The following is a 54,969-nucleotide window of genomic DNA, read 5'->3' as shown; positions in this document are numbered from 1 at the left end:
GGGCGTGAACCGGGTCAAGAAGCACACCCGCATCAGCACCACCCAGCGTGGCGCCAAGACCGGTGGCATCGTCACCCAGGAGGCCCCGATCCACGTCTCGAACGTGATGGTCCTGGACTCCGACGGCAAGCCGACCCGCGTCGGTTACCGGATCGACGACAACGGCCAGAAGGTCCGCATCGCGCGTAGCACCGGTAAGGACCTGTGATGACCACGGCTACCGAAACCAAGACCATGCCGCGCCTCAAGGAGCGGTACCGCAGCGAGATCGCGGCCGAACTGCAGAAGCAGTACAGCTACGGCAACCCGATGCAGGTGCCGCGGCTGGTCAAGATCGTCGTCAACATGGGTGTCGGCGAGGCCGCCCGGGACGCCAAGTTGATCGATGGCGCCGTCCGCGACCTGGCCACCATCACCGGCCAGAAGCCGCAGGTGCGGCGGGCGACCAAGTCCATCGCGCAGTTCAAGCTCCGTGAGGGCATGCCGATCGGCGCGAAGGTCACCCTGCGGGGCGACCGGATGTGGGAGTTCCTGGACCGGCTGCTGTCCATCGCGCTGCCGCGTATCCGCGACTTCCGTGGCCTCGACGGGCGCAAGCTCGACGGGCACGGCAACTACACGTTCGGTCTGACCGAGCAGTCGGTGTTCCACGAGATCGACCAGGACAAGATCGATCGCCAGCGGGGCATGGACATCACGGTGGTCACGACCGCCACGACCGACGACGAGGGCCGGGCGCTGCTCAAGCTCCTGGGCTTCCCGTTCAAGGAGAACTGAGATGGCCAAGAAGGCGCTGATCCTCAAGGCGGCCGCGAAGCCGAAGTTCTCGGTTCGCGCGTACACCCGCTGCCAGCGGTGCGGGCGTCCGAAGGCGGTCTACCGCAAGTTCGGTCTCTGCCGGGTGTGCATCCGGGAGATGGCCCACCGCGGTGAGCTGCCCGGCGTGTCCAAGGCTTCCTGGTAACTAGCCCGGCGCGCTTCGCGCGTCAGCTGAACTGTCTCTTCGCCGTAGGCCCCGGGCTCCGGCCCGGGGAACCGCGGCGAGAAAGGTTGACGAATTTCATGACGATGACCGACCCGATCGCAGACATGCTCACGCGTCTGCGTAACGCCAACCAGGCGTACCACGACCGGGTGACGATGCCCTACTCGAAGATCAAGGCGAACATCGCCGAGGTCCTCAAGGCCGAGGGTTACATCGCCACCTGGTCGGTCGAGGAGCCCGAGGAGGGCGCCGTCGGCAAGCGACTGGTCGTCGAGCTGAAGTACGGCCAGAACCGGGAGCGGAGCCTGGCCGGCATCAAGCGCGTGTCCAAGCCCGGTCTGCGGGTTTACGCCAAGTCGGACGGGCTCCCGCGGGTGCTCGGCGGGCTGGGCGTGGCGATCATTTCGACGTCCCACGGGCTGCTCACCGACCGGCAGGCCCGCAAGCGGAGCGTTGGCGGGGAAGTCCTCGCCTTCGTCTGGTAACGGGAGACAGGTAGAAATGTCGCGTATTGGACGTAAGTCGATCCCGGTGCCTGCCGGCGTCGACATCACGATCGACGGCCAGACCGTCAAGGTCAAGGGCCCGAAGGGCGAGCTGAGCCACGTGCTGGCCGAGCCGATCACGGCGGAGCGGGGCGAGGACGGCGCGCTGCACGTCAACCGGCCGAACGACGAGCGCAAGGCCAAGGAGCTGCACGGCCTGAGCCGTACGCTGGTGGCCAACATGATCGTCGGGGTGACCGAGGGCTATCGCAAGAGCCTCGAGATCGCCGGCACCGGTTACCGGGTGACCGCCAAGGGCAAGGACCTCGAGTTCGCGCTCGGGTTCTCGCACCCGGTCCTCGTGCCGGCGCCGGACGGCATCACCTTCACGGTGGAGAAGCCGACGCTGTTCCACGTGGCCGGCATCGACAAGCAGCAGGTCGGCGAGGTCGCCGCCAACATCCGGAAGATCCGTCCGCCGGAGCCCTACAAGGGCAAGGGCGTGAAATACCAGGGCGAGGTCATCCGCCGTAAGGCTGGAAAGGCAGGTAAGAAGTGAGCGCCACGCTGCTCAAGCGCCGCCGCGGCGTCGCCGCCAAGCGTGCCGTCGGGCGTGCGCGTCGGCACTTCCGGGTCCGCAAGAACATCAGCGGCACCGCCGAGCGTCCCCGCCTGGTGGTCACCCGTTCGCTGCGGCACATGGTCGCCCAGATCGTGGACGACACCAAGGGGCACACCCTGGCGTCGGCCTCGTCCATGGACGCCTCGCTGCGCGGCGCCGAGGGCGACAAGAGCGCCCTGGCCGGCAAGGTCGGCGCACTGCTCGCCGAGCGCGCCAAGGCCGCCGGCGTCTCGAAGGTCGTCTTCGACCGTGGTGGCAACCGGTACGCGGGGCGGGTCGCCGCGCTTGCCGACGCCGCCCGCGAAGCCGGGCTCGAGTTCTAGAAACCCCGTCACGAGAGAGAAGGAAGGCTGCTGATGCCAGGTCAACAGCGCCGTGGCGGCGGGTCCGGTGGCAACGAGGGTGGTCGCCGCGACAACCGCCGTGAGGGCGGCCGCGGAAACGCGCCCGTCGAGAAGACCCCGCACCTCGAGCGGGTCGTCGCGATCAACCGCGTCGCCAAGGTCGTGAAGGGTGGTCGTCGCTTCAGCTTCACCGCCCTGGTGATCGTCGGCGACGGCGACGGCACCGTCGGCGTGGGCTACGGAAAGGCCAAGGAGGTGCCCGCGGCGATCGCCAAGGGCGTCGAGGAGGCCAAGAAGCACTTCTTCAAGGTGCCGCGGATCGGCGCCTCGATCCCGCACCCGGTGCAGGGCGAGGACGCGGCCGGCGTGGTGCTGCTCAAGCCGGCCTCGGCCGGTACGGGCGTCATCGCCGGCGGTCCGGTGCGTGCCGTCCTGGAGTGCGCGGGCATCCACGACGTGCTCTCCAAGAGCCTCGGCTCGTCCAACCCGATCAACATCGTGCACGCCACGGTGGCGGCCCTGAAGGCGCTCGAGTCGCCGGAGGCGGTCGCGGCCCGTCGTGGTCTGCCGGTCGAGGACGTTGCGCCGGCCGCGATGCTGGCGTCGCGGGCGGGGGTGGCTTCCTGATGGCGCGCCTGAAGGTCACCCAGGTCCGGTCCGAGATCGGGACCAAGAAGAACCAGCGTGACTCGCTGCGTTCGCTCGGTCTCAAGCGGATCAACGACGTGGTGGTCAAGGAGGACCGGCCGGAGATCCGTGGCATGATCTTCACGGTCAACCACCTCGTGAAGGTCGAGGAGGTCGAGTAATGACGATCAAGGTCCACCACCTGCGTCCGGCACCCGGAGCCAAGACCGAGAAGACCCGCGTGGGTCGCGGTGAGGGCTCCAAGGGCAAGACCGCCGGTCGCGGTACCAAGGGTTCCAAGGCCCGGAAGAACATCTCGCCGGCGTTCGAGGGTGGGCAGATGCCCATCCACATGCGCCTGCCGAAAATGAAGGGCTTCCGCAACAAGTTCAAGGTCGTGTTCCAGGTGGTGAACCTGGACCGGCTCGCCGAGCTCTTCCCGAACGGCGGCCAGGTCGGCCCGGTCGAGCTGGTCGAGGCCGGCGCGGTCCGCAAGGGCCAGCCGGTCAAGGTGCTCGGGACCGGCGACCTCGGCGGCGTGGCTCTCCAGGTATCGGCGCACGCGTTCAGCGCGTCGGCGAAGGAGAAGATCACCGCCGCCGGTGGCTCCGTCACCGAGCTGTAAGGGCAGGATTCGTGGCGCCCGCTCAGTTGTCCGCGACTGGGCGGGCGCCATGCTCACCCCGGCGAATGTGCGCCGGGTAACATCAGATTCGTTTTATGTAGCCGGGCACATCTGCCCCGACCGGGATCGGGCTGTTAGAGTCCCTTCCCAGTCATGGATATCGGGCACCGGCCCGGCACCCACCCCACCCCGCCAGGGTTCATCACCGGCGGCCCGCCTCGCGCAGGAGGAAGAAGTTGCTGTCCGCCTTTCTCAGTGCGTTCCGTACGCCTGACCTGCGCAAGAAGCTGCTGTTTACGGTAAGCATCATTGCGATCTACCGGCTCGGCGCTACCCTGCCCAGCCCAGGCGTCTCGTACGGCAACGTGCAGAAGTGCCTCGATCTGGTCCAGAACAGCAGCGGTGTGCTGAACCTGCTGGACCTCTTCTCCGGCGGGGCGCTGCTGCAGCTCTCGGTCTTCGCGCTGGGCATCATGCCCTACATCACCGCGTCGATCATCCTGCAGCTGCTGACGGTGGTCATCCCGCGGCTGGAGCAACTCCGCAAGGAGGGCCAGGCCGGCCAGGCGAAGATCACCCAGTACACCCGCTACCTGACCCTGGGTCTGGGCATCCTGCAGTCCTCGGCGTTCGTGGCGCTGGCCCGCTCCGGGCAGCTGTTCCAGAACCGCTGCGACCAGTTCCCCATCGTTCCCCGCGACACCGGTATCCCGGACTGGCTGACCCTGGGCATCCTGGTCATGACCATGACCGCTGGCACCGGTGTGGTGATGTGGCTCGGTGAGCTGATCACCGACCGCGGCGTCGGCAACGGCATGTCCGTCCTGATCTTCACCTCGATCGCCGCCCGGCTCCCCAGCGAGGGCTGGAAGATCAAGACCACCAAGGGCTGGGGGATGTTCGCCCTGGTGATCATCCTGGTGCTGGTCGTCATCACCCTGGTCACCTTCATCGAGCAGGCCCAGCGCCGGATCCCGGTGCAGTACGCCAAGCGCATGATCGGCCGGCGGATGTACGGCGGCACCTCCACCTACATCCCCCTGAAGGTGAACCAGGCCGGCGTCATCCCCGTCATCTTCGGTTCGTCGCTGCTCTACCTGCCGCAGCTCGCGCTCCAGTTCTTCGACCAGACCAACCCGGGCAAGACCCAGGCCTGGATCCAGAACCACATCGTGAAGGCGAGCGCGCCGGAGCACATCGCGATCTACTTCCTGCTGATCATCTTCTTCACGTACTTCTACGTGTCGATCACGTTCAACCCGACCGAGGTCGCGGACAACATGAAGAAGTACGGCGGCTTCGTGCCGGGCATCCGCCCCGGCAAGCCGACCGCCGAGTACCTCGACTTCATCCTCAGCCGGATCACCCTGCCGGGCGCGACCTACCTGGGCGTCATCGCGATCCTCCCGAACTTCTTCTTCATCTGGCTCGACAGCCAGCAGTTCCAGAACTTCCCGTTCGGCGGCACCGCTGTGCTCATCATGGTCGGCGTCGGTCTGGAGACCGTGAAGCAGATCGAGAGCCAACTCATGCAGCGGAACTACGAAGGGTTCCTGCGGTAGATGCGACTCGTTCTGGTTGGCCCGCCGGGCGCGGGCAAGGGCACACAGGCGGAGTTCATCGCCGCGCACCTCTCGGTGCCGAAGATCTCGACCGGAGACATCTTCCGGGCCAACGTCTCCCAGGGCACTGCCCTGGGGGTCGAGGCCAAGCGGTACATGGACGCCGGCAAGCTGGTCCCGGACGAGGTCACCATCAACATGGTGCGCGACCGGCTCGCCGAGCCGGACGCCAGCGAGGGCTTCCTCCTCGACGGCTTCCCGCGTACCACGCCGCAGGCCGCCGCGCTGGACAAGCTCCTCGCCGACCTCGGCACCGCGCTGGACCTGGTGCTGGAGCTGGTCGTCGACGACGACGAGGTGATCCGGCGGCTCTCCGGCCGGCGTACCTGCCGCGGTTGCGGCAAGATCTGGCACGTCGAGTTCGACGCCACCACCCGGCCCGGCATCTGCGACCGCTGCGGCGGCGAGCTGTTCCAGCGGGACGACGACAAGCCGGAGACGATCGCGGCCCGGCTCCGGGAGTACGCGGAGAAGACCGCGCCGCTGGTCGACTACTACGGCGCCCAGGGCAAGCTGGTCGGCATCGACGCGACCGGGCCGGTGGAGGACGTCACCGTCCGCGCCATCGATGCCCTGCGGTCGTACGGCGGCTGACGTCCCGCCCGGGCTCCGGCGGATAGAGTGCGAACAGCGGGGTACGTCCCGACGTGCCCCGCTGTTCCGCGCAACGAAAGGTAACGCCTCCCATGCGTCGTCCCCAGCTGGACATCCAGCTGAAGACCCCCGATCAGATCGAGATGATGCGGGCCGCCGGTCTGGTGGTCGCCCGCGCGCTGCGTCTGATGCGGGAAGCGGTCGCCTCCGGGGTGAGTACCGCCGATCTTGATGCGATCGCCGAGTCCACCATCCGTGAGGCCGGCGCCGTCCCGTCGTTCAAGGGCTACCACGGCTACCCGGCGTCGATCTGCTCCTCGGTCAACGAGCAGGTGGTGCACGCCATCCCGTCGCCGAAGCAGGTGCTCCGCGAGGGCGACCTGATCTCGATCGACTGCGGCGCGGTGCTGAACGGGTGGCACGGCGACGCGGCCATCACCGTCGGGGTCGGCGAGACCGACCCCGCCCTGCTCAAGATGGCCGCGGCCGCCGAGGACGCGATGTGGGCCGGGATCGCCGCCGCCGCCCGCGGCGCGGCCAGCGGGAAGGGCCGGCTCACCGACATCTCGCACGCGGTGGAACACGCCGTCCGCAAGGCCGGCCGGTACGGCATCGTCGACGGGTACGGCGGGCACGGCATCGGCACCGAGATGCACCAGGACCCGCACGTGCTCAACCACGGCCGCCCCGGCAAGGGTCCCCGGCTGGTGTCGGGCATGGCGCTGGCCATCGAGCCGATGATCACGATGGGCTCGCCGCGCACGGTCGAGCTGGCCGACGGCTGGACGGTGGTGACCCGGGACGGGTCGATGGCGGTGCACGTCGAGCACTCGATGGCCCTGCTGGACGACGGCGTGTGGGTGCTGACCGCCGAGGACGGCGGCAGGGGGCGCCTCGGCGACCTGGTCACCGCCCGTCAGCCGGCGGACTCCCCGGCCGTCTGACCGGCCCGCGTCCGGCCTGGCATGCCCGGCGGTTGATCCGTAGGCGCCGCCCCGCGCCCGCCGACGGCCACGGGGTGCCCCCACCGCCTCGGTCAGCGTCCGACTGAAGCATGCCTTGAGGTCGCGCCGGCCAAGCCGCTCGTTCGGTAATGGCGTTACCGGCAAGTGGCGTGCCGATGTCATGCTTGCCGTCATGGACGGGCAGAGCGGGATGCGGGCGGCCGACGCCGACCGCGAGGCCACGGCGGAGCGGCTCCGGCTGGCGCTGGAGGAGGGCCGGCTCGACCTGCACGAGTACGACGAACGACTGGTCCGGACGTACTCCGCGAAGACGTACGCCGACCTGGACGCGGTGGTGGCCGACCTGCCCGGGCCGACGCCGGCGGAGCGCGCGGCGGTTGTGCCCGCGGCGACGCCGCCGCCCCCGGCCGGCTCGGTGACGGAGGACGCTGGGACGGCTGTCGTGGCGGAGCGCGGCGGCGGGTGGCTGCTCGGGATCTGGATGCCGTGGTTGCGGGTCGCCGGGATCGTCAACGCGATCTGGCTGATCTCCTCGCTCGGGTCCGGGCACGTCGGCTACTACTGGCCGGCCTGGGCGATCGGGCCGTGGGGTGTGCTCCTGCTGCTGCGGACCATGAGCGGCCAGGCCGGCGGGGCGCGCTGGCACCCCACCGGCCGAGACCGCCGAGACCGCCGGGAGCGGCGCCGGGCGCGGTGACCCGAGGCTGTTGTGATCGGTGTCACAGCAAGTCGGCGGGGTGGCGGATTTTCCCGGCGGGCGGGTCGGTCGGTTTGGCGACGACGCGCAGGCGGGCGTACACTTTTGGATCGGCGCACAGCGTCCACTCCGGCATGCCCACCAAGCGCTTCGGTGGGTGCCGGAGCCGCGGCTGGCGCGGGTTCTCTGATCTTGGTCAGTTCACCCGTGTAAGGCGTTGTGGGCCATCCGGAGCAACCGACGTCAGGACAGCGGAGGACATGCCGAAAAAAGACGGAGCCATCGAGATCGAGGGTCGGGTCATCGAGCCCCTGCCGAACGCCATGTTCCGGGTGGAGCTCGCGAACGGTCACAAGGTGCTGGCTCACATCAGCGGCAAGATGCGGCAGCACTACATCCGCATCCTGCCTGAGGACCGGGTCGTCGTCGAACTCTCGCCGTACGACCTGACCCGCGGGCGCATCGTCTACCGCTACAAGTAAGCCTGACGACGGCCGGGACGTCCCCGTGTCCGTCTTCGACGTCCGGCGTCGCGCATCGTCGCGTCTCCGGGCCAGATGGGAAGTAAGGCAACCGTGAAGGTCAAGCCGAGCGTCAAGAGGATCTGCAACAAGTGCCAGGTGATCCGCCGGCACGGCCGGGTCATCGTCATCTGCAGCGACCCGCGCCACAAGCAGCGCCAGGGCTGAGCCGTTCCCGCCGACCGTGACGAGCGGCGGCGGAACAGGCCCGGGTCGCAGATCCCGACAAACACATCATCAGCTCGTCCCAGCCGCGAGCGGTACGCAGTGCGTACCTCCTCGTGGTGGACCCCCGGTCGGAGGCCGGGGCCCGCTCGGGCAGCGACCGATCCCGGTCGCCGGCGCTGATCGCGCCGGAAGGACAGGGCCGGTCGGTAGCGGGGTGGGACGGGTCCACACCTCCGCCACATATCACGAGGAGTACGCCCGCACATGGCACGTCTAGTCGGCGTGGACCTCCCCCGCGAGAAGCGGATGGAGATCGCGCTCACCTACATCTTCGGGGTCGGCCGTACCCGCGCCCTGGAGACGCTCGCCGCCACCGGCATCTCGCCGGACAAGCGCGCTCGGGACCTCACGGATGAGGAGCTGGTCCAGCTCCGTAATCACATCGAGGGCAACTACAAGGTTGAAGGTGACCTGCGCCGCGAGGTCGCCGCTGACATCCGCCGCAAGGTCGAGATCGGCTGCTACGAGGGCATTCGGCACCGCCGGGGCCTGCCCGTGCGTGGCCAGCGGACCAAGACCAACGCGCGGACCCGGAAGGGCCCGAAGCGGACCGTCGCCGGCAAGAAGAAGCCCGGCAAGAAGTAACTAGGAGCGCACAGACTTATGCCACCGAAGGCTCGTGCCGGAGCCGCTGTCAAGAAGGTCCGGCGCAAGGAACGCAAGAACGTCGCCCACGGGCAGGCGCACATCAAGAGCACCTTCAACAACACCATCGTGTCCATCACGGACCCGACCGGTGCCGTCATCTCCTGGGCCTCCTCCGGCCAGGTCGGCTTCAAGGGCTCGCGCAAGTCGACCCCGTTCGCCGCGCAGCTGGCCGCCGAGGCCGCCGCGCGTCGGGCGATGGATCACGGCATGCGCAAGGTTGACGTGTTCGTCAAGGGCCCCGGCTCCGGCCGGGAGACCGCCATCCGTTCGCTGCAGGCCGTCGGGCTGGAGGTCGGGCAGATCTCCGACGTCACCCCGCAGCCGCACAACGGTTGCCGTCCGCCGAAGCGTCGCCGGGTCTGAGAGGTTAGAGAGAGATGGCTCGTTACACCGGTGCTGACTGCCGCCGTTGCCGGCGGGAGAAGATGAAGCTGTTCCTCAAGGGCAGCAAGTGCGATGGTCCGAAGTGCCCGTTCGAGTCCCGGCCGTTCCCGCCCGGGCAGCACGGCCGCGGCCGCACCAAGGAGACGGAGTACCTGCTCCAGCTCCGTGAGAAGCAGAAGGCTCGCCGGGTCTACGGCGTGCTGGAGAAGCAGTTCCGCGGTTACTACGAGGAGGCCGTGGGCAAGCAGGCCAAGACCGGTGAGGTCCTCCTGCAGATCCTCGAGTCGCGGCTGGACAACGTGGTCTACCGGGCCGGCTACGCCAAGTCCCGGGACATGGCCCGTCAGCTGGTCAAGCACGGTCACTTCACGGTGAACGGCAAGAAGGTCGACATCCCGTCGTTCCGGGTCAAGGAGCACGACATCATCGAGGTGCGTGCCAAGAGCAAGGAGCTCACCCCGTTCCTGGTGGCGCAGGGTGAGGCCGGCTCGCGGACCGTTCCGGCGTGGCTGGAGGCCATCCCGAGCCAGATGAAGATCCTCGTGCACTCGCTCCCGGCCCGCCAGGTGATCGACACCCAGGTCCAGGAGCAGCTGATCGTCGAGCTCTACTCGAAGTAAGGGCTCGTTGCGGTGGCCCGCCCTCCGGGCGGGCCACCGGAACAGTTTGTGTCGTGGGCGTCATATGGCGGGCGCCCCGGAAGAGAAGAGAAAAGATGCTCATCAGCCAGCGACCGACCCTCTCCGAGGAGTCGATCAACGAGACGCGGTCCCGGTTCACCATCGAGCCGCTGGAGCCGGGCTTCGGCTACACCCTGGGCAACTCGCTGCGGCGTACGCTGCTGTCGTCCATCCCGGGTGCGGCCGTCACCTCGATCAAGATCGACGGCGTGCTGCACGAGTTCACCACCATCCCCGGCGTCAAGGAGGACGTGGTCGAGCTCGTCATGAACATCAAGGAGCTTTGCGTCAGCTCCGAGCACGACGAGCCGGTCAGCATGTACCTGCGCAAGCAGGGCCCGGGCGACGTGACCGCCGGCGACATCCAGCCCCCGGCCGGTGTCTCGGTGCACAACCCGGACCTGAAGCTCGCCACCCTGAACGGCAAGGGCCGGCTCGACATGGAGCTGACCGTCGAGCGGGGTCGCGGCTATGTCACGGCGGCGCAGAACAAGCAGGCGGGCGCCGAGATCGGCCGGATCCCGGTCGACTCGATCTACTCGCCGGTGCTCAAGGTGACGTACCGCGTCGAGGCGACCCGCGTCGAGCAGCGGACCGACTTCGACCGGCTGATCATCGACGTCGAGACCAAGCCGTCGATGGGCCCGCGTACCGCGCTGGCCTCGGCCGGCTCGACGCTGGTCGAGCTGTTCGGGCTGGCCCGGGAGCTGGACGAGACCGCCGAGGGCATCGACATCGGGCCGTCCCCGCAGGACGCCCAGCTGGCGGCGGACCTGGCTCTGCCGATCGAGGAGCTGGACCTCACCGTCCGCTCCTACAACTGCCTCAAGCGCGAGGGCATCAACTCCGTTGGTGAGCTGATCGGGCGTACCGAGGCGGACCTCCTCGACATCCGGAACTTCGGTCAGAAGTCGATCGACGAGGTCAAGATGAAGCTCGCCGGGATGGGCCTGGGGCTGAAGGACTCGGCTCCGAACTTCGACCCGGCGCACGTCGTGGACGCCTTCGGCGAGGCCGACTACGACACCGACGACTACCGCGAGACCGAGCAGCTCTAAGTCCGGCTGCCGCCACATCTGAGGAGCACCAACAATGCCCACGCCCACCAAGGGCCCCCGCCTCGGCGGCAGCCCCGCGCACGAGCGGCTGATGCTGGCCAACCTGGCCACCTCGCTGTTCCAGCACGGCAAGATCCAGACCACCGAGACGAAGGCCCGGCGGCTGCGTCCGCTGGCCGAGCAGCTGATCACCAAGGCCAAGCGGGGCGACCTCGCCTCGCGTCGGCGGGTGCTGGCCGTCGTCAAGGACAAGGACGTGGTCTACAGCCTGTTCGACCAGATCGCGCCCCGGTACGCCAACCGCAACGGTGGCTACACCCGGATCGTGAAGACCGGCCCGCGCAAGGGTGACGCCGCTCCGATGGCGATCATCGAGCTGGTGGAGGAGCTTCAGGTCGCCGAGCCGAAGGCGAACAAGAAGACCGCCGCCCGCAAGGCCGCGCAGCAGGACAAGGTCGAGGCCCTGGCCCCGGCCGAGGAGACCCCGGCCCCGGCCGACCAGGACTCCGAGCCGCCGGTGCACGCCTCCGGTGACACCGTGCAGGCGCGCGAGGACGACGACGAGGCCAACGAGAACAAGGCCTGAGCAGAGTCACCATCGTCGGGCCCGGCACCCCTGTCTGGGGTGCCGGGCCCGACGGCGTCAACGGGAGGTACGAGGTGGACGAGCGGACCCGGCTGCGGCTGGACGTCTCGTACGACGGCACCGACTTCTCCGGCTGGGCCGCTCAGCCCACCCGGCGTACCGTCGCCGGGGTGCTCGTCGAGGCGCTGGACCTGGTCCTCGGCGCGGGCACCGCGACCGGGCTGACCGTGGCCGGCCGGACCGACGCCGGAGTGCACGCCACCGGTCAGGTCTGCCACGTCGACCTGCCGGCCGAGGTCTGGCGGCAGCACGAGGGCAGGCTGCTGCGCCGGCTGGCCCGGCTGCTCCCGACCGACGTGCGGGTACGCGCGATGGCCGAGGTGCCCGCCGACTTCGACGCCCGCTTCTCGGCCACCTTCCGCCGCTACGAGTACCGGGTAACCGACGCCCCCTGGGGCGCCGAGCCGCTGCGCCGGAAGGACACGCTGGCCTGGCCGAGGCCGCTCGACCTGGCAGCGCTGAACGCCGCGGCGGCCGGCCTGGTGGGGGAGCACGACTTCGCCGCGTACTGCCGGCGTAAGGAGAACGCCACCACGCTGCGCGAGGTGACCCGGCTGGACTGGCGGCGGGATCCGGACGGGATCCTGGTCGCCACGGTGCAGGCCGACGCGTTCTGCCAGAACATGGTGCGCAGCCTGGTCGGCGCGATGCTGGTCGCCGGGGACGGTCGCCGGCCCGTCGGCTGGCCGGCCGGCCTGCTGACCCGCCGGGAACGGTCCAGCGAGGTCACCGTGGCCCCGGCGCACGGGCTGGCCCTGGTTGAGGTCGGCTACCCGGCGGACCCCGCCGAGTACGCCCGCCGCGCCGCCCTCACCCGCCGGCTCCGCGTACCGGTCGCCGAGGGCTGACCGCGCACCACCGGCACGAGCGCCGACAGCGGCCAGCCTGACCGCGAGGGCCGCCGTCGGGGTTGCGCTCGCGGTGCGGTCAGTTCCCGGACGATCTCCGGCCGCTGGTGCTGGACTGGTTGGTGGTGCCGTCCGTCGGGCTCGCGGTGGGCTGGTTGGTCACCCCGCCGTTCGCCCGCCGCTCCAGCACGCTGCGGTTCAGGTAGGCCTCGATCATGTCGTAGAGGATGTCGCGGCTCTTGGCATCGGTGGAGCTGATCCGTTCCCCGTCGGCCCGGGTGACCAGGCAGTAGGCGAGGTAGTGGCCGCGTACCTGCCAGCCGACCCGGGCGGCCGCCGTGGCCACGGTCTCGGTGTCGTCGCCGGCCGCCATGCCCTGGAAGCGGCCCTGCCGCTCATCGAGTATCTGCCGGAGCTGATCCCGGGCCCGCTGGGCGCTGGCCGCGTCCGTCAGGTTGAACAGCCCGGCGGTGAGCAGGTGATCGCCGTCGGGGGAGCGGAGCGTGGCCCGGACCACCTGGTTGCAGCCGAGCCGGGCCAGCAGGTCGCTGACCTCGCCGGTCGCCGCTACCCCGCAGTTGGCGCTGGCCTGCGTTTTGAGCACCCGGTAGGCGGGCCGGCCGTCGCTGACTGCCAGCCCCTTGCCGGGGAAGACCTCCTTGGCGGTGAGCGCCAGCTGGTCGGTGTCCCGGGAGTCGAGGTCCCTCGCGCCGGCCGTGGCCGACTGCTCGACCACGGGCTGGTCGCTCGGCTGGGCGGCCGGCGGCGTCTTGGTCTGGTTCTGCAGCAGGGTGGCTACGGCCAACCCGCAGAGGGCGAGCAGCACCAGCACGGCGGCACCGCCGATCAGCACCTGCCAGGCCCGACCGCCGCCGCGCCGGCCATCGACGGGGTGGGACCCGGACGGAGCCACTGGCTCGGCCGGCGGGAGGACCGGGTTCGGGGGCGCCGACACCGGGAGTGGTGCGGCAGCGACCGGGGGCGGTGCGGCAGCGACTGGGGGCGGCGCATCGGGCATCGGAGGCGGTGCCGGAAGGTTGGTTCGGGGCGCGGCCGGGGCGGCCGGCGGTCGGAGCGGCGCCGGGGTGACGGCGGCGGCCGGCCGGGTGCGCCGGACCGGCGGTGGCAGCGACGGGGTGGGGAAACGGGACGGTGAGGGGCCCGCAGACGGAGGCTCCGGTGCACCGGGCGCGGAGGGGTCCGACCCGGGCCTCGGGTAATCCAGGAAGGCGTCCTCATCAGACTCGTACCGATACACCATGTGGGTTACAGTAGGACCGATTGTCCCTTTAGAGGGTAATTTCGGGAAATTCCGGCGGAGTGGCGTGCCGGAGCCACCCGTCGGCACCGTCGCCGGCCTCATCGCGGGGCGGTGCGACAATGCCCGACGTGACCGGCGACCACTACTTCACCGCTGAACCCGCGACCGCCGCCCAGCCGCGCGAGGTCGAGTTCTCCGTCGCCGGGCGGGACTACACCCTCGCCTCGGCCGCCGGCGTCTTCTCCGCCGACCGCCTCGATGCCGGCACCGCCGTGCTGCTGCGCAAGGCCGAGCTGCCCGCCGCCGACGCCACCGGCCCGCTGCTCGACGTCGGCTGCGGCTTCGGGCCGATCACCTGCGTACTGGCCACCTGCGCGTCGTCCGCCGCCGTGTGGGCGGTCGACGTCAATGAGCGGGCCCGCGACCTCACCGCCGCGAACGCCGCCCGGCTGGGCGTCGCCGACCGGGTCCGGGTGGTCGCGCCGGACGACGTACCGGAGGATGTCCGCTTCGCGCAGATCTGGTCTAATCCGCCGATCCGGATCGGCAAGGCGGAGCTGCACGAACTGCTGCTGCGCTGGCTGCCCCGGCTCGCCCCGGACGGGATGGCCTGGCTGGTCGTCGCCCGGCACCTCGGCGGGGACTCGCTGCACCACTGGCTGGTCGAGCAGGGCTGGCAGGTCGAGCGGCACGCCAGCCAGAAGGGCTACCGGGTGCTCCGGGTCACCCGATAATCGGGTGTCGCCCGCCCCGGCCTCTCCGGCAGGATGCCCGCGTGGGTTACGTGGACGTGGCAGGGGTCGGGCACATCCTCCCGGACGGCCGGGAACTCTTCGCCGAGGTGTCGTTCCGGGTCGGTGAGGGCGCCAAGGTGGCGCTGGTCGGACCGAACGGCGCCGGCAAGACCACGCTGCTCCGGATGGTCGCCGGCGACCTGCCGGTCAAGACCGGGGCGATCGCCCGCTCCGGCGGCCTCGGCGTGATGCGGCAGTTCATCGGCATGATCGGGGACGACTCGACGCTCGCCGACCTGGCGCTCTCGCTCGCCCCGCCGGCGCTGCGCGACGCCGGCCACCGCCTCGCCGAGACCGAGGCGGCCATGAAGGCGGCCGAGGTCCGCGGCAAGTACAGCACCGCCGCCGGCAAGGCCCAGCTCGCGTACGCGGACGCCCTGGCCGCCTGGGGCGAGGTCGGCGGGTACGACGCGGAGGTGCTCTTCGACACCGTCGCCACCATCGTCCTCGACCTGCCGTGGGACGCCGCCCGGGACCGTCCGGTGCGTACCCTCTCCGGCGGCCAGCAGAAGCGCTTCGCCCTCGAACTGCTGCTCCGGGGCACCGACGAGGTGCTCCTCCTCGACGAGCCGGACAACTTCCTCGACGTGCCGGGCAAGCGGTGGCTGGAGGCGCGGCTGCGCGAGTCCGGCAAGTCGGTGCTTTACGTCTCGCACGACCGGGAGCTGCTGGCCCAGACCGCCGACCGGGTGGTCACCGTCGAGGGCGCCAGCGCCTGGGTGCACCCGGGTGGCTTCGCCAGCTGGCACGAGGCGCGGGTGGCCCGGCACGCCCGCCTCGACGAGCTGCGCCGCCGCTGGGACGAGGAACATCAGAAGCTGCGCGAGCTGATGCTGATGTACAAGCAGAAGGCCGCGTACAACTCCGACATGGCCTCGCGTTATCAGTCGGCGCAGACCCGGTTGCGCAAGTTCGAGGAGGCCGGGCCGCCGCCCGTACCCCCGAAGGACCAGGACATCCGGATGCGGCTGACCGGCGGGCGGACCGGCAAGCGCGCGGTGATCGCCGAGCAGCTTGAGCTCGACGGCCTGACCTGCCCGTTCGACCTGGAACTCTGGTACGGCGACCGGGTCGCCGTTCTCGGCGCCAACGGGACCGGCAAGTCGCACTTCCTCCGCCTGGTGGCCCGCGGCGGCACCGACCCGGACCCGGCCAACACCCCGGTCGACGGCGCGGCGGCGCTCGCACCCGTCGCCCACGACGGGGTGGTACGCCTCGGTGCCCGGGTCCGGCCCGGCCATTTCTCGCAGACCCACGACCGGCCGGAGCTGATGGAGAAGACGCTGGTCGACATCCTCTGGCGGGGCGACGAGCACCGCGCCGGGCTGGACCGGCACGCGGCGATGGCGGCGCTGTCCCGGTACGAGCTGGCCGGGCAGGGCGACCAGCGGTTCGGCACGCTCTCCGGCGGGCAGCAGGCGCGTTTCCTGGTGCTGCTGCTGGAGCTCTCCGGCGCGACCCTGCTGCTGCTCGACGAGCCCACCGACAACCTCGACCTGGCCTCCGCCGAGGCGCTCGAAGCGGGGCTGGCCGCGTTCGAGGGGACGGTGATCGCGGTGACCCACGACCGGTGGTTCACCCGCTCCTTCGACCGGTTCGTGCTGTTCCGCGGCGACGGCGAGGTGGTCGAGACCCCCGAGCCGGTCTGGGACGTCGGCTGATCGGGTGCCGTGCCGGCGCGTCGGGGCCGGCGGCCAGCAAGGGTCAGCCGACGCTGTGGAGGTGATGTCGTGAACGACTCACCGCGTCGGTCCGCCGACGTTCCCGGCCCGTCCGGTGGCGGTCCTGCCTGCCGCATAGGGTGAATCTCGTGACTGAGATGACCTACCGCCGGCTGGGCGACTCCGGGCTCGTGGTGTCCGTGGTCGGCGTCGGCTGCAACAACTTCGGCCGCAAGCTCGACCTCGACGGCACTCGGGCGGTGGTCGAGGCCGCGCTCGACGCCGGGATCAACTTCTTCGACACCGCCGACATCTACGGTGAGCCGCAGGGCAGCTCCGAGGAACTGCTCGGGCAGGCGCTCAAGGGCCACCGGGACGACGTGGTGGTCGCCACCAAGTTCGGCATGGACATGCACGGCCTGAACGGGCCGGACCACGGCGCCCGGGGCGCCCGCCGCTACATCGCCCGGGCGGTCGAGGCGTCGCTGCGCCGGCTCGGCACCGACCACATCGACCTGTACCAGATGCACGACCCCGACCCGGGCACCCCGATCGACGAGACCCTCGCCGCCCTGGACGACCTGGTCCGCGCCGGCAAGGTCCGCTACCTCGGCAATTCGAACTTCGCCGGCTGGCAGATCGCCGACGCCGACTGGACCGCCTCCTCCCAGGGCCGGACCCGCTTCATCTCCGCCCAGAACCACTACAGCCTGCTGCAGCGGAGCGTGGAGGCCGAGGTCATTCCCGCCTGCGAGCGGTTCGGCCTCGGCATGCTGCCGTTCTTCCCGCTGGCCAACGGCCTGCTCACCGGCAAGTACCACCGGGGCGAGGCGCCGCCCGCGGGCAGCCGGCTCGCCGGCGGCGGCCGGTACGCCGAGCGGCTGGCCGCGGCGAACTGGGACACCATCGAGGCGATCGAGGCGTACGCGGCCGAGCGCGGGCTCTCCATGCTCCAGGTGGCCATCGGCGGACTCGCCGCCCGCCCGGCGGTGACCTCGGTGATCGCTGGCGCCACCACGCCCGAGCAGGTACGCGCCAACGCCGAGGCGGGCGCCTGGCAGCCCACCGACGAGGACCTCGACGCCCTCGACGCCCTCCTCTGACCGGGCTTTCCGCTGCCCCGGTGCCGTTCCCACGGGTGCCGGGGCAGCCTGCTGTACGGCGCCGCATCGCGTGCGGGGCGCTGATCGGCTGTCCACGCCCTCCACTCAGCAGGGGTGGGAAAAGTATCACCCGCCCTTGGCGGATGCGCGGCGGACGTCGTACGGTAGGCCGCAAGTGACCCACGGGAGCCCGGTGCACCGGGCTGAGAGGGGGGCTACAGCCCCCGACCGTCGAACCTGATCCGGGTAATGCCGGCGCAGGGAGGAGTGTTGCCGTGCCGTCCCTGGGACGACTGCATCTCATTACCGACACCCGGCCGGGGCGGGAACCGCTCGCCGTGCTGCGCGCCGCACTGCCGGTTGCCCGCGCCGAACTGGTCGTCCAGGTCCGGATGGAGGATGACGCCACCGACCGGGAGGCGTACGAGCTGGCCCGCCGGATGGTCGCGCTGTGCCGGCCGTACGAGGCGACCTGCCTGGTCAACGACCGGCTGCACGTGGCGCTCGCGGTGGACGCGGCCGGCGGCCACGTCGGCGCGGACGACCTGCCCGTGGCAGCCGCCCGCCAGGTGCTCGGCTCCACCGCCGTGCTCGGCGTTACCGCGCGGGACCCGGGCACCGCCGTCGCGGCGGTCGCCGGCGGCGCCAGCTATCTGGGCGTGGGCCCCTGCCACGCCACCGCCACCAAGGCGGGGCTGCCCGATCCGATCGGCCCGCACGGGGTACGCGCGGTCGCCGAGGCGGTGGATGTGCCGCTGATCGCGATCGGCGGGGTGACCGCCGCGAGGGTGCCGGCGCTGCGAGCCGCCGGGGCGTACGGGGTGGCGGTGGTCGGTGCGCTGTCGCAGGCCGCCGACCCGGCGCGGGTCACCGCCGAGCTGATCGAGGCGCTGACGTGTTAATAGGGGGCCCCTCCTCTACCGGAGGCGTTAACAGGGGGCCCTTCCTTCCGGACGTCGCGGTGGTGGGGGCGGGACCGGTCGGGTTGGCGATCGCGTGGCGGTGCGCGCAGCGCGGGCTGCGGGTGGTCGTCCACGATCCGACGCCGGGCTCCGGGGCGTCGCACGTGGCGGCCGGAATGCTGTCGCCGGTGGCCGAGGCGTACTTCGGCGAGCACGAGCTGACCGGGCTGCTCGCCGAGTCCGCCGCCCGTTGGCCGGCCTTCGCGGCCGAGCTGGCCGAGGCTGCCGGCACCGACGTCGGGTACCGCACCGACGGCACGCTGGTGGTCGGGTTGACCGCCGACGATCTGGCCGAGGCGCGCCGGCTCTGGGCGTACCAGCAGGGGTTGGGGCTGCCGATCACGCCGCTGCGCCCTTCGGCGTTGCGGGACCGCGAACCGGCGCTGGCCCCCCGGGTGCGCGGCGGCGCGGTCGCCCCCGGCGACCACCAGGTCGACCCGCGCCGGCTGGTGGCCGCGCTGAGGGTGGCGGCCGAGCGGGCCGGCGTCGCGCTGCGCCCCGCGCCGGTCGCCCGGCTCTCCGACGTGGACGCCCGGGTCACCGTGGTCGCCGCCGGGTGCGGGGCGGCGGCGCTCACCGGGCTGCCGGTCCGGCCGGTGAAGGGGCAGGTGCTCCGGCTCCGCGCGCCCGGTCGCGGCGCGCCGGGCTTCCGGCACGTGATCCGTGGGTACGCCGACGGCGAGTCGATCTACCTGGTGCCGCGGTACAGCGGCGAGGTGGTGGTCGGGGCGACCGTCGAGGAGCGCGCCGACACCGAGGTGACCGCCGGCGCGGTGCTCCGGCTGCTGCGCGCCGCCGTCGACCTGGTCCCCGAGCTGGCCGAGTACGACCTGGTCGAGGCGTCCGCCGGGCTGCGCCCCGGTACGCCGGACAACGCACCGATCATCGGACCGCTGCCCGGCCGGCCGGGCGTGCTTGCCGCCACCGGGCACCACCGGCACGGCATCGTCCTCACCCCGGTCACCGCCGACCTGGTCACCGAGCTGATCGTCACCGGCGAGCCGGACCCGCTGCTCGCCCCGTTCACCCCGGCCCGGTTCGTACCCGAGGAGGAGCGCAAATGGAACTGATCGTCAACGGTGCCGGGCGGACCCTGCCCGGCGGAGCGACCGTGGCCGACGTGGTCCGGGCGGCCACCGACCAGCGGCGCGGCCTGGCGGTCGCGGTCAACGGCGAGGTCGTGCCGCGCGGCGGATGGTCGGCGACCACCCTCCGCGACGGCGACCGGGTCGAGGTGCTCAGCGCCGCGCAGGGCGGGTGAGCGGGATGCCGTTCGAACTCGGCGGGCTCACCTTCGGCTCGCGGCTCGTCCTCGGCACCGGCGGCGCCGCCAACCTGCACGTGCTGGAACAGGCGATCCGCGCCTCCGGCACCGAACTGGTCACCGTGGCGCTGCGCCGGGTGGACACCGCGCCGGACGCCGCCGGCGGCCTGCTCGGCCTGCTCGACCGGTGCGGCGTACGGGTGCTGCCGAACACGGCCGGCTGCTACACCGCGTCGGAGGCGGTGAAGGTGGCACACCTGGCCCGGGAGGCGTTCGACACCGACTGGGTGAAGCTGGAGGTGATCGGCGACGAGCGCACGCTGCTGCCCGACGGGGTGGAGCTGCTGCGCGCCGCCGAGGAGCTGGTGGCGGACGGGTTCACCGTGCTGCCGTACACCTCGGACGATCCGATCCTGGCCCGGCGGCTGGCCGACGTGGGCTGCGCGGCGGTGATGCCGGCCGGTGCCCCGATCGGCTCCGGCCTGGGCGTGAGCAACCCGCACCACATCCGGCTGATCCGGCAGAGCGTGGCCGTGCCCGTGATCCTCGACGCCGGCATCGGCACCGCCTCGGACGCCGCGCTCGCCATGGAGTTGGGCTGCGACGCGGTGCTGCTGGCCAGCGCGGTCACCCGGGCCGCCGACCCGGTGGCGATGGCCACCGCCATGCGGTGCGCGGTGGAGGCCGGACACCTCGCGTACGGCGCGGGCCGCATCCCCCGGCGCTTCCACGCCCTCGCCTCCACCCCGAACGAGGGAAGGCCGGACCTGTGATCGGGTGTGCTGCCGTAGATCTCGGACGGAAACGGCCCCTGGCGGGGCCGCGATCTTCCAAGATCTCCGTCGTGCCGTCGGGCGTGGTGGTGCTGACGGATCGGCGGGTGGCGCGGCGGCCGTTGGTCGAGGTGGTCGCGGCGGCCGCGGGCGGGGGAGTGCGCTGGGTGGTGCTACGGGAGAAGGACCTGCCGCGCGCCGAGCGGGTCGCGCTCGCCGCCGAGCTGCGGGCGATCCTGGCCGAGGTGGGCGGCACCCTGGTCGTCGCCGGGCCGGACCCGCTCGACGGTGACGCCGTGCACCTGCCCGCCGCAGGCCCGTACCCGCCGCCGGCCGTCGGGCTCGTCGGTCGCTCCTGCCACGACGCCACCGAGCTGGCCCGCCTCACCACAGAGGACTACGCCACCATCTCGCCCGTCTTCCCCACGAAAACCAAGCCCGGCTACGGCCCACCCCTGAACACGAGTGGGCTCGCCATGTTGGCGCAGGTCAGCCCGGTGCCGGCCCTGGCACTGGGCGGCATCGAGACACCGGAACAGGTGCAGGCGTGCGTCGAGGCGAAAGCCGCAGGGGTGGCGGTGCTCGGCGCGATCATGCGCGCCGAAAACCCAGCCGAGGCAGCCACCACGCTGACCAGAGCCTTCGACGAGGCGGTCACCCCCATGCCGCGAAGCTGGCACGAAACGACGGAGGCCCAGCCCTCAACCGCAACCACTGGAGACAACACGTGACACCGCGGACAGTCCTCACCATCGCCGGATCGGACTCCGGCGCAGGAGCGGGCATCCAGGCCGACCTCAAGGTCTTCGCCGCTCTCGGGGCGTACGGCACCAGCGTGCTCACCGCGGTCACCGCACAGAACACCCGTGGCGTCGACGCCGTTCTGCCCCTGCCCCCGCGGACCGTCCGGGACCAGCTCGACAGCGTGCTCGGCGACTTCGACGTACGCGCGGTCAAGACCGGCATGCTCGGCACCCCGGCGGTCGCCGACGCGATCGCCGAGGCGGCGGAGGCGGGACGACTGCCCCGGCTCGTCGTCGACCCGGTGCTGGTCGCCACCAGCGGGCACCGGCTCGGCGTGGTGGAGTCGGTGCGGCGGCTGCTGCCGTACGCCGAGGTGGCGACGCCGAACTGTGCGGAGGCCGCAGCCCTCACCGGACGCCCGGTGACCACGGTCGAGGAGATGGTCGCGGCGGCCGAGGCCCTCGCGGCCACCGGCCCGGCGAACGTGGTGGTGACCGGCGGCGACGTGGACGCGGCGGGTGAGTCGGTGGACGTGCTGGTCGGCGAGGGGGTGACCACGCTGCTGCGCGGGCCGAGGGTGCCGACCCGGCACAGCCACGGCACCGGCTGTTCGTTCTCCGCGGCGATCACCGTCCGACTGGCGGCCGGCGACCCGGTGCCGGTCGCGGTCACCGCCGCCAAGGAGTACGTCACCCGCGCGCTGGCCGGCGCGCGGGACTGGGAACTGGGCGCGGGATCGGGCCCGCTGGACCACTTCGGCTGGTCCGCTTGAACCGACAGGGAGGCTGCCATGCAGGCACGACGCAAGTTCTACGTCGAGGGGTCACGGCCGGACATCCGGGTGCCGTTCGCCGAGGTGACGCTGACCGGGAACAACCCGCCGGTACGCCTTTACGACACCTCCGGCCCCGGCTCCGACCCGGAGGTGGGGTTGCCGCCGCTGCGCGGGCCGTGGATCGCCGACCGGGGTGACGTCGCGCCGGTACGCGGCGCGGGTACCCCGCTGGCCGGCGCCGACGGGAAACGCCCGACCCAGCTCGCGTACGCGAGGGCCGGGCTGGTCACGCCGGAGATGGAGTTCGTGGCGATCCGGGAGGGCATGCCGCCGGAGTTTGTCCGGGACGAGATCGCGGCCGGGCGGGCGGTGCTGCCGCTCAACGTCAACCACCCCGAGTGCGAGCCGGCGATCATCGGCAAGGCCTTCCTGGTGAAGGTGAACGCCAACATCGGCACGTCGGCGGTCACCTCCTCGATCGCCGAGGAGGTGGAGAAGCTGACCTGGGCCACCCGGTGGGGCGCGGACACCGTGATGGACCTGTCCACCGGTAAGCGGATCCACGAGACCCGCGAGGCGATCGTGCGGAACTCGCCGGTGCCGATCGGCACCGTGCCGATCTACCAGGCGCTGGAGAAGGTCGGCGGCGACCCGGTGAAGCTGAGCTGGGAGGTGTTCCGCGAGACCGTCATCGAGCAGGCCGAGCAGGGCGTCGACTACATGACCGTGCACGCCGGGGTGCGGCTGCCGTACGTGCCGCTGGCCGTGGACCGGGTGACCGGCATCGTCTCCCGGGGTGGCTCGATCATGGCGGCCTGGTGCCTCGCTCACCACGAAGAGAACTTCCTCTACACCAACTTCCGCGAGCTGTGCGAGATCCTCGCCCGGTACGACGTGACGTTCTCGCTCGGCGACGGGTTGCGCCCCGGCTCCATCGCGGACGCCAACGACGAGGCGCAGTTCGCTGAGCTGCGTACCCTCGGCGAGCTGACGCGGATCGCCTGGGAGTACGACGTCCAGGTGATGATCGAGGGCCCGGGGCACGTGCCGATGCACAAGATCAAGGAGAACGTGGACCTCCAGCAGGAGTGGTGCCACGAGGCGCCGTTCTACACGCTGGGGCCGCTGACCACGGACATCGCGCCCGCGTACGACCACATCACCTCGGCCATCGGCGCGGCGATGATCGGCATGTTCGGCACCGCGATGCTCTGCTACGTCACTCCGAAGGAGCACCTCGGTCTGCCGGACCGGGACGACGTGAAGGCGGGCGTGATCGCGTACAAGATCGCGGCACACGCGGCGGACCTGGCCAAGGGGCACCCCGGGGCGCAGGCCTGGGACGACGCGCTGTCCAAGGCCCGGTTCGAGTTCCGCTGGGAGGACCAGTTCAACCTCTCGCTCGACCCGCAGACCGCGCGGTCGTACCACGACGCGACACTCCCCGCGGAGCCGGCGAAGACGGCGCACTTCTGCTCGATGTGCGGGCCGAAGTTCTGCTCCATGAAGATCACCCAGGAGCTGAAGGACTACGCGGCGCGCGGCATGCAGGACAAGTCCACGGAGTTCCGGTCCGCCGGGTCCCGGATCTACCTGCCCATGGCCTGAGTCCGGGGCCGAGCCGGCCACCTGGTCGGCCCGGCCGTCCGGTCAGTCACGGTGATGCCGGCCGGTACGCAACCTACGGGTCCCGGCCACGTCGGCATCCGAGGCGAGCCCGGCGACCCAGTCGACGTACTCCTCGTCCTGTGCCGCCAGCGGCTCCGACTCGTGGTCGGTCCGGCCGGCGTTGCCCGGCCCGCCGTCCTTGGCCCGGTTGCGCCGGAACAGGACGCGCCGGAACTTCGACTTCCCGTCGCCCGGCTCGACCTCGGCAGCGGGGCCCGTCGCGACGGCCTCGCCGGGGTCGGCGTGCCGGCCGCCCGCTTGCGGGGCGTTCGGGCCGGCCGGGGTGGCAGGCCGGGCGTTGGCGAAGGCATCCCAGCGGGCGGCCCGGCTCAGGTCAGGTAGGGCGTGGTGCCGGGGACGCGGTGTCGACTCGACCCGGGTCTCCGCCGTCGGTGCGTCGGTCCGCTCCGGTGTGCCGGTCGTGCCGCCGGTCCGCTCCGGTGCGTCGGTCGTGCCGCCGGTCCGCTCCGGTGTGTCGGTCGTGCCGCCGGTGGCGGTGCTGTCTGTGGTGGCGGTGCTGTCCGGCCCGGTGCTGTCGGCCGGGGCGACCGGCTGGCTCGGCGCGGGGGCGGCCGGCTCGTTCGGCGCGGGGGCGGCCGGCTGGCTCGGCGCGGGGGCGGTCGGCTGGCTCGGCGGGGGGGCGGTCGGCTGGCTCGGCGGGGGCGCGACCGGCCAGGCCGGCATGTCGCTTCGCCCGTCCGTCACATCCTCGAAGATCGGGAAGCGTGGGCGTGGCGATGCCGGAGCCTCGACCGAGGCGGGGAGGTCGCTCGTGACCGGCTCGTCTTCCGAAAAGAAGTAGCTCGGCGCCCTGCCTTCATCGTGGGTGGTCGTGGGATCCGGCGTGGCACCGGCCGCCTCGGCCGGCCTCGGTCGGGCCGGGGCCGTTTGGGCGGGGATCGGCTGGGCGGAAGCCGGCTCGACCGGCGCTTCCCCGGTTGGCGCCACCGGGGGAGCAGCCGGGCCGGTGTGAGCCTTGCGTCCGCGCGTGGACCGTCCGCCCGGTCGCGTGTCGGTCTCGGCCGCGCCGGCCACCGGCGCGTCCGCCGCCGAAGGGCTCGCCGGCACGCTGCTCGGCGCGGACCCGCCGGTCTGATCACGTCGGGCCCGGACCGGGTCGGCGGCGTCCACTTCGGCCGGGTCCACCCGAGCGCTGTCCGTCCCGGCCGGTTTCACCCGCGTGGTGTCCGGCCCGGCCGGGTCCAGCCGCGCGCTGTCGGCTTCGGTCGGATTCACCTCGACCGGGTTCTGCTCGGGTGCCGAGGGTGCTTGCCGCCGGGACCGGCGCCCGGCGGCTGGTCGCGGGGCTGGGGGAGCCGTCCGGCGTCCGTCGGCCTGCGCCGACCTTCCGTCGGTGGGCGGATTGCCGCCGGATGGATCGGTGCGCGGCGTTGGTGCCACCGCGACCGGCGTGCCGGGCTCCGACTCAGGCCCGACCGGCGTCCCTTTCGCAACCGTCGATGGTGCCGGGTCCGGGAGCGCGGACACGGCGACGTCCGGTTGTGGCGACGGCACCGGCTCGGGAAGCCGCTCCGAGCCCCGAGTTGGGGCTGGAGCCGGGGCCGAAGTCGAGGCCGGGGCTGGGGCTGGGGCTGGGGCTGGGGCTGGGGCCGGGGCTGGGGCCGGGGCTGGAGCCGGGGCCGAAGTCGAGGCTGGGGCTGGGGCCGAAGTTGAGGTCGGGGCCGGGGCGGACGTTTGTGCTTCCGGCTCGACGGGCGGGCGCGGTGCCGAGCGGTCGGTGGCGAGCACGTCGATGGCGGAGGTACGCCGTCCCGGAGGCAGCAGCCCCGGCATCGGCAGGCTCCGCGTCAGGTCGTCCACGTCCCGGTCGACGGCCGGCTCGGCCATGCCGGCGTCGTGGTCCGTGCTCGGGGTGGAATCCGCTTCCGGCGTGGCAGGGGTGGGGATCGCGACCGCCGGCCCCGGCTCGCCGCCGCCGGCGTGCTCGCGCGATGTGGGGTGCTCGTGGGGCGTGGTGTGTACGGCGGAGGTGGTGTGGCTCCCGGACGTCTCGTGCTCGGCGGACCAGGTGCGGTCGCCGGAGGTCGGTCGGTCTTCGTCATTGGTGCGGTCGGGGGCCGTCCGAGCGGCACGGGACCGCCCGGCCGGCACGGGCGCCGGTGTGACACCCGAGGGTGCCGGCCAGTCCCAGTGCGCGGGCGCGGAGGCCACGGCACCCGTGGGAGGCGCTTCTCGTCGGATGCCGGGGCGGTCAGGTGCGCCGACCGTACCGCCGGCCGCCGGCGGAGGGCAGCCGGCGCCGGGCCCGGCGGTGGTGCCCGGGTTGCTGGGAATGGCTGGCAACGGTGGCAGGGGCTGGAGGACGTCGGTGGGTTCGAGCGCGACGGCCTCCGGTTCCGCGATCGGCCGGCGTAGCACCGCGGTGGCGGCCGAGCCGAGCGCGCCGGCGGCGACCGCGATCAGCGCCCCGTAGTAGGGAGTGAGCTGGTACCGGTCGGCCGCAGTGCCCGGCCCGGCGGTCAGGTACGCGAAGGCCAGCAGCACCGGCCCGGCCGCCCCGGCCGCCCCGCCGACCAGCGGAAGGTGACCGCGCCGGCGGGCGAGCGCGCCGACCGCCGCGCCGGCCAGCAGGGCGATCAGGGGCAGGAGCAGTACGGCCAGGCGCTGCGCGGTTTCGGCGTCCAGCCAGGACGGTTCGAGGACGCCCAGGCGTACGGTGACCAGCGGCCCGGCCGAGGACACCGACGGCGCGACGGAGAGCAGCGCGATCAGCCAGACGGCCGCTGCGGTGAGCGCGATGTTCCACCCGAACGGCGGCTTGAGCAGGACGACGATCGCCGCGCCCGCCCCGATCACCGCGCCGAGGATCGCGCAGATGCCGACCGCCCACACCGGGTCGATGGTGCCGCCGAGCTCGGCGGCCCGGGCCGGTTGCATGCAGAGTGGTGCGACCACGGTCGCGCCCAGCGCGGCGGCACCGGCGAGGGACAGCAGTTCGGTGGTGCCACCCGGGGATCCGTCCCGGCGGGCGAGGCGTTCGGTGCCGACGGCACCGGTCACCGCGGCGACCGCCGCGAACCAGCCGATCCAGGCGAGTTGGGCGGGCCACCGGTTGACCGCACCGTCGGTGAACGCGCCGTCGAGGCGCACGACGCCGAACCCGTACGCGATGCCGAGCTGGCCGGCCCCGGCCAGCATGCTCACCCCGAGCGCCGTGAGCAGTAGTCTGCTCCACGTCCGAAAGGCCATGTCCGGCACGTTACGGCCCGGTGACCCTGATCGCCACCAATGCCCCCGCGCGGCGCGGCGCGTCGGCGTGGCCACGCCGAGTGGCTACTTCAACTCGACCAGGCGGGCCAGGTAGGTCGTGTCCCCGATGTTGGTCAGCATGTGCACCGCGCCCGGGTCGCGGTAGACCACCCCGCCGGTCGGCTCGTCGGCGTCGATGGTGGTGCCGTCGATGGTCTGTACGACGTTCTTGGCTCCCTGGATCGCGACCACCAGGTAGGGGTGGTCGTGCCGGTGCAGCGGCTGCCGCTCGCCCGGCTCCAGGCGGATGTGCCAGACGCGGACCTTGTCGTTCTCGTAGACGATCTCCTGGCCCACGGGACCGAGTTCGAGGTCGGTGGTGAGGTCGGTCATCGGGTCCCGTCCAGTTGGGGGAGCACCTCGGCGGCGATCAGTTCCAGGTGGTCGAGGTCGTCGAAGTCGATCAGGCGCAGGTGCACCCGGGTGGCGCCGACGGCGGCGAACTCGCCGAGCCGGTCGACGAGCTGGGCGGGAGAGCCCACCACCGGGTCCTCCGGCGGGAGCGCGCTCTTGACGTGCAGCGGCGCCGCCCGGCGCTGCGCCTCGACGTCGGTACGGCCGATCGCCACCACCACCCCGGCGGAGAACACCAGCGGCGCCCGCCCCGACGCGGTACGCCCGACCCGGTCGCACGCCTCGCGGACGCGCTGGTACGCGGCGGCGGTCTCGGCGACGGTCTTGAACGGCATGTTGAACTCGTCGGCGTACCGGGCGGCCAGCTCCGGGGTGCGCTTCGGCCCCCGCCCGCCGACGATCAGCGGCGGCCCGGGCCGCTGCACCGGCTTGGGCAGCGCGGGCGCGTCGAACAGCTGGTAGTGCTCGCCCTTGAAGCTGTACGTCTCGCCCGACGGGGTGCCCCACAGCCCGGTGATGATCTCAAGCTGCTCGGCCAGGCGGTCGAACCGTTCGCCGACGGCGGGGAAGGGGATGCCGTACGCGGTGTGCTCCCGCTCGTACCAGCCGGCGCCGATGCCCAGCTCGACCCGGCCGCCGCTCATCTGGTCGACCTGGGCCACCTGCACGGCGAGCGGCCCGGGTAGCCGGAAGGTGGCCGAGGTGACCAGGGTGCCGAGCCGGATGCGGGAGGTCTCCCGGGCCAGCGCGGCGAGCGTCAGCCAGGCGTCGGTGGGGCCGGGCAGCCCCGGGTCGTCGCCCATCGACCGGTAGTGGTCGGCGCGGAGGAAACCCTCGAAGCCGGTCTCCTCGACCCGCCGGGCGAACCGGAGCTGGTCGTCGTAGCTGGCACCGCGGTGTGGCTCGGTGAACACCGACACCCGCATGGTCAGCGACCTCCCGTCCCGGCCGGTGCGGGCTCGGCCGGGCCGGGTTCGTCCGCCGGGCCGGGCAGCGCGGGTACGTCCGGGACGTCCCGCTCCATCAGTAGCTCGTGCAGGTCGGCGCTGATCCGGGCCACGTCGGCCAGGTGCGCGTTGCGGCCCAGGGTGCGCGGTCGGGGGACGTCGACCTCGACCACCTCGCGGATCCGGCCGGGGCGCGGGCTGAGCACGACCACCCGGTCGGCGAGCAGCACCGCCTCGTCGATCGAGTGGGTGACGAAGACGATTGTCGCCTTCGTCTCCATGTGCACCCGCTGGAGCTCGCCGGAGAGTTCTTCCCGGGTGAGCGCGTCGAGCGCCGAGAAGGGCTCGTCCATCAGCATCACGCGCGGTTCGCCGATCAGCGAGCGGCAGAGCGAGACCCGCTGCTGCATGCCGCCGGACAGCTCGTGTGGCAGGCGCTTCTCGAAGCCGCCCAGCCCGGCCATCTCCAGCAGCTCGCGGGCCCGGTCGCGGTGCTTCGCCCGGCTCCAGCCGAAGATCTCGACCGGGAGCAGGACATTGTCCAGCACCGAGCGCCAGGGCAGCAGCGCCGGACGCTGGAACAGCATGGCGATGTCCCGGCGGGGCTTCGTGATCGGCGTGCCGCCGACCGTGATCTCACCGGCGGTGGCCGGGAGCAGCCCCGCGATCATGCGGAGCAGGGTCGACTTGCCGCAGCCGGATCGGCCGAGAACGGCGACGAACTCGCCCTCGGCGACGTCGAGATCGATGCCGCGTACCGCCTCGACCCGCCCGGAGCGGCCGTCGAAGGTGCGGGACACCCCGGCCAGTCGGATCATCCTCCGCCGGCTCCTTCCACGTCATGAACGTGAGCCGACCTAGCGTAACCGGTCAATCCTCATAGCACCGTCAGGGGTGGACAGCAGTCCACTTTCCGGCAGGCGACTTCGTTTCCGTTCCGCAACCCGCACGCCCGACGGCGTTCGCTGACCTTCTCGTACGCTGTTGCGCGCGAAGAGTCCCCTCACGACGGTCCCGTCGGCTTTCCCTTGTGCCGGCGCCGTCGAATCAACGACCCGCCCGGGTGAACATGGCTCGGTCGGAAAGGACATGGTGCATAGATGAGAAGGCTGACCCGTACGGTCGCCGCCGCCGCGCTGGCCACCGCCCTCGCCCTGGTCTCGGGTTGCAGCAGCGGCTCGGACAAGTCCGAGGACATCAAGAGCACGGGCGGCGCGCTGGAGAAGGTGACCTACCTCACCTCGTTCGGCAACTTCGGCCGTGACTCGTACGCCTGGGTGGCGAAGGAGAAGGGCTTCTTCAAGGACGCCGGCTTCGACGTCGACATCAAGCCCGGCCAGGGCAGCGGCGCGGTCATCCAGACCGTCACCGGCGGCCAGGCCGACTTCGGCGTGATCGACCTGACCGGCGGCATCCTCCAGCTCGGCAACGGCCAGGCCAAGGACTTCGTCGCGGTGGCGGCGATCCAGCAGCGCACCATGGCCGCGATCGTGTCGGTCGAGGGCAAGAACATCGCGACCCCGAAGGACCTCGAGGGCAAGAAGCTCGCCGACACCCCCGGCTCCGTCGTGCGCAACCTCTTCCCGACGTACGCCCGGCTGGCCGGCATCGACGGCAGCAAGGTGACCTGGGTCAACGGTGAGGCACAGGCCCTGATGGGCATGCTCGGCTCCGGCTCGGTCGACGGCATCGGCCAGTTCGTGGTCGGTCAGCCCACGGTCGCGGCGGTGACCAACAAGACGCCGGTCGTGCTGCCCTACAGCAACGTCATGCAGGACCTCTACGGCAACGCGCTGATCACCTCGGCGAAGACCGCCAAGGAGAAGCCGGAGATGGTGAAGAAGTTCACCGCGGCGCTGCTCAAGGGCCTCGAGTACGCCCTGGCCAACCCGCAGGAGGCGGCGGACATCCTGAAGAAGAAGGTGGATGCCACCAACCCGGCCGCGGCCAAGGCCGAGCTCGAGCTGATGGCCGCGTACGTCCGATCCAGCAACTCCGGCACCGCGCTCGGCACCCTGGACAGTGGCCGGGTCGCCAAGAGCATCGCCCTGCTGCAGGGCGCGGGCGCGCTCAAGCAGGAGGTCACCCCCGACCAGATCATCGACTTCAACCTCGCGCCGAAGGCCTGACCGGCCGGCTCGGACACCGGGGGTGCGGCCCGCCGTTCCGGCGGGGCGCACCCCCTTCGCGTGCCGGTCGTTCGACCGGTCGAGAGAGGAGGACACGTTGACGCAGTTGACCGAGGCCCCCGCCGGGGCACCGGCCACAGCCGCAGCGCGGACCGCGCCGCGCCGGCCCAGGGTACGCCCGGCGGTGGTGGGGCTGCCCGCGCTCGGGTTGGTGATCGCGGGGGCGGTCTGGTGGCTGGTCACCTCGGGTCTGCACCTGGTCCCGCCGGCGGCGCTACCGCCGCCGCAGGCGGTGTGGGCCTCGCTGACCGGGTCGGCCCACGTGCTGCTGCCGGCGCTGGTGAGCTCCACCTGGATGACGCTGTCCGGCTTCCTGCTGTCGGCGGTCGCCGGGGTGCTGATCGGGATGGCCCTGGCCGCCTCGCGCCGGGTGGAGCAGATGTTCGCGCCGCTGCTGGTGGCGGTCAACGCGGTGCCGAAGATCGCGCTCGGCCCGCTGCTGGTGGTCATGGTGGGTTGGGGGCAGAAGCCGATCCTGCTCATGGTGTTCCTGCTCTGCTTCTTCCCGATCGTGCTCTCCACCGCGACGGGGCTGACCACCACCCCGGCCGACCTGGCCGACCTGGCCCGGTCGCTGAACGCGTCGTGGTGGCAGTCGTTCCGCAAGGTGCGTCTCCCGGCCGCCCTGCCGCAGATCTTCGTCGGGTTGAAGGTGGCGATGCCGCTCGCCGCGATCGGCGCCGTGATCGGGGAGTTCTACTCGGACCGGCCCGGGCTGGGCTACCAGATCCTCCAGTACAACGGCATCGGCGACTTCGCGACGGCGTGGGCGGCGATCATCCTGGTCGCCCTGATGAGCATCCTGCTCTACTCGGCCCTCACCATCGTCGAACGCCTGACCCTCCCCTGGCTCAAGGCCACCACCTCGGCGAGGTGACCGCAAGGCACCGACGAAGGTGTGGCCCCAGCGCAACCGGCGGAGGGATCAAGCCTGACCGCCCGGAGCCGGTTGTGCTGGGGCCACACCCAGAGCGCAACCAGACTCAGCCAGCCAGCCGCCAGCGCCCACCTCGCGCCACCAACGTCGTGAGCGCCTGCGGCATCAGGCCGGAGTGGTTGTCCGGGGTCATCCGGATCGGGCCGGAGAGCCCGTCGAGTTGCGCGGTCTCCAGGACGTCGCGCAGAGCGTCCCGGTCCACCGTGCCGGCCTGGCTGCCGGCGCGCAGTTCGGCGTCGGCGATGAGTTGGACCGCGTCGGCGGCGAACGACGAGGAGCCGTGGTAGCCACCGAAGCGGGCGGTGTAGTCCTGGAACCACTGGCGGCGCGCGGCCTTGGCCGGGGTGGTGGCGATGACGTCGTCGATCACCATGGTCTGGGTGAAGATCAGCGTGGCCTGTTCCGTCGAGCCGGACGAGGCACCGAGGAAGAGTTCGCCGGCCGCCGCCGCGTCGAAGAACAACGGGCCCTTGAAGCGGGCCTGCCGGGCGCTGACGGCCGCCAGCGAGGCCTGCTCGGGCGGGGTCCAGACGATCAGTGCCTCGGGCTTCTTCGCGAGCAGATCGGTGACCTGGCCGCTGACGTCGGTGTCGGTCGGTCGTACCGCCTTGGCGTGGAGCAGCTTGACGTCGGCCTTGGCGAACTCCCGCTGCAGCGCGGCGAGCCCTTCCTCGCCGTAACTGCCGGAGCTGTGCAGCACGGCGACCTTGCGGATGTTGTGCCGGCCCAGTTCGGCGGTGAGGGCGGCGGCGCTGTCGGTCGCGTTCGGAGCCAGCTTGAACATGTAGCGGCGGTCGGCGACCGGTTCGGTGACGGCGGCGGAGGCGGCGAGCGCGATCGTCGGAACCCGCTTCTCGCCGATCGTCCGGGCGGCACCGACCGCGCATTCGTTGCAGCCGCCCATGATGATGGCGCTGACGCGCGAGTCGCCGCTGAAATCGTTGATGTTGCGCAAGGATTCGGCGGCGTCGGAGCGGTTGTCCTTCCACCTGACTTCAATCTTCCGGGCGCCCAGCGCACCGGAGGAGTTCAACTGCTCGACCTTCAGTTCCAGCGCCCGTTGGTACACCTTGCCGACGGGCGCGGAGGCACCGGAGAGTTCGAGGTCCGCGGCGATCACGATCGGGTTGGTGTCCTGCTGCTTCCCGCCGAACTGGCAGCCGGTGAGCGTGGTGGCCAGCACGGCCGATGCGAGCGCCGCGACGCTCGCGGAGCGGATGGGGCTCAACTCAGTCCTCCAGGTGCGGCGCGGGCGTAGGCCCGATCACCGCCGCTTGTCCGTCCTCATTGGAGGAACGGGATTGGGTGCCGTACGGTGTGCGCGAAGCCTGGAAAACCTTGCCAATGCCGGGCCCTGCGGTCAAGCGCGGATGTCGACGTCCTCGGGACGCCCATCCCACATATTGGGGATGCGGAATGGTGGCCGGCGATTACTGCGCAGATATGACCGGCCACGCTGGGTTCACACGTCCAGTTCAGAGGCTCGGGGAAAAGAAGGTATTAGTTGACCGGAGCACGGGTTGAGCGCCCACCGACCGTTTCCTGCCCCACTGCGGCTTCCCAAACGGGATCTTCTCTGATGAAATCGCGGCCGTGCCGCGCATGGCGCTGGCCGCTGTACTTGACGCGGATCGGCGGGGCGGGCGTGGAAGATACGACGGAGGCGATGTCGTGAGCACCGGATCTGCGGCCCTGCCCGAGAGCCCCGACGCAGATAAGCGGAAGCGGCGGCGACTGCCTCAGCTCCGTGACGCGCGTATCCGATCCAAGCTCGCGCTCATTCTGGTCGTTCCGGTCGCCGCAGTCATCGCACTGGCAGGTGTCCGACTCGTCTCGGTCGGCCAGAGCGCGTACGAGGCCACCCGGATCCGGTCGCTGACCGCGTTGTCGATCGACGTCTCGGCGCTGGCCCAGGACCTGCACAAGGAGCGGATGGCCGCGGCCGCCTACCTGGCCGGGCCGAACAGCGGGCCGGACGGCACCAACGACTTCAACCTGCGGGTACGGCGTACCGACGAGCGGATCGCGGCGTACCAGGACGATCGTGGACAGCTCGGCAGCGTGCCGGCCTCGATCCGGGACCGGCTCAAGGTGATCGACGACCACCTGGCCACGCTGAACGGCACCCGGCAGGAGGTGCTGGACCGGCGGCAGATGCCGGTGGCCGAGGCGAGCCTGCGCTACGGCATCGTTCTCGACGACCTGGTCGCGTACGGGGACGCCCTGGCCCAGCAGCCCGGCGCGGAGAGCATCGCTGGCGCCCGCCGCGCGGTGGCCGCGTTCGCCCACGCCAAGGCGGAGGTCGCCGACGAGCAGGCGGTCGCCTTCACCGCGCTCGCCGCCGGGCGGATCGACGAGGAACAGTTCTCATCCTTCCTGGCCACACTGACCGCCCAGCAGGAGGCGCTGCTCTCCTTCTCCCGGGCTGCCGAGCCGGCTCAGCGGTCCCTGGTGAACAGCACGGTCTCCGGTGACGCGGTGCAGCTCGCCGACCGGGTGGCGAACGACGTGTCCCGTTCGGTCGGGTCCCGTTCGGTCGGGCAGGCCCCGCCGGTCACCGGGGACGACGCCGCCACCGCCATCGGCGCGGTCAACGACCTGATGCGATGGGCCGAGATCCAGCTCCAGGAGCAGCTGCTCAGCGCGGCCGACCAGGCCCGCGCCGACGTCACCCGGCAGGCCTTCGTCGAGAGCCTGCTCGTCCTGCTCACGCTGGCCATCGCCGTGACGCTGGCCGTGGTGCTCGCCCGCTCGCTCAACGAGTCGCTGCGCCGGCTGCGCGAGGGCGCCCTGGCGGTGGCGAACCATGAACTGCCGGACGCGGTGAGCCGGCTGCAGAACGTCAACGCGGTCGGCGACGGCGGTGTGGACGAGATCGTCCGGCAGGTCCGGGACCCGATCAAGCTGACCAACCGCGACGAGGTCGGCCAGGTGGCGGCGGCCTTCAACGTGGTCCACCGGGAGGCGGTCCGGGTGGCGGCCGAGCAGGCCGCACTTCGGACCAGCGTCTCGGCGATGTTCCTCAACCTGGCCCGGCGCTCGCAGAACCTGGTCGACCGCATGATCGGCGAGCTGGACGCGATCGAGCGCGGCGAGGAGGACCCGAAGCGGCTCGCCCGGCTCTTCGAGCTCGACCACCTGGCCACCCGGATGCGCCGCAACGACGAGAACCTGCTGGTGCTGGCGGGTGCCGACTCGGCCGTGCCGCGCCGGGAGGACGCGCTCCTGGTCGACGTGCTGCGGGCGGCCCAGTCCGAGGTGGAGCTCTACAACCGGATCGAGTTCGGCACCGTCGACACCGACATCTCCGTCGCCTCGCACGTGGTCAACGACGTGGTCCGCCTCGTCGCCGAGCTGCTCGACAACGCCACCCGGTTCTCGCCGCCGAACACCACGGTGGTCGCCGACGGCCGGCGGATCCGGGACTACGTGCTGATCCAGGTCGAGGACCGCGGCCTCGGCCTGAGTGAAGAGCAGCTCGATTCGCTGAACCGTCGGCTGGCCGCCCCACCGACGGTCGACGTCGCCGCGTTCCGCCTGATGGGCCTCGCCGTGGTGGGTCGGCTCGCCTCCCGCTACGGCATCCGTGTGGAGTTGCGACGCAACGTCGAGGGCGGCACCGTCGCCCAGGTGACCCTGCCCAACTCCGCCGTGGTGCTGCCGGCGAACCGGAGCCAGGCCTCGCTGGCCCGGCCGCGCCAGCCGCTCGCCGTCGAACAGTCCCCGGTGAGCCAGGGCGCCGCCACGGCCGATCCGCTGGCCGACGCGACGCGGGGCGCGACGGCGACCCTCACCGACCAGTGGCACACCGCGTCGCCGCCGCCGGCCCGCTGGCAGTCCGCGGCCGACGCACGGGACACCGGTCCGGCCGTACAGCTGGGCGGTACGACCGACGCGCTGCCGAGCGTGCCGATACCCGCGCCGGTCACGCCCGCGGCGTCGGCCCCCGTGTCCGATGCCGGCTGGTCGACCGATGGAGGACCCACCGCCACGCACCCCACGCTCGATCCACTGCCGAAGCGGACTCCGGGCGGCGAGACGAGCGCGCCGGCCACCCCCGCTCCGATGGCGCCGTCGGCCTACCCGCCCGCGCCGGCCACCCCCGCTCCGGTGGCGCCGCCGGCCTACCCGCCCGCGCTGGCCGCCCCTGCTCCGGTGGCCCCGCCGGCCTACCCGCCCGGGCCGGTGTACCAGTCGGTCGCGGCGGTGCCTCCGGCGCCGGCCGCGCCGGTGGTGGCGACCGCGCCGGTGGTGGCCCAGACCGCGCCGCCGGCCGAGGCGCCGATCTTCCGGGAGATGGAGGCGGTCTGGTTCCGCTCGCACGGCAATGACGAGACCACCATCTTCGCCCGGCTGCGGTTCGACGACGAGCCGGCGCCCGCCGCGGCGCGGCCGGTCGCCGCGGCTCCGCCGCCGCTGCCGACCCGTACCCCGGGCGCCCAGGCGTCGGGGCTGGCCTCGCCTCCGCCGTACACGCCGCCGGCGGCGCCATCCACTCCGCCCGCCGCCGTACCCCCGTCGCCGCCGACGACCGACGCGAGCGCCTGGCGGACGGCGGCCGACGAGGGCTGGTCGCGGGCCAGTCGTGCCGCGGAGCCCACCAACGGCGGCACCACCCGTTCCGGCCTGCCGAAGCGGGTGCCGCAGGCCCAGCTCGTGCCCGGCGGCATCGAGCCCAAGGGCAGTCGGGCCAGCACCCGGCGCACGCCGGACGAAGTACGCGGCCTGCTGTCGGCCTACCACCGCGGTGTGCAGCGGGGTCGGACGGCCGGCGCGGACCTGAACAGCACCTCGACCAAGGAGACGAACCGATGAACAGGCCAGCGGCCATGCAGGACATGGGTTGGCTGCTCACCAACTTCGCCGACAGCGTGGCGGGCATCGCCCACGTGGTGGCGGTGTCCGCGGACGGGCTGCTGCTCGCCTCCTCCCGCGACCTGCCGACGGACCGGGCCGACCAGCTCGCCGCGATCACCTCCGGTGTGGTGAGCCTGACCGAGGGCGCCGCTCGGATGTTCAGCGCCGGCGGGGTGCTCCAGACGGTCATCGAGATGGACAGCGGATACCTCTTCCTCATGTCCATCAGCGACGGCTCGTCGATGGCGGTGCTGGCCGCCCGCAGCTGCGACGTCGGTCAGGTGGGCTACGAGATGGCGCTGCTGGTGGAACGGGTCGGTCAGGCCCTGATTCCGCTGCGGAGGGATGCCGTCCGGTCCTGACCGGGCGGTGGACGTGACCTGGTGACCCGGAGCCGGCCCGGCTCCGTACGGAAGGGGAGGTGATCGCGAGATGGAACCACGGCGGGATCCGCGTGGGGCGCTGGTGCGACCGTACGCGGTCACCCGTGGCCGCACCGAGCCGTTGCAGAACATCGCGCTCGAGGCGGTGCTGTCGTGCTCTCTCACCCAGTGTGCCGAGGCGCGGTTCGCCGGGCACGACAAGTACCGCATCGCCACGGTCTGCGAAGGCCGGGCACAGTCACTGGCGGAGATCGCCGCGTACACCCGGATGCCGCTGGGGGTCACCCGGGTGCTGGTCGCCGACATGGTGACCGAGGGCCTGCTGACGCTACACACTGCCGCTCCCGCGACCGGGTTCCAGGAGCGAATGAACCTGCTTGGAAGGGTGCTAAGTGGACTTCGCGAACTATGACCCCGCGGGGGCGAACCGCAGCCGGGAGATCATCTCCGCGAAGATCGTGATCGCGGGTGGCTTCGGGGTGGGCAAGACCACCCTGGTCGGTGCGATCTCCGAGATCACCCCGCTGACCACCGAGGCGCTGATGACCGTGGCCGGCGTGGGCATCGACGACCCGTCGAAGGTGCCCGGCAAGGAGACCACCACGGTCGCCATGGACTTCGGCCGGATCACCATGGCCCAGGATCTGATCCTCTACCTGTTCGGTACGCCGGGTCAGACCCGTTTCTGGTTCATGTGGGACGAGATCATCCGCGGTGCGGTGGGCGCGGCCGTGCTGGTGGACACCCGGCGGATCACCGACGCGTTCGCCCCGCTGGACTACTTCGAGAACCGGAACCTGCCGTACGTGGTGGCGCTGAACCGGTTCGACGGCGCCCCGCTGTACGACCTGGATGAGATTCGCGAGTCGCTGTCGATCTCGCCCGACGTGCCGCTGGTGATGTGCGACGCCCGGCAGCGCGAGTCGGTCAAGCAGGTGCTGGTGACCGTCGTCGAGCACGCCATGCTCCGCCTCCAGGCCGAGCACGACCGCGGCCACCCGGCCTCGGTCGGCTGACCGCCCCCGCCGGGCATGCTCGGCGGGGCCACCGGCTACCTGGCGGTCAGGGGGGTGCCGCACCGGACGGTGGTCGCCGCCGCTGATCCTCAGCGCATCCTCGGCTCGATCGTCGCCGTGAAGCCGGCCAGTTCGGTCGGCACGCGCTGCCGGCCATGGTTCGCGCGTACCTCCGTACGGGCGTCCACCCGCAGCTCCAGCCGGGTGACCTGCCCGGCGGCCACCCGTACCCGGACCGGTACGCGGCTGACCTCCGGCCGGTCCGGCGCGGGGGAGTGAACGGCCACCACGACCTCGTGCTCGCCGGGCGGCAGCCGGTACGCCCAGGTACGCCAGGAGAACGGGCGAGGGGCTCCGTCGATGGTGAGCGTCGGCCAGGGCACCCAGGAGTTCGGGTCGAGGGTCGCGGGCGTGCCCACCCGCATGCCGTTCCAGCGGTACTCCAGCCGGGCCGTGCCGGTCACCACGAGCGCACCGTGGGCGCCGTCGGTGAGCCCGGCCGGCGGTGCCCCGTCGGCGAGGAACATCCCGGTGTCGGCCGCCCGGACGTCCTCGGCCGCCTCGCGGGACGCCCGCACCCGGTAGGCCCGGTCGAGGTGGCGCTTGACGAGGCTGACCAGGGCCATGGCCGGCAGGGGGCTGAGCAGGAACGCGACCGCCAGCGGCGGGGTCACCGACAGGCCCGCCCGGGTGACCACCAGGGCGAACGCGGCCAGCACCGCGAGGGGCGCGAGCACCATCCACGCACCGGCGCCCGGTCGACGTCGGCCGGGCATGGGCACCAGCACCGACTGCGGCTGGCCGTACGGCACGGGCGTCCAGCAGTCCAGCTCGACGATCTCCCCGGCCGCCACCCGTACCCGTCGGACGGTATCCGCCGAGAAGCGGCCGCGTACCTCGACCAGATGCTCGCCCGGGGCGGTCACCACCACCATCCGGCCCAATCCCTGCCACATCGGGCGGTCGTCCACCCCGACCGCCTTGTATGCCTCCCAGGTGACGGGGTCCGTGCCCCGGGACCGCATGTGCACCGAGATCCCGGCCGTGCCGGCTGGGAGCGCCGGCCGCGGCTGCCCCGCCGACCAGGGCAGCACCGGCGCCTCCGGATACCCGGTCGCCGGGATCGACCGTTCCCTGCGGTTCACCTCTCCACGTCCAGGGCGTCGTCGATCTGCTGGTCGGACATGGTGGGACCGTCGGCCGTCACAGTCTCGGCGACGCTGGTGCTGACGCCGGAGAGCGGGCTGACCCAGTTGCGCCAGTCCGACAGGACGTCGATGCCGATCTTGCCGACGGTGGAGAGGGTCGCGCTGCTGCCGACCTCGATGACGCTCGTAGCGACCTTCGCCTGGAGGGCGGCGGGCAGCACCCGCTCCAGCAGCCGGCCGATCTTGACGAGCAGGGACACCACCTTGTCGATGATCCGGACGGCCCGGCTGGTCGCGACCGTGGCCTGCACCCCCGTGGCCGCGCCCGCCGCTGCGACGGAGCCGCCCAGGGTCGGCGCGGCGGCCGCCATCGCCATCGCCCACTCGATGATCATCCACTCGATCAGGGTGGCGATGATCGCGATGACGAGCTGCTGTGCGGCGGCCATGATCTTCGAGAAGAGGGTCAGCAGGCCGGCGATCGAGGCCGCCTCGCCGCCGGTGGCCTCGACGGCGTCGGCGAACTCCAGCAGCCGGGTCTTCGCGGCGGTCGCGTCCCGCCCCGCCCACTCGATCAGGTCGTCGGTGGCCGCCTGCCGGATCGCCGCGGCGAGCGGCACGAGCGCCCGGCCGAGCTGCTCCCACTGCCCGCCGTACGGCTCGATCCGTTCCGCGTTGCCGGTGACCAGGCTGAGCAGGTCCTCAAGCGGCTGCACGAAATCGATGAGGAAGGAGAGGCCGGCCGTGATGAGCCAGTTCAACGGGTCCGCGGCGAACGTCAGGCCGTTGCCGATCAGGTCGGTTGCCCCGGCCCACACGTCCGTCATCTCGCCCTCGGAGATGCCGGTGTAGACGCTCTTGACCGATCCGGCGAGGGGCACCACCGAGTCCCACCGGTAGTCGACCGCGTCGGTGATACCGAGATCGCCGGCGTACTGGCCGTCGGCGGGGGAGTTGTTGCTCAGGTAGGCGTCGTCATCGTTGGTCGTCACGAGTGCTGCTCCCGGTGCCGGTCGATGCGGTGCGGATCACTTGCCGCCGGAGAGTTTGTCCTGGAACCGCTGGAACGCCTGCTGCAACGCCTCGTCCAACTGCCGGTAGCGGTCGGCGGTGGCCTTGACCGCGCCGCCCTGCGAGGTCAGTGCCTTCGAGATCGCCCGGACGTGGTCCCGTGCCTGGTCGGCCTTGGTGTCGTACGGCCCCTTCATGAACGCCGCCCCGAGGGCGCCCCAGAGCACGTCCGGCGGGTCGGCCTGCGCGAGGCCGTCGGCGATCTGGTCGGCGCTCGTGGGGAGCGCCTTCAGCACCTCGGCGGTGCTGGTCAGCTTGTCGGACGGGACGACGACGCCGTCACCACCACCCACGCTGGCCTCCTCTCCCCTCGGTCACCAGCGCCGCTCGTCGCGCTGGTCGATGGTGTCCCGGATGTGCTCGGGGATCGCCTCGCGGACCAGGCCGACGGTGGAGACCCCACCGAACTCGGCGCCGAGCTCCGCGAGCTTGACCGCGCGGGCCGCCTGGGCCTCCCGGACCGCGCCGAGGATCATTCCGGCGAGGCGACCGCCGTGCCGCAGCGCCCCGTCCGCGATGTCCACGGTGGCCACCTGGCCGTTCTCGTCGACCTCGACCCGTACCGCGCCGTCGGCGGAGAAGCCCACACCGGTCAGCCCGCCGGCCTGCTCGGCGAACCGCTCGTAGCGCTCCACCATCTCGCGGTTGCGCTGCCGGATCCCGTCCAGGAACGCCAGCACCTCGTCCGGGTGCCGGAACTCGCGCGGCTGCCCGGTCACCGGTCCGCACCTGGGTCCCGGTCCAGCTCCGCCCTTAGCTGCGCGGGCGTCGGCAGCGGCGCGAAGGGCTCCCGGGTGTGCCCGTCGGTCAGCTCGCCGAGTGTCTCCGCCAGGTCCCGCTGGAGCAGCCCGTTCGCCTCGCGGATCGTGCGGACCACCAGGTCGCCCAGCTCGGCCCCCGAATAGCGGAAGGCGCGCGAGCTGAGGTGCAGCTCCCGGACGGAGCCGCCCGGGCCGACGACCACCGTCACCGCGTGGTCCTCGCTGGTCAGCTCCGTCGACGCCGCAGCGACCGCCTCCCGTATCCGGCGCGCCCGTTCGGCGATGGCCTGCGGGTCCACGCTGAGATACCTCCTCCGATCGGGATGCAAGGATGTGGATCACTGAGCACCCTACGGGCGGGTGGGTTGTCCTGTCCGCCCCCGACGGGTCGAATGGCGGACAGAGTCCCCCGCTCGGCCGATGGGTCCCACTCCCGCCAGACTGTGGCGCGGTGTCCGGTTCGCCGAACGGTGCGAGCGGGGATGACTGGTGGTCATACCAATGGGTAGTCTCACGGGCATGACCGCAAAGGTGACGCTGTCGTTCTCCGACGAGACGATCGAGGACGCGCGCCGGTTCGCCGAGCGGGAAGGGCTCTCCCTCTCCGCCTGGATGGACCAGGCGGCGCGGGAGAAGGCGCTGCGCGAGGTCTTCACCGCGCACGCCGCCGCTGTCGGGCGCGCCGGGCTGGACCTGGAGTCCGCCGCCCTGGCCGACGCCCAGGAGGCCGCGATGATCGACGACGCCCTCTTCGGTGGCGGGCGCCCGCGTGCTGCGTAGGGGCGAGGTCTGGCGCATCTCGGGCGCCCGGGAACGGTTCGGACTGGTGATCAGCTCCGACGTCTACAACTCCACCGACGTGCCGATCGTGATCGTGGCCGAGGTGGTCGAGGAGTCGTTGCTGCGCGACTCGCCCCTGGCCGTGTCGATGGGCGGGTACGTGGTGATGCCCGACCGGCTCTCCTCGCCCATGAAGAAGTGGTTCACCGAGTGCGTGGAGGTGGCCGACACCGAGACCATGCGGCGGGTCGGCCGGGCGCTGCGTATCCTCCAGGAACTCTGATGGCACGGGCCGCGCGGGGTGGTACCCCGTTTTGACCTGCCGCCGGGCGGCCGGGTATCGTTGCCTGCTGTTGTACGACATTCAGAGGCGTGCCGCATCAGGTACGCTTGGTCGTTCGTGCGCGCTGGTTCGGCTGGGAAGCCCCGGTCACCTCGGCGCGCGACCCCAGACCGACGACGAGACAAGGTAGACCTGTGCGTACGTACAGCCCGAAGCCGGGTGAGATCGAGCGTCAGTGGCACGTCATCGACGCCTCTGATGTCGTGCTGGGCCGCCTGGCGACCCACGCCGCCACGCTGCTGCGTGGCAAGCACAAGCCGACTTTCGCGCCGCACGTCGACACGGGCGACTTCGTCGTCATCGTGAACGCGGGCAAGGTCGCGCTGACCGGCAACAAGCGCCAGCAGAAGATCGCCTACCGCCACTCCGGTTACCCGGGTGGTCTGAAGCAGGTCGGCTACGACGAGCTGCTCACCAAGCGTCCCGAGCGGGCCATCGAGCTGGCCGTGAAGGGGATGCTCCCGCACAACAAGCTCGGCCGCCAGATGATCAAGAAGCTGAAGGTCTACGCCGGCGCGGAGCACCCGCACGGCGCGCAGCAGCCGGTGCCGTTCGAGATCAAGCAGATCGCGCAGTGAGCGCGGGCGAAGGAAACAGCATGACCGACATCACCGTCACCGAGGTCGCCCCCGAGGCCGCCGAGGCGCCGGCGCCCGTCGCCCGCGCGCCTCGTGGCGACCGCCCGATCCAGACCGTGGGTCGGCGCAAGGAGGCCATCGTCCGGGTCCGCATCGTCGCCGGCAGTGGCAAGATCACCTGCAACGGCCGTGACCTCGAGGCCTACTTCCCGAGCAAGGTGCACCAGCAGCTCATCAAGGACCCGCTGGTGACCGCTGAGAAGGCCGAGGCGTTCGACGTGATCGCCAACCTCCGTGGCGGCGGCACCACCGGTCAGGCGGGCGCGCTGCGCCTCGCCATCGCCCGGGCGCTGATCGTGAACGAGCCGGACGACCGCCCGGCCCTGAAGAAGGCCGGCTTCCTGACCCGTGACGCCCGGGTCAAGGAGAGCAAGAAGTACGGCCTCAAGAAGGCTCGTAAGGCTCCCCAGTACTCGAAGCGCTGATCATCAGCGGCACCTTGTACTTCTGACGGACGGCCGGGTCCGCCTCCCCACCGGGGAGGTGGGCCCGGCCGTTCCGCTTCTCCCAGTGGCAGTCCCATCGGAGGTTGGCGGGTTATGGGCCGGTTGTTCGGCACGGACGGCGTACGCGGGCGCGCGAACGCGGATCTCACCCCGGAGTTGGCGCTCGCGGTGGCGGTCGCCGCCGCCCATACGCTCGCGGAGACGGACCGGAGCCATCCGCCGCTCGCCGTGGTCGGCCGGGACACCCGGGCCAGCGGCGAGATGCTGGAGGCCGCCGTGGTCGCCGGACTCACCAGCGCCGGCGCCAACGTGGTGCGTGTCGGGGTGCTGCCCACCCCGGCGGTGGCGTTCCTCACCGCCGAGGCCAAGGCCGACCTGGGGGTGATGCTCTCCGCCTCGCACAACCCGATGCCGGACAACGGGATCAAGCTTTTCGCCGCCGGCGGGCACAAGCTGCCCGACGAGATCGAGATGCGGATCGAGGCGGCCGTCGAGGCGAACGCCACGACCGCCTGGGAGCGCCCGATCGGTGCCGGCGTGGGCCGGGTGCACGACCTGCTCGACGGCGCCGACCACTACGTCCAGCACCTGGTCGGCACCGTGCCGCACCGGCTGGACGGGGTCAAGGTGGTGGTCGACTGCGCCAACGGCGCGGCCGCCGAGGTCGCCCCGGCGGCGTACCAGGAGGCCGGCGCCGAGGTGATCGCGATCTGCGCCGAGCCGGACGGGCTCAACATCAACGACGACTGCGGCTCCAACCACCTCGACGCGCTGCGGGCCGCCGTGGTGGCGCACGGCGCGCACCTGGGCATCGCCCACGACGGGGACGCCGACCGCTGCGTCGCGGTGACCGCCGACGGCGACGAGGTCGACGGCGACCAGGTGATGGCGATTCTCGCCCTGGGCATGCGCGAGGCCGGCGAGCTGACTCAGGACACCCTGGTCGCCACCGTGATGAGCAACCTCGGCCTGCGCCTGGCCATGTCCGCGCAGGGCATCCGGCTGGTCGAGACCAAGGTCGGCGACCGGTACGTGCTGGAGGAGTTGCGCGCCTCCGGCCTCGCCCTCGGCGGCGAGCAGAGCGGGCACATCGTCATGCCGGCGTACGCGACCACCGGCGACGGCGTGCTCACCGGGCTGCACCTGATGTCCCGGATGGCGGCCACCGGCAAGTCGCTCGCCGAGCTGGCCGGCGTGGTCACCAAGCTGCCCCAGGTGCTGATCAACGTGCCGGTGGGCGACCGGACCGTGGGCTCCGCCGCGCCGGCCGTCCGCGCCGAGGTGGAGCGGGCCGAGGCCGAGCTGGGCGAGACGGGCCGGGTGCTGCTGCGTCCCTCCGGCACCGAGCCACTGGTCCGGGTCATGGTCGAGGCGGCCACCGAGGCCACCGCCCGTTCCGTCGCCGAGCGGATCGCCGCGCAGGTACGGACCGCCAGCCCGGCCGGCTGAACCGTCGATGCGGTAGCCGCGGCCGTGACGTGTCTGGTGGCGTGCGGCCGCTCAGCGCTGCGACAGCCGGCGCAGGAAGCGGTCGGCCAGTTCGGTGACCTGGTCGGCGTCCAGTTCCAGCGCCGGGCCGTCGACCGTCACCTCGGCCAGCGCGATCCCGGGCACCTCGGTGTCGCGCCAGCCGCCGACGAACCATGCCTTCTCCTCCTCGGCGAGGGCCAGGTTGGCGGCGTTGAGCGCCTCCGCCGGATGCGGCAGCCAGAGCCGGAACTGGTGGGTGTGCGGCGGTGCCGGGTGCACCCGCGCGCCGGGCAGGGTGGCCAGGGCCGCGGCCACCACCTTCGCGTGCGCCACGTAGCCGGGCAGCCGGGGCAGCTCGTGCGCCAGGCCGGCGAGCGCCGCGAGCGCGGCGGGCCACTGCTGGAACAGGTTCCCGCCGTAGCGGTGCCGCCAGACGCGGGCGTACCGCACCAGCTCGGCGGAGCCGGCCAGCGCCGCCCCGGAGAGGCCGCCGAGGGACTTGTAGAACGAGACGTACGTGCTGTCGGCCAGGGCGGCGATCTCGGCCGCCGGGTGCCCGAGGTGGACGGTCGACTCCCAGAGCCGGGCGCCGTCCAGGTGTACCCGGGCACCCTGCTGCCGGGCCGCGCCGACCGCCGCCACCAGCTCGTCCCACGTCGGCAGCACGAAGCCTGCGTCCCGCAGCGGCAGTTCCAGCAGCAACGTGCCGATCGGCTCGTCGAGCGCGCCGATCTCGTCGGCCGTCGGGTTGCGCGGCGCGCTCGTGGTCAGCACCGCCCGCAGCCCGCCGAGCACGGCGTACGCGTCCCGTTCGTGCAGCAGCGGGTGGCTGAGCGGGTGCAGGCCGACCCCGTCCCGGCCGGTCAGCTCGGCGCCGTACCGCATGGCGACCTGCTGGGCCATGGTGCCGGTGGGGAAGAAGGCGACGGCCTCGACGCCGAGCAGCTCGCCGACCCGGCGTTCCAGCTCCTCGACCGCGCCGCCCTCGCCGTAGAAGTCGGGCAGCAGGTCGTCGGCCGCGGTGGCCCGGATCATCGCCAGCTGCTCGGCCACCAACGCCGGCCGCACGCCGGAGAGCACGGTGTCGCAGCCGCGCTGCGCGGTGACCCGGCGGAGCCGGGCAGCGTACGCGTCGGTCATCGTTCCCCCTTCAGCCGGCGCAGCCGGGACACCGCCTCGGTCAGCACCTCGGGCCGCTTGCAGAAGGCGAACCGGACCAGCCGCCGCCCCGCCTCCGCGTGGTCGTAGAAGACCTGGGTCGGCACCGCCACCACGCCGCAGCGCTCCGGCAGCGACCGGCAGAACTCCACCCCGTCCCGGCCGCCGAGCGGGGTGACGTCGGCCGTGACGAAGTACGTGCCCTCCGGGGCGAGCACGTCGAACCCGGCGTCGACGAGCCCGGCGACCAACTGGTCCCGCCGCCGCTGCATGCCGTCGGCGAAGTCGGCGAAGTACGCGTCCGGCAGGGCGAGCGCCACCGCGACGGCCGGTTGCAGCGGCCCGGCGTTGACGAAGGTGAGGAACTGCTTCACCCGCAGCACCGCGGCGACCAGCGACGCCGGCCCGCTCACCCAGCCGACCTTCCAGCCCGTACAGGAGAAGGTCTTGCCGGCCGAGGAGATCCGCAACGTCCGCTCCCGCATGCCGGGGAGCGTCGCCAGCGGCAGGTGCGGTGCGGCCGCGTCGGTGAAGACCAGGTGCTCGTACACCTCGTCGGTGACCGCGTACGCGTCGTGTTCCCGGCACAGCTGTGCGACCAGGGTCAGTTCGTCGGCGGTGAAGACCTTGCCGGTCGGGTTGTGCGGCGAGTTCAACAGCACCAGCCGGGTACGCGGCCCGAACGCGGCCCGCAGCTCGGCCGGGTCGAAGGCGTACCGGCCGTCGGCGGTTGGACGCAGCGTGACCGGCCGGCGGACCGCACCGGCCAGCGCGATCGAGGCGGCGTACGAGTCGTAGTACGGCTCGAAGCAGACCACCTCGTCGCCCGGCTCGCACAGCGCGAGGATGCTGGCGGCGATCGCCTCGGTGGCACCGGCGGTCACCACGATCTCGCCGTCCGGGTCGTACTCGAGGTTCCAGAAGCGGCGCTGGTGGGCCGCGACGGCCGCGCGCAGCGCCGGGAGGCCCGGCCCCGGCGGGTACTGGTTGTGCCCGGAGCGCAGCGCCTCGGCGGCCGCGGCGAGCATCTCCGGCGGGCCGTCGGTGTCGGGGAAGCCCTGCCCGAGGTTGACCGCGCCGGTGCGGACGGCGAGGGCGGACATCTCGGCGAAGATGGTGGTGCCGAACGGCCGCATCCGGGCCACCAGCGGATCGGTCGTCGTCACGCGGGCCAGCCTACGGCCCGGCGCGGAAGCCGCAAGACCACCCGGTCCCGGCCGATGTCACCAGCCGAAGCAGGCCATCCCCCACTTGCCCGAGTTCTCGGAGACGACCTTCCCGTTGATGGTGATCCGGCAGGTCGCGTCGCCCGGGCCGACGGCCGACGCGATGAGCTGCACCCGCTCGCGGTCGTTGGCGGTGAACGCCATCCGCCACGGCGTTCGCACCCCATCGATCTGGAAGAAGTCGCCGTTGGCGTCGTAGAACTGGAGGTCCACGGCGCCGGTGCCGGTCACCTCGTAGACGACCGTCAGCTCGCCGGGCCCGCCCGACGGTGCGGTGGCCGGGTCGCGGAGCGGTGCCGCGGTGATGCCTTCCTCGTCGGGCACGCCGTAGCCGGGGTCGTACGGCTCGCCGGACTCCACCTGCTCGTCGTTGAAGCTGCCGAGCAGGCCCAGGCCGACGCAGCCGCAGAAGGCGAGCACCAGGACGGCGACCACGCTCACCACGACCGCCGGAACCCAGCCGTTGTTCCTTCGGGGCGGCGTCGACCCGGGGTACGCGTACGGCGGCGGGTAACCGGTCGGCGGCCAGGCCGGCGCGGGGTGCCCGGGCCAGGGATGCCCGGGTGGCGGGGGAGCGCCGCCCGGCGCCGGCGGCGCCGGCGGTGCCGGGTACGGCCCGCCGAACGGTCCCGGTGGTCCGGACGGGAAGGGGTGCCCGGCCGGGGTGGGCGTGCCCGGCCCTCCGGCGGTGCCGCTGGTGCTGCCGGGCTCTCCGATGGCGCCGGTCCCTACGGTGGCGGTCGGCACGTCGGCGCGCGACCAGGGCGTCGGCGGCGCCCAGGGCGCCGGGGCGGCCAGCGGGTCCGGCGGCGTCCACGGCATGGCTGCCGGGACGGCCGGCGGCGCGGTGGGGTCGGTCGGGCCCTCGCTGGCGGAAGGATCGGGGATGGGCGTTGGGTCGGACATCAGCTCAGCTCGCAGGGGGTCGGGCGGACACGACCGCGGGAGGGTGGGCACGTCTGGGGTCGGGCGGCCGACGTGGCCAGGGCCCTCAATGTAAGGGACCGTGGCTCGTCCCGCGCCCCGCGCTTCGCGCACCCGGAGGTCACCCCTGGCGGTTTGTCCGATCCACTCCCTTCGTCCATCCGTCCGCTCAAATTCAGTGATCGTTTACCCGGCTTCCGCGCACACGCCATGAGCGAAACTGGGTTAGGCTGCGGCCATGTGTGGAATCGTGGGTTACGCCGGCGCGCGCCCGGCGCTCGGCATCGTGCTCGACGGACTGCGGCGGCTGGAGTACCGGGGCTACGACTCGGCCGGCGTGGCCGTCGTCTGCGACGACGAGCTGCTGATCGAGAAGAAGGCCGGCAAGCTGGCCAACCTGGAGAAGGTCCTCGCCGAGCGGGCCGCCCGCGACCCGGAGGCCTGTGCCGCCAGCCCGATCGGCATCGGCGACGGCACCACCGGCATCGGCCACACCCGGTGGGCCACCCACGGCGGGCCGACCGACCGCAACGCCCACCCGCACCGGGCCCCCGACGGCCGGGTCGCGGTGATCCACAACGGCATCATCGAGAACTTCGCCAAGCTCCGCGCCGAGCTGGAGGACGACGGCGTCGAGTTCGCCAGCGACACCGACACGGAGTGCGCCGCGCACCTGCTCGCCCGCGCCCTGGCCGGCCTGCGCGCGGCCGGCGAGGTCGACAGCCCGCAGCTGCTCGCCTCCGCGATGCGGCTGGTCTGCCAGCGGCTGGAGGGCGCCTTCACCCTGCTCGCCGTCGACGCCGGCATCCCCGGCGCGGTGGTCGGCGCCCGGCGCAACTCGCCCCTCGTGGTCGGCCGCGGCGACGGGGAGAACTACCTGGCCAGCGACGTGGCCGCGTTCATCGAGCACACCCGCGACGCGGTCGAGCTGGGCCAGGACCAGATCGTCCTGATCACGCCGGACGACATCGAGATCACCGACTTCGCCGGCCAGCCCGCCACCGGCAAGGACTTCCACATCGACTGGGACTCGTCGGCTGCCGAGAAGGGCGGCTACGACTACTTCATGCTCAAGGAGATCGAGGAGCAGCCGCAGGCGATCGCCGACACCCTGCTCGGCCGGCTCACCGAGACCGGTGAGATCGCCCTCGACGAGGTCCGCCTCAGCGAGCAGGACCTGCGCGACGTCGACAAGATCTTCATCATCGCCTGCGGCACCTCCTACCACGCCGGGATGGTCGCCAAGTACGCGATCGAGCACTGGACCCGGATCCCCTGCGAGGTCGAGCTGGCCAGCGAGTTCCGCTACCGCGACCCGGTGCTGGACCGCTCCACCCTGATCGTGGTGATCTCGCAGTCCGGCGAGACCATGGACACCCTGATGGCCCTGCGCCACGCCAAGGAGCAGAAGGCCCGCGTGCTGGCCATCTGCAACACCAACGGCTCCACCATCCCGCGCGAGTCCGACGCTGTCCTCTACACGCACGGCGGCCCGGAGATCGCGGTCGCCTCGACCAAGGCGTTCCTCACCCAGCTCGTGGCGTGCTATCTGATCGGCCTGCACCTGGCTCAGGTACGCGGGATCAAGTTCGCCGACGAGGTGGGCGCGGTCGTGGCCCAGCTCCAGGAGGTGCCGGGCAGGCTGCGCGAGCTGCTCGACCGGATCGAGCCGGTCCGGGAGCTCGCCCGCGAGCTGAAGTCCGAGCCCACCGTGCTCTTCATCGGCCGGCACGTCGGCTACCCGGTGGCGCTGGAGGGCGCGCTGAAGCTCAAGGAACTGGCGTACATGCACGCCGAGGGCTTCGCCGCCGGCGAGCTGAAGCACGGACCGATCTCGCTCATCGACACCGGCACCCCGGTGATCTGCATCGTGCCGTCGCCGATCGGCCGGAGCATGCTGCACGACAAGGTCGTCTCCAACATCCAGGAGGTGCGGGCCCGAGGCGCCCGCACCATCGTGATCGCGGAGGAGGGCGACGAGGCCGTCGTGCGGTACGCGGACCACCTGATCTACGTGCCGCGGGTGCCCACGCTGCTGGCGCCGCTGGTGACCACGGTGCCGCTCCAGGTGCTGGCCGCCGAGATCGCCGCCGCCCGCGGACACGACGTCGACCAGCCGCGCAACCTGGCCAAGTCGGTCACCGTCGAGTAGTCGATCTGGTTCGCGGCCGCTTCGCCTCGCGGTGGCGGGGCCGCGACGTGTCCGGCCCGGCGGCGCGCTCATCGGCCCAGCACGATCCGGGCCATGCCGTCCAGCGCCGGGTTGCCTTGTTCCCAGTAGCCGGTGTGGCCGTACCGGCCGCTGGGAAAGCGCCGGCCGCCGAAGCCCGGGTCGCTCGGGTCGTGCCCGAACCACAGCTCGTGGCCGTCGAGCGCGGCCGCCGCCGGACCGAGTGGCGTCGCGGCCAGCACCGCCCGGCGGGCCAGCTCCTCGGGCGGCCGGGCCAGCCGGATCACGTCGTCCGGCGCGGTGCTGGCCCAGACCTGGCCGGGCAGCATGTGCAGCTCGCCGGCGTGCTCGACGCCGACCCCGGGAGAGCCGACGAAGACCAGCGCGTCGGCGCTCAGCCCGTGGTCGCGGGCCGCGATGCCGACCACCACCGAGCCGTAGCTGTGGCCGAGCACCGTCTGCCGGGCCGGCGGGACGTCGTGCGAGGCACGGAGCCCCTCCTGGAACCGGTGAAGTGCCGGCCCGGCGTCCTCAGCCTGCCGGGAGCGGGCCGCCTCGGGCAGGAAGTCCGGCGCGTCGTAGTCCAGCCAGAGCACCGCCGCCGTCTCCTCGCCCGGTCCGAGCGCCGCGCACCGGTCCAGCACCCGGGCGGCCCGGCCCAGCTCGCCTGGGGCGTCGGCGAGGTCCGCGGTCATTCCCGGGACGTACGTCAGCACCGCGCCGGCCCGGTCCGGGTTACCCAACGCCACCACCGCGCGCCCGTCCCCGGCGGGATCCAGCCCGAGCAGGTACGCCCGGGGCGCTCCCGTCGCGGCCAGCCGCCGGCCCAGCGTGTCGAGGCCGCGCAGGGCCGCCTCGACCCGGGCGAGCCGGGCCACCCGGGCCAGCTCGGCCAGGCCCGGCGGCAGCGGCGCCAGCAACCGTCGGCGTCGGGCCGCCAGCTCCTCGCGTCGCCCGGCCAGCAGCAGCCGGTTGGCCTGGTCCCGGGCGGCCACCGGCACCCCGTCGAGTCGACCGACAAGGGCCGGCTCCTGCCCGACCAGCCAGCGGCGCTCGGCCGGGGTGAGCCCGGCCCACCAGCGGCTGACCTCGGCCGGGCCGGCTCCGGGCGACGGCCGCCAGGCGGGCGGGACGTTGACCCAGCCGGTGACCGCCGCCGTCGTCAACTCACCGAGCCGGGCGGCGGCCTCCCGGTCCGCCGCACCAGCCAGCGCCAGCGCGCCGCGTACCTCGGCCGCCACCTCGGTCAGCGCCGGCCTGAGCCGGTCAACGGGGCGGGGGCGGGCCGGATCGGGCCGGACCGCCCCCGCCCGGTCCACCAGCAGGCCGCCCGCGTCGGCGTGCGCCACCGCGGCCGCGAGCCGGGCCTTCGCCGCAGCCAGCCGGGCGGCGAACTCGGCGAGCACCTGGTCGACCTCGATCAGCGCGGGCAGCACGTCGGTCAGCGCTCCGCGCAGCCCGCCGACCCGCCCGCGCGCCGCGCTGGCGGCCCCACCGGACCAGCCGGTACCCAGGGCGGCGATCCGGGCGTCCAGCCCGTCAGCCCGTCGCCGGACCGGGTCGGTGAGCCCGCGCCAGGCCGATCCGGCGGTGGCCCAGGCGCCCGGGTCCGCCCGCCAGAGCTGGGCGTAGCCGGCCGGCGTGGACGTCGATGCCCCGGCGCCGCTCACCGGGGTATCCCGGCCAGCCGTCGGGCGGCCCGGTCGTCCACCGCCTCGTAGCCGTCGGCGGCCGCCCGGACCGCCTCGGCGGTGGCCGCCAGCCGGGCGGCGAGCGTCCCGCACCAGCGGTGCGTCGCCGCCTCCAGCTCGGCCAGCGCCACCCCGACCCGCCAGCCGTCGGCCGGCGGCACCAGCCCGGGCGGGCCGGCCAGCGACTGCGCCACCAGGTACGCGTCGTCGCCCAGCTCCCGGGCGACCCCGCGCAGCAGCTCCGGCTCGACGGCGTACGGCTCCTCGGTCATCGGTGCCTCCCCGCGGCACAGGCCGCCGACGGAGGACGCCGGCGGCGGAACGGACACACCCTCGCCAACGGTGGGCGGATCGGGCAACGGGGACGCTAGGTGCCGGATGGCCGCCCGCGCCCGCCCTGTGGACAACCGGCGGGGGGCGTACCAGCGGGTTGTCCACAGGCGTTGCCCACCGCGCAACCGGTGGCTAATCTGCGGCGGCGACCGCCGGTAGGGTGAGCTTCGTGATCGTGGCTGTCGGCATCGACGTCGTGCTGGTGGACCGGTTCGCCCGGGCCCTGGCGCGGACGCCGCTGCTCGCCGACCGCCTCTTCAGCGAGGCCGAGCGGTACACCCGCTCCGGCAACCCGCGCTCGCCCGAGTCCCTGGCCGCCCGCTTCGCGGCGAAGGAGGCGGTGGCCAAGGCGCTCGGCGCGCCGGCGGGGTTGAGCTGGCACGACTGCGAGATCGTGCCGGATCCGGACGGCCGGCCCTGGCTGACCGTTTCCGGCACGGTGGCCGCCGCGGCGGCCGAACGAGGGATCAACCGCTGGCATGTGTCGTTGTCGCACGACGGCGGTATCGCGTCGGCGATGGTGGTCGCGGAACGGTGAGCCGACCGGGCGGGCCGGCCGGTCCGCCCGGGACGTACGGACAGGACGGGGTGGCATGAGACCGGTGTGGCGGGTCGCGGACGTACGCGCGGCGGAGGCCGGCCTGATGGCCACCCTCCCGCCGGGGACGCTGATGCAGCGCGCCGCCGCCGGCCTGGCCCGCCGCTGCGCGCTGCTGCTCGCCGATCGGGGCGGCGTCTACGGCGCCCGGGTGCTGCTGCTGGTCGGCTCCGGCGACAACGGCGGCGACACCCTGTACGCGGGCACACAGCTCGCCCGGCGGGGTGCGGCGGTGTCCGCCCTGCTGCTCACCCCCGGCCGGGCGCACGCCGAAGGGTTGGCCGCGCTGCGGGCCGCCGGCGGACGCCTCGTCGACCGGCCCCCGGCCCTTGTGGACCTGGTGCTCGACGGCATTGTCGGGATCGGTGGCACCGGGGGGCTGCGGGAGACGGCCGAGCAGCTCGCCGCGAGCCTGGCGGAGCGCTGCGGGCGGGACGGCACCCGGGCCACCGTGGTGGCGGTGGACGTGCCGAGCGGTGTCGCGGTGGACACCGGGCACGTGCCACTCTCCGCCGCCGGCCGCCCCTGCGCGGTACGCGCCGACGTGACGGTCGCCTTCGGCGCGCTGAAGCCGGCCCTGGTGGTCGGGCCGGCCGCCACGCTCGCCGGGCACGTCGAGCTGGTCGACATCGGGCTGGAGCCGTGGCTGCGCGGCACCCCGGCGTTGCGGGTCACCGAGTGGTCGGACGTCGCCGACTGGTGGCCGCGGCTGGGCCCCTCATCGGAGAAGTACCGCCGGGGCGTGGTCGGAGTGGCGACCGGCTCGGCCACGTACCCCGGCGCCGCCGTGCTCTCGATCGGCGGCGCGCTGGCCGGGCCCACCGGCATGGTCCGCTACGCGGGCGGTGCCCGTGCCGAGGTGCTGCACCAGCACCCGTCGGTGATCGCCACCGGCCGGGTCGCCGACGCCGGCCGGGTGCAGGCCTGGGTCTGCGGCTCCGGGCTGGGCACCGGCGAGGAGGCCGCGACCGAGCTACGCACCGTGCTCAGCGCGCCGGTGCCGGCGGTGCTCGACGCGGACGCGCTCACCCTGCTGGTCGACGGCGCGATGGCGGACCTGTTGCGCAAGCGGGACGCGCCGATCGTGGTGACCCCGCACGACCGGGAGTACGCCCGGCTGTGCGGGGAGACCCCGGGCTCGGACCGGGTGGGGGCCGCCCTGCGGCTGGCCGCCTGGATGAACGCGGTGGTGCTGCTCAAGGGCGACCGCACGATCATCGGCACCCCCGACGGCCGGGCGTACGTCAACTCGACGGGCACTTCGGTGCTGGCTACCGGGGGCACCGGCGACGTGCTGGCCGGCCTGCTGGGCTCGCTGCTCGCCGCCGGGATGCCGGCCGAGCGGGCGGCCGCCGCGGCGGCGTACCTGCACGGGCTGGCCGGCCGGGAGGCAGCCCGGGGCGGTCCGGTGACCGCGCCCGACGTGGCGACCGCGCTTCGCCCGGTGATCGCCCGCCTGGGCTGACCGCGCCGGCCGGCTGCCCCGCGTACCCCGGCCCGACCGGCGGGTCGGACCGGGCGACTCACGGCCGCCGCGATCAGCGGCGGAAGTAGGCTGGGGGCATGTGGCAGTCGGAGGTGCGCGTCGACCTGGACGCGATCCGGGAGAATGTGGCCCAGCTCAAGGCGGGCACCAGCGCCGAGCTGATGGCAGTGGTGAAGGCCGACGGCTACGGCCACGGCATGGCCCCGGCCGCCCGCGCCGCGCTCGACGCCGGCGCGGACTGGCTCGGGGTCTGCACCCTCGACGAGGCGCTCACCCTGCGCCGGGAGGGGATCACCGCGCCCGTGCTGGCCTGGCTGCTGGCCCCGGGGCTGCCGCTGCACGACGGCGTCGCCGTCGGCATCGACCTGGGCTGCGCGAGCCTCACCCAGCTGGACGAGCTGGTCGAGGCGGGCCTCCGGGCGGACCGGCCGGCCCGGGTGCACCTGAAGATCGACACCGGCCTGTCGCGCGGTGGAGCGACCGTCGCCGACTGGCCCGCCCTGCTCGAGGCCGCGGCGAAGGCCCAGGCCGACGGCCTGGTCGAGGTGGTCGGGGTGTGGAGCCACTTCGCGTACGCGGACTCGCCCGGCCACCCCACCATCGACCGCCAGCTCGCCGTCTTCGAGGAGGGGCTGGCCATGGCCGAGAAGGCGGGGCTGCGCCCCCGCTACCGGCACCTGGCCAACTCGGCGGCCACGCTGACCCGCCGGGACGCCCACTTCGACCTGGTCCGCCCCGGCCTGGCCATCTACGGCCTCTCCCCGGTGGCCGGCGAGCGGTTCGGCCTGCGCCCGGCGATGACCGCCCGGGCCCGGGTGATGCTGACCAAGCGGGTCCCGGCCGGCAGCGGCGTGTCGTACGGCCACACCTACCTCACCGAGCGGGAGGCCAACCTGGCCGTGGTCCCGCTCGGGTACGCCGACGGGGTGCCCCGGCACGCCTCCAGCACCGGCCCGGTGCAGCTCGGTGGCAAGCGGCGGACCATCTCCGGCCGGGTCTGCATGGACCAGTTCGTGCTGGACTGCGGCGACGACGAGGTGGCGGCCGGCGACGTGGCGACGCTCTTCGGCAGCGGCGCGGACGGCGAGCCCACCGCCGACGACTGGGCCGAGGCGGCCGGCACGATCAACTACGAGATCGTGACCCGGTTCGGCGGGGTCCGGGTGCCCCGCGTCTACGACGGCGAGCG

62 protein-coding genes and 1 riboswitch (1 of these 63 only partly in view) are annotated in these 54,969 nt (G+C 72.6%); of the genes, 46 read left to right on the top strand and 16 right to left on the bottom strand.

The features are described 5' to 3' along the window. From rplX to truA, 21 genes are all read left to right on the top strand, one after another. Positions 1-208: the 3' portion of a 50S ribosomal protein L24 gene (gene rplX / locus ACNAW0_RS08810; protein ID WP_013288626.1), read on the top strand. Its footprint begins 113 nt before the window's first position; the window shows 208 of its 321 coding nt (coding positions 114-321); the start codon falls outside the window, past its left edge; the stop codon is at positions 206-208. Next, the gene (gene rplE / locus ACNAW0_RS08805) at positions 208-777 is read left to right on the top strand and encodes a 50S ribosomal protein L5 (RefSeq protein ID WP_357852539.1); all 570 of its coding nucleotides are present in this window, start codon (positions 208-210) and stop codon (positions 775-777) included. Before rplX ends, rplE begins: the two co-directional genes overlap by 1 nt. A 1-nt stretch (position 778) precedes the next feature. After that, entirely contained in the window at positions 779-964 is a 186-nt protein-coding gene (locus tag ACNAW0_RS08800) for a type Z 30S ribosomal protein S14 (RefSeq protein WP_007073023.1), read from the top strand. A gap of 98 nt (positions 965-1,062) precedes the next feature. Next, positions 1,063-1,470 (top strand): 30S ribosomal protein S8, encoded by a 408-nt coding sequence (rpsH, locus tag ACNAW0_RS08795; RefSeq protein WP_416287241.1) that lies wholly within the window; start codon positions 1,063-1,065, stop codon positions 1,468-1,470. Between the two features lie 16 nt (positions 1,471-1,486). Then, positions 1,487-2,029, top strand: a complete 543-nt coding sequence (gene rplF, locus ACNAW0_RS08790; RefSeq protein ID WP_091198285.1) for a 50S ribosomal protein L6 — start codon at positions 1,487-1,489, stop codon at positions 2,027-2,029. Beyond that, positions 2,026-2,415 carry a 50S ribosomal protein L18 gene (rplR, locus tag ACNAW0_RS08785; protein WP_416287240.1) on the top strand — a complete coding sequence of 130 codons (390 nt, stop codon included), beginning with the start codon at positions 2,026-2,028 and terminating at the stop codon, positions 2,413-2,415. Before rplF ends, rplR begins: the two co-directional genes overlap by 4 nt. A 33-nt stretch (positions 2,416-2,448) precedes the next feature. Next, positions 2,449-3,063 carry a 30S ribosomal protein S5 gene (rpsE, locus tag ACNAW0_RS08780; protein ID WP_073834922.1) on the top strand — a complete coding sequence of 205 codons (615 nt, stop codon included), beginning with the start codon at positions 2,449-2,451 and terminating at the stop codon, positions 3,061-3,063. Next, entirely contained in the window at positions 3,063-3,245 is a 183-nt protein-coding gene (gene rpmD / locus ACNAW0_RS08775) for a 50S ribosomal protein L30 (protein WP_013473693.1), read from the top strand. Before rpsE ends, rpmD begins: the two co-directional genes overlap by 1 nt. Then, positions 3,245-3,688 carry a 50S ribosomal protein L15 gene (rplO, locus tag ACNAW0_RS08770; protein WP_416287239.1) on the top strand — a complete coding sequence of 148 codons (444 nt, stop codon included), beginning with the start codon at positions 3,245-3,247 and terminating at the stop codon, positions 3,686-3,688. Before rpmD ends, rplO begins: the two co-directional genes overlap by 1 nt. Positions 3,689-3,924: 236 nt before the next feature. Beyond that, complete coding sequence (gene secY, locus ACNAW0_RS08765; protein ID WP_416287238.1) at positions 3,925-5,250, top strand: preprotein translocase subunit SecY; 1,326 nt, start codon at positions 3,925-3,927, stop codon at positions 5,248-5,250. Then, entirely contained in the window at positions 5,251-5,904 is a 654-nt protein-coding gene (locus tag ACNAW0_RS08760; RefSeq protein WP_416287237.1) for an adenylate kinase, read from the top strand. It begins immediately after the preceding gene. Between the two features lie 92 nt (positions 5,905-5,996). Continuing rightward, a complete protein-coding gene (map, locus tag ACNAW0_RS08755; protein WP_416287236.1) occupies positions 5,997-6,848 on the top strand; it encodes a type I methionyl aminopeptidase in 852 nt (283 codons plus the stop codon). 193 nt (positions 6,849-7,041) lie between these two features. Then, positions 7,042-7,566 carry a DUF1707 SHOCT-like domain-containing protein gene (locus tag ACNAW0_RS08750; protein ID WP_416287235.1) on the top strand — a complete coding sequence of 175 codons (525 nt, stop codon included), beginning with the start codon at positions 7,042-7,044 and terminating at the stop codon, positions 7,564-7,566. A 260-nt stretch (positions 7,567-7,826) separates the two neighbouring features. Then, positions 7,827-8,048 (top strand): translation initiation factor IF-1, encoded by a 222-nt coding sequence (infA, locus tag ACNAW0_RS08745; protein ID WP_007073013.1) that lies wholly within the window; start codon positions 7,827-7,829, stop codon positions 8,046-8,048. 93 nt (positions 8,049-8,141) lie between these two features. Beyond that, positions 8,142-8,255 (top strand): 50S ribosomal protein L36, encoded by a 114-nt coding sequence (gene rpmJ / locus ACNAW0_RS08740; RefSeq protein ID WP_046567181.1) that lies wholly within the window; start codon positions 8,142-8,144, stop codon positions 8,253-8,255. 264 nt (positions 8,256-8,519) lie between these two features. Next, positions 8,520-8,900, top strand: a complete 381-nt coding sequence (gene rpsM / locus ACNAW0_RS08735; RefSeq protein ID WP_073834916.1) for a 30S ribosomal protein S13 — start codon at positions 8,520-8,522, stop codon at positions 8,898-8,900. A gap of 18 nt (positions 8,901-8,918) precedes the next feature. Next, on the top strand, positions 8,919-9,326 hold the full coding sequence (gene rpsK, locus ACNAW0_RS08730; RefSeq protein WP_416287234.1) for a 30S ribosomal protein S11: 408 nt from the start codon (positions 8,919-8,921) through the stop codon (positions 9,324-9,326). Between the two features lie 14 nt (positions 9,327-9,340). Further along, complete coding sequence (gene rpsD / locus ACNAW0_RS08725) at positions 9,341-9,967, top strand: 30S ribosomal protein S4 (RefSeq protein WP_416287233.1); 627 nt, start codon at positions 9,341-9,343, stop codon at positions 9,965-9,967. Positions 9,968-10,062: 95 nt separating this feature from the next. Continuing rightward, positions 10,063-11,085 (top strand): DNA-directed RNA polymerase subunit alpha, encoded by a 1,023-nt coding sequence (locus ACNAW0_RS08720; RefSeq protein WP_013735931.1) that lies wholly within the window; start codon positions 10,063-10,065, stop codon positions 11,083-11,085. Between the two features lie 34 nt (positions 11,086-11,119). Further along, positions 11,120-11,671: a 50S ribosomal protein L17 gene (gene rplQ / locus ACNAW0_RS08715; RefSeq protein ID WP_416287232.1), complete on the top strand. Its 552-nt coding sequence runs from the start codon at positions 11,120-11,122 to the stop codon at positions 11,669-11,671. Between the two features lie 74 nt (positions 11,672-11,745). Further along, positions 11,746-12,579 (top strand): tRNA pseudouridine(38-40) synthase TruA, encoded by an 834-nt coding sequence (gene truA / locus ACNAW0_RS08710; protein ID WP_416287231.1) that lies wholly within the window; start codon positions 11,746-11,748, stop codon positions 12,577-12,579. A 79-nt stretch (positions 12,580-12,658) separates the two neighbouring features. Here truA and ACNAW0_RS08705 read toward each other — a convergent pair whose 3' ends face one another. Continuing rightward, positions 12,659-13,534, bottom strand: a complete 876-nt coding sequence (locus ACNAW0_RS08705) for a hypothetical protein (protein ID WP_416287230.1) — start codon at positions 13,532-13,534, stop codon at positions 12,659-12,661. Positions 13,535-13,968: 434 nt separating this feature from the next. Between ACNAW0_RS08705 and ACNAW0_RS08700 the strand changes: the two genes are divergently transcribed. The 10 genes from ACNAW0_RS08700 to thiC all read left to right on the top strand — a co-directional run bounded on the left by ACNAW0_RS08700 (position 13,969) and on the right by thiC (position 23,524). Beyond that, complete coding sequence (locus ACNAW0_RS08700; RefSeq protein ID WP_416287305.1) at positions 13,969-14,574, top strand: class I SAM-dependent methyltransferase; 606 nt, start codon at positions 13,969-13,971, stop codon at positions 14,572-14,574. Between the two features lie 41 nt (positions 14,575-14,615). Beyond that, positions 14,616-16,295 (top strand): ATP-binding cassette domain-containing protein, encoded by a 1,680-nt coding sequence (locus ACNAW0_RS08695; protein ID WP_416287229.1) that lies wholly within the window; start codon positions 14,616-14,618, stop codon positions 16,293-16,295. A 140-nt stretch (positions 16,296-16,435) separates the two neighbouring features. Beyond that, positions 16,436-17,398, top strand: a complete 963-nt coding sequence (locus ACNAW0_RS08690; RefSeq protein ID WP_416287228.1) for an aldo/keto reductase — start codon at positions 16,436-16,438, stop codon at positions 17,396-17,398. A 173-nt stretch (positions 17,399-17,571) separates the two neighbouring features. Then, positions 17,572-17,679: riboswitch (TPP riboswitch) on the top strand. Beyond that, entirely contained in the window at positions 17,674-18,300 is a 627-nt protein-coding gene (gene thiE, locus ACNAW0_RS08685; protein WP_416287227.1) for a thiamine phosphate synthase, read from the top strand. It overlaps the preceding riboswitch by 6 nt. After that, positions 18,294-19,430, top strand: a complete 1,137-nt coding sequence (gene thiO / locus ACNAW0_RS08680) for a glycine oxidase ThiO (RefSeq protein ID WP_416287226.1) — start codon at positions 18,294-18,296, stop codon at positions 19,428-19,430. The genes thiE and thiO overlap by 7 nt, the downstream gene beginning before the upstream one ends. Further along, positions 19,421-19,621 (top strand): sulfur carrier protein ThiS, encoded by a 201-nt coding sequence (gene thiS, locus ACNAW0_RS08675; protein ID WP_416287225.1) that lies wholly within the window; start codon positions 19,421-19,423, stop codon positions 19,619-19,621. Before thiO ends, thiS begins: the two co-directional genes overlap by 10 nt. Beyond that, positions 19,618-20,397, top strand: coding sequence for a thiazole synthase (locus ACNAW0_RS08670; RefSeq protein ID WP_416287224.1), 780 nt, complete (start codon positions 19,618-19,620; stop codon positions 20,395-20,397). Before thiS ends, ACNAW0_RS08670 begins: the two co-directional genes overlap by 4 nt. A gap of 71 nt (positions 20,398-20,468) precedes the next feature. Next, the gene (locus ACNAW0_RS08665; RefSeq protein WP_416287223.1) at positions 20,469-21,128 is read left to right on the top strand and encodes a thiamine phosphate synthase; all 660 of its coding nucleotides are present in this window, start codon (positions 20,469-20,471) and stop codon (positions 21,126-21,128) included. Beyond that, positions 21,125-21,913, top strand: coding sequence for a bifunctional hydroxymethylpyrimidine kinase/phosphomethylpyrimidine kinase (gene thiD, locus ACNAW0_RS08660; RefSeq protein ID WP_416287222.1), 789 nt, complete (start codon positions 21,125-21,127; stop codon positions 21,911-21,913). The genes ACNAW0_RS08665 and thiD overlap by 4 nt, the downstream gene beginning before the upstream one ends. An 18-nt stretch (positions 21,914-21,931) precedes the next feature. Next, positions 21,932-23,524 (top strand): phosphomethylpyrimidine synthase ThiC, encoded by a 1,593-nt coding sequence (gene thiC / locus ACNAW0_RS08655; protein ID WP_416287221.1) that lies wholly within the window; start codon positions 21,932-21,934, stop codon positions 23,522-23,524. Between the two features lie 42 nt (positions 23,525-23,566). Here thiC and ACNAW0_RS08650 read toward each other — a convergent pair whose 3' ends face one another. From ACNAW0_RS08650 to ACNAW0_RS08635, 4 genes are all read right to left on the bottom strand, one after another. After that, a complete protein-coding gene (locus ACNAW0_RS08650) occupies positions 23,567-26,794 on the bottom strand; it encodes a hypothetical protein (RefSeq protein ID WP_416287220.1) in 3,228 nt (1,075 codons plus the stop codon). An 84-nt stretch (positions 26,795-26,878) separates the two neighbouring features. Continuing rightward, positions 26,879-27,187: a cupin gene (locus ACNAW0_RS08645; RefSeq protein ID WP_416287219.1), complete on the bottom strand. Its 309-nt coding sequence runs from the start codon at positions 27,185-27,187 to the stop codon at positions 26,879-26,881. Further along, positions 27,184-28,134 (bottom strand): LLM class F420-dependent oxidoreductase, encoded by a 951-nt coding sequence (locus tag ACNAW0_RS08640; protein WP_416287218.1) that lies wholly within the window; start codon positions 28,132-28,134, stop codon positions 27,184-27,186. The genes ACNAW0_RS08645 and ACNAW0_RS08640 overlap by 4 nt, the downstream gene beginning before the upstream one ends. Before the next feature lie 2 nt (positions 28,135-28,136). Further along, entirely contained in the window at positions 28,137-28,973 is an 837-nt protein-coding gene (locus ACNAW0_RS08635; RefSeq protein WP_416287217.1) for an ABC transporter ATP-binding protein, read from the bottom strand. Positions 28,974-29,255: 282 nt separating this feature from the next. Between ACNAW0_RS08635 and ACNAW0_RS08630 the strand changes: the two genes are divergently transcribed. Both ACNAW0_RS08630 and ACNAW0_RS08625 read left to right on the top strand, forming a co-directional pair. Next, positions 29,256-30,284, top strand: a complete 1,029-nt coding sequence (locus ACNAW0_RS08630) for an ABC transporter substrate-binding protein (protein WP_416287216.1) — start codon at positions 29,256-29,258, stop codon at positions 30,282-30,284. Between the two features lie 97 nt (positions 30,285-30,381). Further along, positions 30,382-31,221, top strand: a complete 840-nt coding sequence (locus ACNAW0_RS08625) for an ABC transporter permease (protein WP_416287215.1) — start codon at positions 30,382-30,384, stop codon at positions 31,219-31,221. A 106-nt stretch (positions 31,222-31,327) separates the two neighbouring features. Here ACNAW0_RS08625 and ACNAW0_RS08620 read toward each other — a convergent pair whose 3' ends face one another. After that, complete coding sequence (locus tag ACNAW0_RS08620) at positions 31,328-32,509, bottom strand: ABC transporter substrate-binding protein (protein WP_416287214.1); 1,182 nt, start codon at positions 32,507-32,509, stop codon at positions 31,328-31,330. 443 nt (positions 32,510-32,952) lie between these two features. Here ACNAW0_RS08620 and ACNAW0_RS08615 point away from each other — a divergent pair, with 443 nt between their 5' ends. The 4 genes from ACNAW0_RS08615 to ACNAW0_RS08600 all read left to right on the top strand — a co-directional run bounded on the left by ACNAW0_RS08615 (position 32,953) and on the right by ACNAW0_RS08600 (position 37,537). Beyond that, positions 32,953-36,096 carry a nitrate- and nitrite sensing domain-containing protein gene (locus ACNAW0_RS08615; protein WP_416287213.1) on the top strand — a complete coding sequence of 1,048 codons (3,144 nt, stop codon included), beginning with the start codon at positions 32,953-32,955 and terminating at the stop codon, positions 36,094-36,096. Next, entirely contained in the window at positions 36,093-36,500 is a 408-nt protein-coding gene (locus tag ACNAW0_RS08610) for a roadblock/LC7 domain-containing protein (protein ID WP_416287212.1), read from the top strand. Before ACNAW0_RS08615 ends, ACNAW0_RS08610 begins: the two co-directional genes overlap by 4 nt. Before the next feature lie 70 nt (positions 36,501-36,570). Further along, complete coding sequence (locus tag ACNAW0_RS08605; RefSeq protein WP_416287211.1) at positions 36,571-36,933, top strand: DUF742 domain-containing protein; 363 nt, start codon at positions 36,571-36,573, stop codon at positions 36,931-36,933. Further along, positions 36,914-37,537, top strand: a complete 624-nt coding sequence (locus ACNAW0_RS08600; protein ID WP_416287210.1) for a GTP-binding protein — start codon at positions 36,914-36,916, stop codon at positions 37,535-37,537. Before ACNAW0_RS08605 ends, ACNAW0_RS08600 begins: the two co-directional genes overlap by 20 nt. 89 nt (positions 37,538-37,626) lie before the next feature. Here ACNAW0_RS08600 and ACNAW0_RS08595 read toward each other — a convergent pair whose 3' ends face one another. From ACNAW0_RS08595 to ACNAW0_RS08575, 5 genes are read right to left on the bottom strand one after another with little or no spacing between them, the layout of a single operon-like run. Next, complete coding sequence (locus ACNAW0_RS08595) at positions 37,627-38,682, bottom strand: hypothetical protein (RefSeq protein WP_416287209.1); 1,056 nt, start codon at positions 38,680-38,682, stop codon at positions 37,627-37,629. After that, positions 38,679-39,677 (bottom strand): hypothetical protein, encoded by a 999-nt coding sequence (locus ACNAW0_RS08590; protein ID WP_416287208.1) that lies wholly within the window; start codon positions 39,675-39,677, stop codon positions 38,679-38,681. Before ACNAW0_RS08590 ends, ACNAW0_RS08595 begins: the two co-directional genes overlap by 4 nt. Before the next feature lie 36 nt (positions 39,678-39,713). Continuing rightward, on the bottom strand, positions 39,714-40,049 hold the full coding sequence (locus tag ACNAW0_RS08585; protein WP_416287207.1) for a hypothetical protein: 336 nt from the start codon (positions 40,047-40,049) through the stop codon (positions 39,714-39,716). A 21-nt stretch (positions 40,050-40,070) separates the two neighbouring features. Next, positions 40,071-40,475, bottom strand: coding sequence for a YbaB/EbfC family nucleoid-associated protein (locus tag ACNAW0_RS08580; RefSeq protein WP_416287206.1), 405 nt, complete (start codon positions 40,473-40,475; stop codon positions 40,071-40,073). Further along, positions 40,472-40,816, bottom strand: coding sequence for a YbaB/EbfC family nucleoid-associated protein (locus tag ACNAW0_RS08575; protein WP_416287205.1), 345 nt, complete (start codon positions 40,814-40,816; stop codon positions 40,472-40,474). The genes ACNAW0_RS08580 and ACNAW0_RS08575 overlap by 4 nt, the downstream gene beginning before the upstream one ends. Positions 40,817-41,036: 220 nt before the next feature. Between ACNAW0_RS08575 and ACNAW0_RS08570 the strand changes: the two genes are divergently transcribed. The 5 genes from ACNAW0_RS08570 to glmM all read left to right on the top strand — a co-directional run bounded on the left by ACNAW0_RS08570 (position 41,037) and on the right by glmM (position 44,173). Beyond that, positions 41,037-41,297, top strand: coding sequence for a DUF6364 family protein (locus ACNAW0_RS08570; RefSeq protein WP_416287204.1), 261 nt, complete (start codon positions 41,037-41,039; stop codon positions 41,295-41,297). Then, on the top strand, positions 41,287-41,580 hold the full coding sequence (locus ACNAW0_RS08565) for a hypothetical protein (protein WP_416287304.1): 294 nt from the start codon (positions 41,287-41,289) through the stop codon (positions 41,578-41,580). The genes ACNAW0_RS08570 and ACNAW0_RS08565 overlap by 11 nt, the downstream gene beginning before the upstream one ends. A gap of 194 nt (positions 41,581-41,774) precedes the next feature. Continuing rightward, positions 41,775-42,218, top strand: a complete 444-nt coding sequence (gene rplM, locus ACNAW0_RS08560; RefSeq protein ID WP_416287203.1) for a 50S ribosomal protein L13 — start codon at positions 41,775-41,777, stop codon at positions 42,216-42,218. Positions 42,219-42,238: 20 nt separating this feature from the next. Further along, positions 42,239-42,703, top strand: coding sequence for a 30S ribosomal protein S9 (gene rpsI, locus ACNAW0_RS08555; RefSeq protein WP_416287202.1), 465 nt, complete (start codon positions 42,239-42,241; stop codon positions 42,701-42,703). Between the two features lie 114 nt (positions 42,704-42,817). Then, the gene (glmM, locus tag ACNAW0_RS08550) at positions 42,818-44,173 is read left to right on the top strand and encodes a phosphoglucosamine mutase (RefSeq protein ID WP_416287201.1); all 1,356 of its coding nucleotides are present in this window, start codon (positions 42,818-42,820) and stop codon (positions 44,171-44,173) included. 51 nt (positions 44,174-44,224) lie between these two features. Here the strand turns inward: glmM and ACNAW0_RS08545 are convergent, their stop codons facing one another. Genes ACNAW0_RS08545 through ACNAW0_RS08535 form a run of 3 tightly spaced genes read right to left on the bottom strand, consistent with a single transcriptional unit; the run spans position 44,225 to position 47,484 of the window. Beyond that, positions 44,225-45,334: a threonine aldolase family protein gene (locus ACNAW0_RS08545; RefSeq protein ID WP_416287200.1), complete on the bottom strand. Its 1,110-nt coding sequence runs from the start codon at positions 45,332-45,334 to the stop codon at positions 44,225-44,227. Continuing rightward, positions 45,331-46,518, bottom strand: coding sequence for a pyridoxal phosphate-dependent aminotransferase (locus ACNAW0_RS08540; protein ID WP_416287199.1), 1,188 nt, complete (start codon positions 46,516-46,518; stop codon positions 45,331-45,333). The genes ACNAW0_RS08545 and ACNAW0_RS08540 overlap by 4 nt, the downstream gene beginning before the upstream one ends. A gap of 57 nt (positions 46,519-46,575) precedes the next feature. Beyond that, positions 46,576-47,484, bottom strand: coding sequence for an MmpS family transport accessory protein (locus ACNAW0_RS08535; protein WP_416287198.1), 909 nt, complete (start codon positions 47,482-47,484; stop codon positions 46,576-46,578). 256 nt (positions 47,485-47,740) lie between these two features. On the opposite strand from ACNAW0_RS08535, the gene glmS reads away from it, so the two are divergent. After that, a complete protein-coding gene (glmS, locus tag ACNAW0_RS08530) occupies positions 47,741-49,654 on the top strand; it encodes a glutamine--fructose-6-phosphate transaminase (isomerizing) (RefSeq protein ID WP_416287197.1) in 1,914 nt (637 codons plus the stop codon). A gap of 68 nt (positions 49,655-49,722) precedes the next feature. On the opposite strand, the gene ACNAW0_RS08525 is transcribed toward glmS, so the two are convergent. Both ACNAW0_RS08525 and ACNAW0_RS08520 read right to left on the bottom strand, forming a co-directional pair. Next, the gene (locus ACNAW0_RS08525; RefSeq protein ID WP_416287196.1) at positions 49,723-51,342 is read right to left on the bottom strand and encodes an alpha/beta hydrolase; all 1,620 of its coding nucleotides are present in this window, start codon (positions 51,340-51,342) and stop codon (positions 49,723-49,725) included. Next, positions 51,339-51,635 carry a hypothetical protein gene (locus ACNAW0_RS08520; RefSeq protein ID WP_416287195.1) on the bottom strand — a complete coding sequence of 99 codons (297 nt, stop codon included), beginning with the start codon at positions 51,633-51,635 and terminating at the stop codon, positions 51,339-51,341. Before ACNAW0_RS08520 ends, ACNAW0_RS08525 begins: the two co-directional genes overlap by 4 nt. Positions 51,636-51,865: 230 nt before the next feature. Between ACNAW0_RS08520 and ACNAW0_RS08515 the strand changes: the two genes are divergently transcribed. The 3 genes from ACNAW0_RS08515 to alr all read left to right on the top strand — a co-directional run. After that, entirely contained in the window at positions 51,866-52,234 is a 369-nt protein-coding gene (locus tag ACNAW0_RS08515; protein ID WP_416287194.1) for a holo-ACP synthase, read from the top strand. A 55-nt stretch (positions 52,235-52,289) separates the two neighbouring features. Then, positions 52,290-53,759, top strand: coding sequence for an NAD(P)H-hydrate dehydratase (locus ACNAW0_RS08510; RefSeq protein ID WP_416287193.1), 1,470 nt, complete (start codon positions 52,290-52,292; stop codon positions 53,757-53,759). A 98-nt stretch (positions 53,760-53,857) separates the two neighbouring features. After that, on the top strand, positions 53,858-54,969 hold a 1,112-nt coding region (alr, locus tag ACNAW0_RS08505; protein WP_416287192.1), incomplete at its 3' end, for an alanine racemase.

The sequence above is a fragment of the Micromonospora sp. SL1-18 genome, assembly GCF_047921505.1.
In the GTDB taxonomy this organism is placed as follows: Bacteria; Actinomycetota; Actinomycetes; order Mycobacteriales; family Micromonosporaceae; genus Micromonospora.
Note: the sequence above shows the minus strand (reverse complement) of the source record. Positions and strands in the feature narration are given on the sequence as shown.

Excerpts from the sequence above, each read along its gene's own strand:
- rplE (WP_357852539.1), top strand. The coding sequence starts at position 208 with ATGACCACGGCTACCGAAACCAAGACCATGCCGCGCCTCAAGGAGCGG.
- ACNAW0_RS08800 (WP_007073023.1), top strand. The coding sequence starts at position 779 with ATGGCCAAGAAGGCGCTGATCCTCAAGGCGGCCGCGAAGCCGAAGTTC.
- rpsH (WP_416287241.1), top strand. The coding sequence starts at position 1,063 with ATGACGATGACCGACCCGATCGCAGACATGCTCACGCGTCTGCGTAAC.
- rplF (WP_091198285.1), top strand. The coding sequence starts at position 1,487 with ATGTCGCGTATTGGACGTAAGTCGATCCCGGTGCCTGCCGGCGTCGAC.
- rpsE (WP_073834922.1), top strand. The coding sequence starts at position 2,449 with ATGCCAGGTCAACAGCGCCGTGGCGGCGGGTCCGGTGGCAACGAGGGT.
- rpmD (WP_013473693.1), top strand. The coding sequence starts at position 3,063 with ATGGCGCGCCTGAAGGTCACCCAGGTCCGGTCCGAGATCGGGACCAAG.
- rplO (WP_416287239.1), top strand. The coding sequence starts at position 3,245 with ATGACGATCAAGGTCCACCACCTGCGTCCGGCACCCGGAGCCAAGACC.
- ACNAW0_RS08760 (WP_416287237.1), top strand. The coding sequence starts at position 5,251 with ATGCGACTCGTTCTGGTTGGCCCGCCGGGCGCGGGCAAGGGCACACAG.
- map (WP_416287236.1), top strand. The coding sequence starts at position 5,997 with ATGCGTCGTCCCCAGCTGGACATCCAGCTGAAGACCCCCGATCAGATC.
- ACNAW0_RS08750 (WP_416287235.1), top strand. The coding sequence starts at position 7,042 with ATGGACGGGCAGAGCGGGATGCGGGCGGCCGACGCCGACCGCGAGGCC.
- infA (WP_007073013.1), top strand. The coding sequence starts at position 7,827 with ATGCCGAAAAAAGACGGAGCCATCGAGATCGAGGGTCGGGTCATCGAG.
- rpsM (WP_073834916.1), top strand. The coding sequence starts at position 8,520 with ATGGCACGTCTAGTCGGCGTGGACCTCCCCCGCGAGAAGCGGATGGAG.
- rpsK (WP_416287234.1), top strand. The coding sequence starts at position 8,919 with ATGCCACCGAAGGCTCGTGCCGGAGCCGCTGTCAAGAAGGTCCGGCGC.
- rpsD (WP_416287233.1), top strand. The coding sequence starts at position 9,341 with ATGGCTCGTTACACCGGTGCTGACTGCCGCCGTTGCCGGCGGGAGAAG.
- ACNAW0_RS08720 (WP_013735931.1), top strand. The coding sequence starts at position 10,063 with ATGCTCATCAGCCAGCGACCGACCCTCTCCGAGGAGTCGATCAACGAG.
- rplQ (WP_416287232.1), top strand. The coding sequence starts at position 11,120 with ATGCCCACGCCCACCAAGGGCCCCCGCCTCGGCGGCAGCCCCGCGCAC.
- thiS (WP_416287225.1), top strand. The coding sequence starts at position 19,421 with ATGGAACTGATCGTCAACGGTGCCGGGCGGACCCTGCCCGGCGGAGCG.
- thiC (WP_416287221.1), top strand. The coding sequence starts at position 21,932 with ATGCAGGCACGACGCAAGTTCTACGTCGAGGGGTCACGGCCGGACATC.
- ACNAW0_RS08650 (WP_416287220.1), bottom strand. The coding sequence starts at position 26,794 with ATGGCCTTTCGGACGTGGAGCAGACTACTGCTCACGGCGCTCGGGGTG.
- ACNAW0_RS08645 (WP_416287219.1), bottom strand. The coding sequence starts at position 27,187 with ATGACCGACCTCACCACCGACCTCGAACTCGGTCCCGTGGGCCAGGAG.
- ACNAW0_RS08640 (WP_416287218.1), bottom strand. The coding sequence starts at position 28,134 with ATGCGGGTGTCGGTGTTCACCGAGCCACACCGCGGTGCCAGCTACGAC.
- ACNAW0_RS08635 (WP_416287217.1), bottom strand. The coding sequence starts at position 28,973 with ATGATCCGACTGGCCGGGGTGTCCCGCACCTTCGACGGCCGCTCCGGG.
- ACNAW0_RS08630 (WP_416287216.1), top strand. The coding sequence starts at position 29,256 with ATGAGAAGGCTGACCCGTACGGTCGCCGCCGCCGCGCTGGCCACCGCC.
- ACNAW0_RS08610 (WP_416287212.1), top strand. The coding sequence starts at position 36,093 with ATGAACAGGCCAGCGGCCATGCAGGACATGGGTTGGCTGCTCACCAAC.
- ACNAW0_RS08605 (WP_416287211.1), top strand. The coding sequence starts at position 36,571 with ATGGAACCACGGCGGGATCCGCGTGGGGCGCTGGTGCGACCGTACGCG.
- ACNAW0_RS08570 (WP_416287204.1), top strand. The coding sequence starts at position 41,037 with ATGACCGCAAAGGTGACGCTGTCGTTCTCCGACGAGACGATCGAGGAC.
- rpsI (WP_416287202.1), top strand. The coding sequence starts at position 42,239 with ATGACCGACATCACCGTCACCGAGGTCGCCCCCGAGGCCGCCGAGGCG.
- glmM (WP_416287201.1), top strand. The coding sequence starts at position 42,818 with ATGGGCCGGTTGTTCGGCACGGACGGCGTACGCGGGCGCGCGAACGCG.
- ACNAW0_RS08545 (WP_416287200.1), bottom strand. The coding sequence starts at position 45,334 with ATGACCGACGCGTACGCTGCCCGGCTCCGCCGGGTCACCGCGCAGCGC.
- ACNAW0_RS08535 (WP_416287198.1), bottom strand. The coding sequence starts at position 47,484 with ATGTCCGACCCAACGCCCATCCCCGATCCTTCCGCCAGCGAGGGCCCG.
- glmS (WP_416287197.1), top strand. The coding sequence starts at position 47,741 with ATGTGTGGAATCGTGGGTTACGCCGGCGCGCGCCCGGCGCTCGGCATC.
- ACNAW0_RS08520 (WP_416287195.1), bottom strand. The coding sequence starts at position 51,635 with ATGACCGAGGAGCCGTACGCCGTCGAGCCGGAGCTGCTGCGCGGGGTC.
- ACNAW0_RS08510 (WP_416287193.1), top strand. The coding sequence starts at position 52,290 with ATGAGACCGGTGTGGCGGGTCGCGGACGTACGCGCGGCGGAGGCCGGC.